Raw genomic sequence first — 57,671 nt, 5'->3', positions numbered from 1 at the left:
CAGTCCGATTATCTCCTGTTTCATAAATATTCGCGTACTCAACAAATCCGTTCCACTTTTTTGCAACACTCTTTATTTGCTCAACTGCTTCACGCGCCTTGTTTACCACAATAGAAAGACTCGCACTTTGAATGACTTTTCTGTCAGGAGAAATAACGACTCCGGTTCCCGTGCGAATTCCCTGCTCAAATTCTGGCGCATATGCATCTTCAGCAACACCATATCCTCCTTTAGTATAAGGAGAAGATGGCACACCCATCATGGGAGCGGACACTTTATTTAAAGGAAATGAGTTTCTGTTACTAACTCCCGCCGAGAGAACTGAAACCAAAAAAAATGCCATGAAAACAAAAAACACTGCGAGGGCAACTTTTTTGGGTTGACTTAAAAAATTTTTTATTTCTTGAGTATTCATATATATAGTAAACACTTATTAATTACTGGCTAATGGTCGAATCATTTTCGACGAAAATACCATATAATTATATCATGGTATGCGATATTTTTTCCATAAAAAATTGACAGTAATGAATTTAGGATTACAATGCGAAATGGAACAGTATATTTGTTACATTGGAAAAAAGGAGAAGGACACGTGAGTACAATCAGCCATGAAACAGCATCAGGTGATACAGTCAAATTCGCAGCGTCATCCACAAACAAACTTGTACGATGTCGACAAACCGGAAGATGTCTGTGGTTGACGTTGGGTATTTCACCCGTAATGAAAATATGTCCGGTATGTGGCAATCCAAAAGGAAAGCAGCCTGGTCAGTGCGACTTCAAGGTTGAATCTGAATAAATCTTCGCTTCTGTTTCTTGTTTCTCAATTTCAAAACGCCCCGGATTTACGAGGCGTTTTATTTTTGCTATATTTCCAATTTCCAAAGCGAGGCTTTGGATTACTATGATTTAATAGTCCATCCCACTTCCCATACCGCCCATTCCCGGGCTCCCTCCCTTCTCCTCTTTTGCCTCTTCGGTAATAGCAACTTCTGTAGTGAGAAGAATTGCCGCGGCAGACGTCGCATTCTGCACACCGCTTCGTGTAACCTTAACTGGATCAATGATTCCCGAAACAATCATATCGACCTCAAACACTCCCGTGAGTGCATTATACCCCCCGTTTCCAAGCATTTCTTTTACTTTTTCGACAATGATGGAACCATCTCCTTTTCCTGCATTGACCGCAATTTCGCGAAGAGGCGCTTCAAGCGCATTAATAACAATGTTGTATCCTGCGTGAATTTCGCTTCCAACGTCTCCCATTTTTTTATCTCTCAATTTTTGCGAAACACGCACAAGCGCAATACCGCCACCAGGAACAATTCCCTCTTCAATCGCCGCCTTGGTCGCATTCACCGCATCCTCGATTTTTAGCTTGAGATATTTCATTTCCGTTTCTGTCGCAGCACCAACTTTGATGACTGCAACACCGCCAGAGAGTTTTGCAACGCGTTCCTCGATTTTTTCAAGGTCAAATTTTGATTCAGTCATCTGTGCCTGCTTTTTAAGTTGTGCTACACGCGCGTCGATATCCGCCTTCTTCCCTTTTCCACCGACAATAATCGTTTTATCTTTTGTCGAAATAACCTTGCCTGCATGCCCCAACATGGAAAGTTCTGCTTTATCAAGTTTTATGCCAAATTCTTCAGAAACAACTTTTGCGCCTATGGTAATAGCAATGTCTTGTAAGATTTCTTTCTTCCGATCTCCATATCCAGGAGCTTTGATTGCCAATACATTGAATGAGCCGCGAAGCTTATTTACTACAAACGTAGTGAGTGCCTCGCCTTCAACATCATCAGCGATAATCACAAGATCTTTTTTCCCCGTCTGAACCACTTTTTCAAGGAGCGGCAAGATATCATTGATTGCGGTAATTTTTTTATCAGTAACAAGAATAAGCGCATCTTTGTAAGAAGCTTCCATGCGTTCTCCATTCGTGATCATGTAAGGAGACACGTATCCTTTATCAAACTCAAGTCCTTCCACCACTTCCGACTCAACGCCGAACGATTGAGATTCTTCAACCGTGACAACACCGTCTTTGCCAACTTTTTCAATCGTTTCGGCAATAATTTTTCCAATTTCCTCCGATTCTGCGGAAATCGTTGCCACTTGCCTAATTTCGTTTTTACCCTTAATTGGCTTCGCCATATCGCGAAGCGCTTTGACCGCTTCTTCCGCCGCTTTCTCAATCCCATGGCGAAGTCCCATCGCATTAAGTCCCATCGCAACTTGCTTCATGCCTTCGGCAACAATTGCCTGAGTAAGAACTACTGCTGTGGTCGTTCCATCTCCTGCAATTTCATTTGTTTTTGATGCGACTTCTTTCACAATCTCCGCACCCATATTTTCAAACTTGTCGGGAAGCGTAATTTCTTTTGCGATGGAAACGCCATCATTGGTAATCATTGGGCTTCCATATCCGCGATCATAAACCACATTGCGTCCTCGGGGACCAAGGGTGATTTTTACGGCGTCAGCGACCTTGTCGACACCTGCTTTGAGCGCGCTTCGCGCTTTTTCATTAAAAAGAATTTGTTTTGCCATAGAATTAGTTTATAAAGTAGAAAGTGTATAAAGTTTATAAAGAGGAAAATTACATGTTCACTTTATGAACCTTATAACTTTATGAACTTTCGACTCAATTAGTTATTTAATGATTGCTAATATACTTCCCTCGCTTAAAATAAAATATTCTTCTCCGTCGATCTTAACTTCATCAGGGCCATATTTCGAAAATAAAACAGTATCGCCTACTTTTACTTTCATGGGTAAAAGTTTTCCTTCATCGTTCATGCGCCCGTCTCCCACGGCAATGACCTTCCCTTGTTCCGGCTTTTCTTTGTCTATTGTTTCGGGAATAATAATCCCCGATTTTGTCTTTTTTCCCTCTTCTCCACTCATGGGCTTCACCAACACTTTGTCGCCGAGAGGTACGATTTTGATTTTTGTGCTCATGGGTATATTTTGAATAGAAATTAAAATTTTTTAATAATGAAATCGTAAAAGCTTCTCGTTTGCATAGATTACTAGTAATACAAATACGCGAGACTTGAAGTGACCCGCTGGTGTGTGATTTACACACAGACAGCACGCAGACAGGTAGGAATTATACGTGATTTTAGGGTGTTGTCAACGCGTTTTTGAAGTGATAGAGTTGAAAAAGATATATAGTTTGTTTGAAACCCAATCATTTTGCATGAAATCAAGGAGAACACAACATGAGCGCGATTGTAAGAATTGAACTGACCTTGTGTAATTACAAGCCAAACGCATCCATAATATTCATTGAAGGGGGTGTAAACAATGATGAGCGTTCAGCCCATAGTCCAGCTTCGTTTAATGCGGGACTTAAAGAAATCATATTAAAAGCATTTGAAGATATGGTTCGCTTTGAGATATGGAAGGTACGGGGTGAGGGGGTTGTGGTAACAACTACCCAAGAAAATCCCAAATCACTTGAACATTTCACCGCCATTGATGATGAAGCCATGGAAATTCTAACCCCCGGTGGATATAAAACCTTTGATTCTTATAAAAAAGATAGGGTTGTAAATATTGACACTGCAATAATGCTCCTTGTGTGGAAGTGGTCATCGTTTCTTGATGGGAGTGCACATTCTTCCCATCGGGAATGTGTTGTTTGTGGGAAAAAACACTCGGGGAAAGAACATAAATACCACCGTGGTCTTATGCCTCCCCCTTCAATGAATATTCCTCCGTTTGAAATGTACTCGTATCCTTACACGCATTGCATCAACCCGGAGTGTTTCTCCCATGAAATTGAGCGGATGATTGATCCTGCATACATTTTCACCCCACCAAAATCGGGGGATGATCTTGAAGGTGCGTTACAAAAAGCTATAGATGAAAATCCTGCGTTACTTAAGGGATTTGATGATTTTAGATGAAAATCCTGCGTTACTTAAGGGATTTGATGATTTTACTAAGAAAAAATAGCGACACGTGCAGGTTTGGTGGGGGCGATTTCGTGATACGAAATCGCCCTTTATTGTGACAGCAGATTGCATTTTTCCAAACACCTGTTATAATCCTTTTCTATATGGAACTCTTAGTTAACATATTGCCGTGGGTGCAAGTTACTCTATCGGTCTTACTGGTCGTGACCATTCTTCTCCAACAAACAGGTGCTGGGGTTGGCGGTGCGTTTGGAGGCAGTGATGGAAGCATCAACTACACGCGACGAGGATTTGAAAAAATTCTCTTCCATTCTTCTATTGTCCTTGCAATTCTTTTTGTGTTATCAACATTTGCAGTACTTGTGACATAAATCCCCTCGATGGTATTATGGAGACATTCGGTTTCCTTTTTGGAACTTCTGTGTTGGCTGGTAAATAAACAAAAATCCCGCATACGTTCCGTAAGTGATGGTCAATTATTTAATATAAATTCCTTAGCCGTTGTTAAACAATTAAGCACTCGTGTAATAATATTGACTTCGGTGTATAAAATACGTCCATACTAAAACTCTTTCTTGTTGCTGTGACACACACATTGGCGAACACTTCCTTTCGGAAAGACATCTGCCATCAATACTTCTAAAAAATAACGAAAACTATTTTCGTGAAAGAAAAACTAATCTCTATATTTCAAATATTTGTCAGTCACCGTGTGTTAACTTGGGAAACAACGGTGACGTTTGTTATACGCTCATTTTCAAAAATAGAACGAGCTGTATTTTTTGTGTTCGCGCTTCTCATGACAACAAGTGTCTTGGGGATGCTGTGGTACATTAACCAAGCATTTCTCGTTCCTGTGCCAGCGCACGGAGGGACCCTCGTTGAAGGCGCGATACGATCGCCCGTGCTTATCAACCCTCTGTTTGCAAATTCTGAACGAGCATCCGAGGTAGACCGTGATCTTACTGCGCTTATCTATTCAGGACTACTGCGCGCGAATCCTGATGGAACACTCGACCCCGACCTTGCAAATCGATATGATGTTTCTCAAGATGGATTAACCTATACTTTTTTTCTCAAAGATAACATTTATTGGCATGATGGTGAGCCCATTACTGCGGAAGATGTCGTATTCACCATCGCAAAAGCGCAGGATAGTATTCTCAAAAGTCCAAAGCGTGCGAGTTGGGATGGAATTATTGTTGAAGAAGTAAGTGCTAGAACAGTGCGATTTATTCTTGAAAACCCCTATCCCCCATTTCTTGAAAATATGACATTAGGAATTCTTCCTAAACATATTTGGGCATCAATCGATTCTTCTCAGTTTGAATATAATCGCTACAATCGGGAACCAATTGGGTCGGGTCCGTATAAACTATCAAAAATAATACGCGACGCAAATGATATTCCTCTCTCCTACAACTTAGTAGCATTTGATGCATTCGCACTTGGAAAACCCTACATAGACAACATAAATGTTAGATTTTACGGCAATGAAGAAAGTTTGCTCAAGGCATTACAATCAGGAGAAATACAAAGTACCGTATATATTACTCCTGAAACCGCGCAAAATCTTTCGACTATCGGTTTTCGCGTAGACAAAGCGCCCCTGCTTCATATTTTTGGTGTATTTTTTAATCAAAATCAAAAAAGTTATTTCGCAGATAAAGTCGTGCGCACCGCACTTCACGATACTTTAGACAAAGAGCGGATTATCAACGAAGTCTTCCGTGGATACGCGACCCCCATTGATGGTCCTCTTCCACCTGGTGCTCTTGGATATGCACCCTATCAAGCGAGCAATAAAACATTCGAGGAACGTATTGCGGATGCACAAGCTCTTCTTATTAAAGACGGTTGGAAGTATGACGATGAGAAACATGTGATGATAAAAAAGGTTAAAAATGTTACGCAGGAACTTTCATTTTCGATTTCAACTATTTCTCCGACAGTAATCCCCGCACTCAAGTCTGCAGCAGTAATCATTAAGGAAAATTGGGAGCAATTGGGTGCACGCGTAGATGTGAAAGTTTTTGAAACCAAGGGAGATTTGAGCCAAAATGCCATCCGCCCAAGAAAATATGATGCCCTTCTTTTTGGAGAAGTGATCGGGAGAGATTCTGACCCATTTGCATTTTGGCATTCATCGCAACGCCTTGATCCAGGACTCAATATCGCGCTTTACGCAAACATAAAAGCAGACAAAGCGCTCGAAAAAGGAAGAGAGTTGAGTGACCCTGATATTCGCGCAGAAACATATGCAACATTTAGAGATATGGTGAGTGATGACGTTCCTGCGGTGTTTATATATTCACCCGACCTCACGTATGTTCTTCCAAAAAATATAAAGGGGGTCGCGATTGGACATGTCGTAACACCATCGGAGCGTTTCATTGCGGTTCACACATGGTATCTCGAAAAAGCGCAGGTGTGGAAGATGTATGCAAAATAAAAAACTTAGAATTTAAATGAGGGTAACGTAACAGTACTCATTCTCACCAACCAATTAAGAGACAAAGTAAATAATTAATTAATTTTATGATTGAAAGAGACGGAAGAAATATTCAACAAGGGGGAAGCAGTCAGAGACGACCAGGGCAGCAGTCGCCCCACAACCCGCGCCCACCCATGCGAGATCCGCAGACGGGCGCGGGCGGACACTCACGCTTTCCTGTTCGACATACTAATCCCGCAAGGACAGGAGGCGGAACCCCGCACACAAGTTCGTCATCAGGTACAGGATCACAAGGTACTCATAATGGTGCCAGTCTCCTTGAACGAAATCGTTTACCATCAAGTAGACCCCCAGAAGGAAGAGGGCCGTCCGCGGGAAAAGGAAGAGGGAACAGAGGAAAAGGGACTGGAAATATACGACATGACAGAATGAGGTCAAAAGCAATGATTCCTAAACGAAGAGAGAGTTCGAGTGTCCCCCCAATAGCTCATGACACTGTTCGAATTATTCCTCTGGGCGGTGTCGAAGAAGTTGGAAGAAATATGATTCTTGTCGAATGCGGCAATGATATTGTCGTCCTCGATGTTGGATTTCATTTCGTTAAAGAAGATGACGCGTTGGGAGCAGATTACACACTTCCCAATTTCAAGTATCTTGAAGAGCACAAATCAAAAGTTCGCGCAGTAGTCATCACCCACGGACATCTCGATCACATCGGTGGTATTCCATTTATTATGGATAAAATAGGAAATCCGCCTATTTATGCACAATACTTGACCACACTCATGATTAAGAAACGTCAAGAAGAATTTCCCAACAACCTTCCGCTCACCATAAACGTTGTTACCCCTGACAGTAAAATACAGTTCAATCAACTTTCTATAAGATTTTTTCCTGTATATCATTCGATTCCCGATTCAATGGGAGTCATTATTGGTACGCCATTTGGAAATATCGTCGCATCGGGTGACATGAAACTTGACCACGAAAACGGCAAGGCAACGGAAAAAGAAGAAAAAACATGGGGAAACATAGGAAAAGAGAACAACTTACTTCTTATTGCAGATTCAACAAACGCTGAAGTAGAAGGATTTTCAGTTTCAGAAAAAGAGGTTCAAAAAAACATTGAGCAGGTTGTCAAAACTACAACCGGACGACTTATTATTGGAACATTCGCATCTCAATTTGACCGTATGGTTAAAATTATTGAGATATGTGAACGCCATAACAAAAAAATTATTTTGGAAGGAAGAAGTATTAAAACCAATATAGAAATTGCTAAGCTCGCGGGATTACTCAAACCAAAAGAGGATACTATTATTGCCCCACAAAACATAGACCAGTATCCCCCAGATCGTATTGTGGTTATTGCAACAGGTGCACAAGGAGAAGAATTTGCAGCGCTCATGAGAATTGCGACGAATCAGCACAAATATATAAAATTCAACGCCCGTGACACCGTGATGCTTTCCTCATCGATTATCCCCGGCAATGAAGTGAGTATACAAAAACTGAAAGATAACCTTTATCGACACGACTTGAAACTCATTCACTACAAAACGCTTGAAGTTCACTCAGGCGGACATGCTCGGCAGGAAGATTTGGTGTGGATTAACAAAACAGTCGGTGCAAAGTTTTTTATGCCTGGATACGGAAATTACACTATGCTCCATATCCACTCACAGCTTATCCAAGAAAGAAACGGATTCCCTAAAGAAAATATAGTAATACCAGACAATGGTATGGTGGTAGAGATAACCGACAAAGGAACCAAGCTTTCGGTACGAAAAGAACGAGCTCCTTCCGGTATGATGGTTGTTGAAGGATTTTCTATTGGCAACGTCCAAGAGGTTGTCGTCCGGGATAGACAAATGCTCGCGCAGGATGGAATGTTTGTTATCATTGCCATTGTTGATATTCGTACGGGAAAAGTTAGAAAATCTCCAGATATTATTTCACGTGGATTCGTATATCTTCGAGAATCTCAAGACCTCCTGCATCATGCTCGTCTTATAGCAAAAAAAACTATCGAAGATATGAGTGCTGGAATGAATCCGATTGATTTTGACTATATTAAAGACCAGGTGACTGATAACGTCAGTAAATTCCTCTTTCAAGAAACCGCAAAGCGACCAATGGTGCTTCCGGTGCTACTAGGAGTATAGGGATAAAAAGTTTTAGGGAAAATAAAATTTTTAACATGGGATTAACTTGGTTTTCATTTTCCGTATTTGCCACACTGCTTCTCGGTGTGGCAATGGCATTATATAAATTACCGTCGGCGAAAAAACAAAATCGGTTTGTTGCCACTTTTTGGTCGCTTGCCGTTCCAGCAGGATTGGCTCTTGTGTTTTTCCATTCATATATTTCTTTGAGCACACCTGCGATGCTGTGGACAGCACTGCTTTGGGGGGTCACATTTACTTGTATTGCGCTTCTTCAAATGTATGCATTGAGTCATGTTGATACTAATGTTTTATTTCCTATCACCACAACCACAAGCCTCGTCATTACCGTTCTCGTAGGCATATTTTTCTTTAGTGAGCATATTACCGTTGTTCAAACTCTTGGTATTATTCTTGCAGTCATTACCATTTTCTTGTTTCTCTATAAGGGCGGAAAACTGCAGTACTCTCCTCTCTTGATTGGTGTTGGTTCTGGAATTGTTTTTATTTCCGCCTTTAATAAAGTTCTTCAAAAAATTGTTGCTGGAAAATTTGATATTCATGCTTTTCAAATTTATCAATACTTATTTGCGGCTATATTTTCCCTAATACTTTATTTAATTATTCATCGTCGCGATTGGAAAAAACATATTTTTTCTGGCGGGCTAGGCATTGGAAGTTTAATAGGCGTTTTTAGTTTTTTCGGGGGTTACTCACTTTATATCGCGTTGACGAAAGGACCGTTCCCGTTGATTACTTCTATTCATTCGCTTTACATTTTTGTAACAGCACTAACCGCATATTTTTTATTTCAAGAAGAACTTTCAAAGAAGAAAATGATTCTTTTGTTTTTGGCGATCTTTGCAGTAATTCTCATTCGCATCGGATAAATTTTCCCAGCAAGTATTAACAGAGATAAAAAAATAACAAATGTCTTTTACGGATTTAGCTATCTACATTGTTTTGGGGGCCGCTTCATTCATAAACATTCTGGTACCAATATCTGGGTCCGCGGTGGTTACGCCTTTTCTTACTATTCTTACTAATCCCCATACGGCAATAGGGTTAGCTTCTTTTTATTTTTTATTGAGTGGAGTTATACGAGTTCCGTTATTCCGAAAAGATATCCAGTGGGATGAAGTAAGGGCGTTGCTTCCCATCTCGTTACTGGCGGCTTTTGTTGGTTCGCTATCTCTCGTTGTGATCAACAGTACGCTGCTTTTAGTCATAGTGCTTGCTTTTGCTATTTATTTTTTCCTTAAACTGATAAAATTAATCCCTTCTTTCCACAGCAGGAGCGCTGGGCAGTATATTACTGGTTTTATCGGTTTGTTCTCTGGATTTCTGCAGGGTGCCGGACTTGCAGGAAGCGACGTTAGAAACAGCTACTTATATGGTAAGAATTTGAATATCGCTCAAGTTCATGGAACTTCCTCTTTGATAGGTACCTCTAATTTTCTTCTCGCTACTATTGTTCGATTATTTACTAATCAGTTAAATGTCCCCGATTTAATTCCATTATTGTATATATTTCCTTTTATCGCCTTAGGAACCTTCATGGGTAGAAAAGTTTTGTATAAACTCGATAAAAAAACAATAAACATAATCGTTGCTATTGTAATGGTTGCGATTATTGTCTTTCTTGCTAAAAAAGTCATAACAAACATTTTTTAGGTGGAATTACCAAAAAGACTTGCCCGCAGAGCTTCTCGTACGTTATACTGAAATACATCATGCAAACACTCCACGGAAAACTTCCCTTTCTTATTATCTACCTTGCAAGCTTTCTCTACGCCCTTCATTATGCGCTTCCGCTCTATGTCGCCTCTACGTTCATGGGAGAATACGTACGTGAGGAGACTGTGGGAATGATCTACGCGCTTGGCTCTTTGGTTACTATAGTTCTTTTTTTCAATATGTCGCGCATACTCGCAGCATTTGGGAATTATCGTATTACCCTTCTTTCGATCGTCCTTGAGGTTGTTTCTCTTTTAGGGCTTGCGATTATAGAGTCGCCACTCTTTCTTATCCCTGTTTTTATATTCAACCAGATCATACTGAACGTCTTGTATCTCAATCTCAACGTTTTCCTTGAGGCATACTCCACGGATGGATTCACAGGCTCGATTCGTGGGATGTTTCTCACAATCTTAAACGTTGCAATTCTCATCGCGCCGTTTCTCGCTGGGATGATGTTCTCCGATGGTGAGTTTGGGAAAGTTTATCTCGCCGCGGCGCTCATCCTCGCTCCTGTTTTTTTTCTTATTTACTTCACATTCAAGGGCTATCAAGACCCCCATTACAAACACGTGCCCCTATGGAGCACACTCCGTGAAGTAAGCGCAAATAAAAATATCTATGGCGCATTCGTCACATCATTTCTTCTTAACTTTTTTTATACGTGGATGATCATCTACACACCGCTCTATCTCTATAAAACACTTGGAATTCCTTTGCGAGAGGTCGTGGGAATCATTACGCCTATCGCACTTATTCCGTTTGTGCTTTTCCAAGTTGTTATGGGAAGGCTCGCTGACAGAAAATGGGGCGAGCAAGAAATGCTCATTGGTGGATTTATTATTATGGCAATCACTACCGCCTTACTTGCATTCGTCACGTCGACCAACATTTACCTTTGGGCGTTCCTTCTCTTCTTAACCCGAGTCGGCGCAAGTGCTGTTGAGGTAATGTCAGAAACCTATTTCTTCAAACAAGTTGACGGCACCGACACTCACCTCATCACCTTGTTCAGAAATCTGCCACCATTATCGTTCCTTGTCGGCCCTATCGTCGCCACAATGCTTCTGACAATATTTAATATCGAATACAATCATCTGTTCCTCGTTTTGGGAGCATTGATGTTCTTGGGGGTGTATTACGGACTTATCATTAAAGATACTAAGTGACAAAAAAAATCCTCCCCATTACGAGGAAGATTTTTTTATCACAATCTCTGTTCCCTGTTTTACGCCTGCCTGCCCTGTTGGGGCGGTAGGCAGGCTTCACGCCCTACGCTCCAAGTTTCACGTTTTGAATTAACGAAGCGCAAGCTCATTCATCTTCCAGCATTTTGAGGACGACAACCATGGAGTAAGACCTTCGCGGTTATATAAATAACGAGCATACAACATATTCCCCTCTATAGAGTAGAGATCGTACCCAAGCTCTTCTGCCTTCTTGCCATGATAATACTCGTTGATTTGCATTACACCAATATCGCTTTTGTTAACATATCCACGAAGCACGCGCCCATTCTTGTCGAAATGGCGAAAGTGTGACTCGCATTGAGCAACACCTACAAGTTCTGGAATATCAGCAAAATATTCACTCACCACCCATTTTACCGAAATATCTTGGGTGCTCGTTGCAATTTTTTGCTTCAAAGGAACCTCGATACGTTCTCCTGTTTGAGAAGAAGTTGCAGAAGGTGTTGTTTGAGATACTGACTGCTGCGCAAACCCTCCCCCTATGAATGCCGAAAAGGCCATGGATAGGGTTGTAAAAGTAGTAATAGTTGTAAAAATAATGTTGTAAGTTAATGATAAATCCCTTAACCCTTATCCGAGGTTTTAACCTTATAAAATAAGGGGGAAAATAAAATTCCCAGGTGTTACCCTGAGATGCAAGAAGTCTAGCGTGTTTGGTATCAAAAGTCAATGGTTATACAACACCTATTTTATATTGTCAAATATAGATAAAATAGCTAAATCTTGAAAAAACCATTGAAAATTAAGGATATTTTGTCGTTTTTGGTGCAAAATACCCCCGCCTTCCTTGAGAAGGCGGGGGTATAAAAGCTATATTTTACAAGCTTTTTTAGTTTTTTAGCTTAGAGCCTGTTCATTATCTAATGCCTAGTTAAAATTCTCAAATTTCGAGCGAAAATCACGAAGTCCGACGAAGCATATCGAGATACGTTGAGGAGGAATGAGTGATTTGTAGCCGAAATTTGAGAATTTTGGCAGGCAAGCAATGTTTTGTAACACATTTTGCGGTTAGATAATGAATAGGCTCTTAGGGTAGCGTTGTGAAAGAATTTTCAGTTGAAGTCGCGATATTGCCTGCTCCGTCTTGGGATTCGATCACATAGTAGTGAGTTGTACTTGCTGTAAGGCTCGAAAGTGTCTTCGTGTGGCTTGTTACCAAAGAAGAATCTGCTATAAATGAAGCGCTTGAAAGACTAAGCGGGGTGGTAGTACTATAGTAGACCTTGCTTCGTGCAAGTTCATTGGTCGTCCATGTCACACTCGCAGTTGTTGACGCAATACTTCCAACAGAAATCGATGAAATCGCCGGCGCAGTGGTGTCAGTTGGGGGTGGAACACTTGCTGTGGTAAATGTCATATCTCCCGTAGAGGTTGTATTCCCTGCCGCATCCTTGGCAGCAATTTTGAAGTGATACACAGTAGAAGACGTAAGACCTGATATTACTTGGGTAAATGCGGAAGATAGTGTTGAGCTAAATCCTGTCTCAACGGTGTACGCCGTGCTTGTACCATAGGAAATTTTTGATCGAGTCGGCTCACTAGTTGTCCACGTGATTGATGCTCCTGTTTGGATAATTGTTCCGACGACTACATTCGATATGGTAGGGACAATCGTATCTGGAAGTGGAGGAGTTGTTGTTCCCTGACCAATTTTCTTGGCAATTCCCGGGGGAAGCTGGTTGCACGGTATACTAAATGGAATTGAACCAAATTTTTGTTCTTTTCCCTTATTTTCTTTATTCTTCTTCTTATCATTATCGTTATCGCCGTCATCATCGTCTTCATGGTCATCGCTCATTTTTTTATTCCATCCCGGAGCAATGTAGTGCCCGGGAGGAAGAACGGTGCACGTTGTGGACGCAGTGAGATTTTGCGAATCACCCACTACAACAACGGTGCTTCCCTTGAGTAATTCATTGAGTTTTTTAAGAGTCTTCGGTCCGGCAAAACCAACCTGTTCAATCCCGTGTTTTGCTTGGAACTTTTTGAGTGCTTTGACTGTCAGTGGACCAAAAAACCCCGTGATTTTACCTTCGGGATATATTTCCGAGTCTCCCGCAAGGAGCGCCTGGAGTGTTTTCACATCATCACCACTTGCCCCCTGTCCAAGATTTTTAAGCAATTCAAGAGTAACTTGTTGTTGCTGTTTTTGAAGCTCAAGGATCTGCGCTTGAAGCTCAAGAATTTTTTGTTTAAGCTGGGTAATCGCATCTACAGAAGTCGCAGTTTCTGCATAACTTAATGCGGGCAAAAGCATTGAAAAACCGAGTATGAGTGCCGAAAAACGTATTGCTATTTTCATAAGATATTTCTAATTATTAACTTTAACGAACTAATAAACCCTAATAAACCACAGTAAAGTATACCACTAAAATATCAGAAACCAATAATCTGGTTTCTGTGCTCATAAAGACGGGTCTATGCTGTCTTTCTTACACAAAAATTCTTAATGTCTATATGGGAAAGGACCCCGCAGTTATCCACAGTCTAGGCTTGACAGCATTTTATGGGTTGCTATACTCAAGGTAGGAAATTAGAGTGACTTAGGGATTCCGAAGTCGTTGAAAATTGCCTTTCAGTTTACTGATTGTTTTCAAAAACATTCAACCACAAACACAATTTTCAACCACTTCCTTCCCCACTATTTCACAATAGCACCTTCTTCCAATAAAAAACGTACCACATGGTACGTTTTTTTACTTTTTATATATCTTTAACGAGCATTATTCTTTCGTATACGTTCCCTCATCTGCACCTCTCCTTCATTCATCCCAAAGTGGTGCGCGATCTCGTGCCACACAGTATCTTTTACAATCTCCTTGATTTCTTCCGGGCTATGTGCAGCTTCTTCGATAGGTTTCTGAAAAATAGTTATCTTATCGGGCAACACCCACCCATATGAAGATCCTCGTGCGGTTTGGGGAACACCTTCATATAAACCAAATAGCGTCCACCCCTGGCGAACATGATTCTTTTTGAGTTGCTCTTGTGTCGGCTCGTCCTCAACCACAATCGCCACATTTGAAAGTTTATCGAGAAATTTTTGCGGAATCGCCTGTATTCCCTCAGCAACAAGCCGTTCAAATATATCGCGAGTCATATATAAAAGTATGTTAACTAAGAATCCTTGGTTTCTTTTTCGTGAATCAAACAAACAGAATTGATGCAGTAACGATTCCCCGAAGCTCCAGGTCCATCGGAAAAAACGTGCCCCAAGTGCGAGCCACATCGTTTACACTTAACTTCTGTGCGATTCATCCCAAGACTTGTATCTTGCTCGAGAATTATATTTTCCTTATTCATCGGGTCGGTAAAACTTGGCCAACCCGTTCCGGAATCAAATTTGGTGTCGGATGAAAACAATTCATTTCCACATGCGGCGCATTTATACACCCCTTTTTCTTTGTGATGCACATAGTTCCCAGAAAAAGGTCGCTCTGTTCCTTTCTCGCGCAGTACGTGATATTGCTCCGGGGTGAGTTTTTTCTTTAATTCATCTTCATTGTGTTGAGGTATAGTATTCATAGCACTATCATATCACGACAAAACAAAACCAGCCCCGATGGGACTGGTGAAATACAATTTCATTCGTGTGATATAAAAAGTCTTTTGCGATTAACATTCTTGAGTGGGTTTTTGGGATCATTAACCATTCACTACCGACCATCCATGTATTCAACCAACCCTAGAACACGTTGAAGATTCACCATATCTCCACTTAAAATGAAATCGAGCGGCATCGCTCCGTTTAAAATCTTTTGCTTTTCACGGAGCCACTGTTTTTCAACCTCAATATTATGAAAAATGCCATCGAGCTTAGCCCGTATATCAAATAAAAGAGTGAGTCTGTGTTTTACCTCTTCATTGTTACTGGAAGAAGTATTAAACAGTAGGTGTATTTGCTCCTCACTCAAATCCCATGTCTGCCCTAATATAAGGACTACACGGTTCGATATGTCGGAAATATTAGATCTTAAGGAATCATCTTTCTTCTTTGCCATAGCATACCTCCACGTTTGTATGTTTGAAACAAATCTTTTTCCATCCTACGCAGGGAAACTTAAAAGTCAATCAGATGCCCTCTGTTGGTTTTATATTATCTATACTATTGATATAATGGTTCCATAATCATTAACAACTCAACACCATGATGCGTTCATTAAAATTCTCAATATTCGCAGTCGGACTTTTTGTGTTCTTCACGATCGCCCACACAACTTCCGCCGCAACTCCCGTGGTCTCTTCATTCACCGCATCGGCAACTTTAGTCAACTCTCATCAGGCAATATTTTTTTCATGGAATATCCAGGAAGGTATCGGCTATTCTTTCGTCATTCCTTGCGTGCAGGGAATGAAATTTAAAAAATCAGGGATTGACGCCCTCCCATGTGATACAAAAATATCTTCCATAAACGCAACCAGCGATACTATTGCCGTGACGGTAGCAAACGTGAGCGGGGGAACACGAAGTTTTACCGCCCGTATTATCCCCAAAGACATTTCAGGGAACGATTACGATGCCGGCAAACAAGATATTACCGTTTCTGTGGCTCAACTCCCCGACCCAATTCTAAGTTTTATAACACCCGTAACAACTACTACATCAGGTGTCCCCACCACGCTTTCATGGTCATCGCAAGACATCGACGGCATTAATTTAATGCTCGAATGCAATAGTAACATTCGCACGTCCTCGCCGAGCTATCCCGCGCTTGGATTCATGTCGTGCGGTACGCCGATTTTTACAAGCGATTTACCAGCTTCGGGTTCTGTACCATTTCAATTTTTTAACAACACGCCATATTCGATTCCCTACACAGTGCGCATTCTCCCGTCGATTGCGCCGGGTATCTATGATGGCACCCATTCACAAAGTGTAACCTTCGACATCGGATCTGACACAATCCCTGATCCGACAACTAATTTGTTTACCGCGTCCGCAATTATAGCGAATTCCGGAGAAGCGATCACATTTTCATGGGGAACAAGCAAGTCCGACGGTGCAAATATCCAGATCGGGTGTGGCGCACAACTGACCGCGCAAGTAATCGCGAGTGGAGCAACCAGCACACTTCCTTGCAATATCCCCGCATTCGGTATACCACTTGCCGCAACAAGCACTGCATCAATTATGTTTACCAACAAAAGCTTCACCACAGAACCCGTTACGATATATCTTTTCCCGCTTCGCAAGGGAGGCGGGTATGATGCGACGCGCGGAAAACAAATCACACTCATGATTCGCACACCACAGGTTGTGCAAGAGACGACCATAACACCACAAACACAAACGGTAACAGAAAACGTAACATCGCAAACTCCATCGACATCGACGAGTGGAAAAAAATACAAATTCACCAAACCACTCTCGCGCGGTTCACGGGGAACAGAAGTAATTGCGCTTCAAGAATTTCTCGCGCGGTTATCCGATATCTACCCCAACGGACAAGCAACTGGTTACTATGGAGCGCTCACCGAACAAGCGATCAAGCGTTTCCAAGTTAAATATAGCGTTGCTTCAAGTGGAGTTGTGGGATATGGATTAGTAGGACCCAAAACCCGCGCAAAACTCAATAGTTTACAATAATTATCTATTTACCAAGGAACGTCCTCGATATTTTTACAAAAAAGCACCCGTTTTGTGCGGGGCTTTTGTGTCGGATAGTGAGATATATTAAATTCGCTTACTCAACGAACGTCAGCGCAAAGCCTTTTTTGTTTGCTCTGCCGGTGCGGCCGATGCGGTGAACATAGTCTTCATAGGTTCCGGGAATATCGTAGTTTATGACATGGGTCACATCAGGAATATCAAGTCCGCGTGCGGCAACATCGGTTGCAACCAAAATCTGCACTTGATTGTCCTTAAATTGCTTGAGTGCGCGTGCGCGATTCCCGTGTGTTTTATCGCCATGAATTGAAACTGCTTTAAACCCTAGTTCGGCAAGAGTGCGGGAAAGTTTTTCAACCCCATGTTTCGTTCTGCCAAAAATAAGCACTTTGCTGAAATCTTTTTGAGTAAGCAAGTTGCGAAGAATATCATTCTTCTTCTCCCCTTGCTTCACGCGAATAATATCTTGTTCCACGTTTGAAGCCGTGTCTCCGGTCTTCACTGATATTTTGATCGGATTACGGAGAAAAGTTCTGATGATCCCTTCGATCTCATGTGAAATCGTTGCGGAGAAAAGAAGTGTTTGTCGTTCCGGGGCAACTTTTGAAAGAAGATACTTCATGTCGTTGATAAAACCCATATCAAGCATGCGATCGGCTTCATCTAAAACAACATTTGAAACCTTATTTAACGTCAGTGCTCTTCGTTCTATCAAATCCTTAAGCCGTCCCGGTGTTCCGATAACAATACTATACTTGCGGCGCAAATTGCTCATTTGTTGGTGGATATTGGCTCCGCCAATACACACCACAGAAAACAAACCAAGCCCCCGTGCGAATCCGATAAATTCATCGTTGATCTGCGTTGCAAGTTCTCGCGTGGGAGCGACGATCAAAATCTGCTCGTTGGTGCTATGGAGAATCTTGTTGATGAAGGGAATGAGGAACGCCGCAGTTTTTCCTGTGCCCGTGTTTGCAACGCCAACGATATCTTTCCCCTCAAGAATGTGCGGGATAGCTTTGTCTTGAATCGGTGTCGGCAAAACATATCCCTTATTGAGGATATTTGCTTTAAGTTTTTCGTGAATTTTAAACGTTGCAAACGAATGCTCTGGACTATAATCTTTCACTTCTTCTGTCACGGTCGCCTTGCTGATGAAGCGCGACACATCAATCCTTTGTCCCGTGAATCTTCTGCCTCCGCCGCTGCCACTGCCGCGAGAGAACCCTCGTCCACCACGGGACCCACCCACGTTACTACGCCCAAAAGAAGAACCTCTTTTGAAATTTCCTCCTCCGCTTTTTCCTCCTCCGTATGATTTTTTAGGACCACTTGATCCAAATGATTTTTTATACATATATAGTGTTTAGTTTTTGTGTCCACTATCATACGACATATCGTATGATAGTGGACTAATGATATTTTACCTACGAGCCCGTGAACGTTCTGTCTCGGTAAGATATTGTTTGCGAAGACGAACGTTTTTTGGAGTAATTTCAAGGTATTCATCTTCCGACATCGTTTCAAGTCCACGTTCAAGAGATAGGATGTATGGGGGTACGAGCTCGATTGCATCATCAGTCCCCGATGAGCGAACATTGGAAAGCTGTTTTCCCTTAATTGGATTTACTACCATTTCCTCGCCCTTTGAGGTATTGCCGATAACCATCCCTTCATATACTTCCGTGTTGGGGTCAATATACAGCGTACCACGATCCTGAAGGTTCCATAGCGAGTAACCGGTCGCCTTCCCTGTTGCCATAGACATCATTGACCCCACCGCACGTTTCTCGATCTCTCCCACGTGCGGCTTAAATCCAATGACACGGCTTGCCATAATGCCCTCGCCCTTTGTATCGATCACGAATTGCCCGCGATATCCCAAGAGTCCTCTCGTAGGACCTTCGAAAATAAGACGCGCGGTGTTGCCATGGTGTTTCATGTCTTGAAGTTGCGCAGCGCGCTTTCCCATTTTTTCAATTACCGTACCCTGAAATTCTGCAGGAATATCAATAGTAATTTCCTCGAAAGGTTCGAGCTTCTTTCCGTTTTCCTCCTTAATAATTACTTGCGGTTGTGATACTTGAAGTTCATGTCCTTCGCGACGCATGTTTTCAAGTAAGATAGCAATATGAAGCTCTCCTCGTCCGTATACCTTGAATGTGTCGTTTGCACCAAAGTCTACATGAAGTCCGACGTTTACCTCAAGCTCCTTCTCGAGACGTTCACGGATTTGTCGAGACGTCACAAATTTTCCTTCGCGTCCCGCAAACGGAGAGCTATTCACAAAAAAATTAAGCGCGATGGTCGGCTCGTCGATTTTGATTGCGGGAAGCGCTTCTTGATCGCCGTTCGCACAAATAGTATCACCAATAAAAATACCGGGGATACCCGCAATCATCGCAATGTCTCCAGCGCATGCTTCTGTCGCCTCTTCCCTTGCAACACCACGGAACGTAAAGAGTTTTGTAATTTTTCCACTCTTGGGTGTTTCGTTGGGATTATTAAAATTTTTCACATACACTGTATCTCCAGCACGAATCACCCCTTCATACATGCGGACAATAGCAAGACGTCCGAGAAAATTGTCGTATGCAAGATTAAACGGCTGTGCTCGCAAAGGGAGATCTGTTTGCGAAGGCGCGGCGGGAACTTTTTCAAGGATCATGTCGAGAAGCGGGGTGAGGTCTTTTGATTCATCAGCGAGATTTTTCTTTGCAATCCCCGAGCGGCCAATCGCGTATATAACAGGAAAATCAAGCTGGTCATGGTTTGCGCCAAGATCGATGAATAGCTCAAGTACTTGGTCATGTGTGCGCCCTACATCAGCCGCAGGTTTATCAATCTTATTTATCACCACAATCGGCTTGAGCCCCAATTCAAGGGATTTTTTAAGCACAAAGCGTGTCTGGGGCATTGGCCCTTCCTGCGCGTCAACAACAAGAAGTACGGAATCGATCGAACGGAGCACGCGCTCCACTTCAGAACCGAAATCGGCGTGGCCGGGAGTGTCCACAATATTGATTTTTGTGCCCTTATAAAATGTTGCGGTATTTTTAGCGTATATCGTAATGCCGCGCTCTTGTTCAAGCGCGTTTACATCCATACTCATCCCTTCGGTAAACATTCCCGTCTGCCGCATGATAGCGTCTGTGAGCGTGGTCTTCCCGTGGTCAACGTGAGCAATAATAGCTATATTCCTAATCTCCATAATGAAAAAATCCCCCTGATGGGATTAATACCATATACTACATCAAGAAAGTAAAAAAGTCAAAAAACTAGTTTTTATCCTGCTGATTATGGCGATTATCTTTTACAAAAAGTCCCGCCAGTACAACTAACGGGACTTTAAAAAAAGAACGTGTAGGAAAATTATAAAGGTGTTGCCTGTAGCTTACCCATCGACTTCTGGTCGCCCCTCGCAATTTCTGCATTCTTTTCCGCGACCCCAACAAGGACATCTCTAATAAAAAAGCGGTGCTGCCATAAAAATTTCCCGATCGCCGCGGCTTTGTCACACTGACAATCAACCACTACTTGTTTACCATTAAATGTAAACCACGCGATGCTCACATCTCCATGATCAATATAACGATCGGGTTTCACTTGAGCTTTCTTAGTAAGCTCCTCAAGTTTTTCTGGTTCTTCATCGTTGAAATGCACGCGACCACAGGATTCACAAGTAATAAGGGAGGTGCTAACGCTACATGCATCTTGAACTGCGGAAAGTATGATTTCTTTATCCATGAATTTACTCCTCGTTTAGAGTTGTGGCGGCATAGCAAAGAACACTGGGAACAGTCTAGCAATGTGACACCGGTTGTCAAATGAATGAACAATGCATGCACATAGTTACTATAGATACAATTAATTCATGCTATCGCAGAAATTAATTGTATATGAGGAAATAGAGAAGATAGAAATAACGGGTGTGTTGACACACTGAAACTAAATTATATAAAATAAGAGTCTTAAATAAAACAGCAAATCATGAAAAATTTTAACCCATCATCAATACGCACCGTTGTAATGTTGTTGGTAATCGCGGGAATCGCGCTTTCCTACCAAACGTATTTAAGTGTGAAAGAATCATCCGCTGAGCGTGATAAATTATTCAACACAAAAATCACCGCGTTGCAAAAACAGATTTCTTCGCTTCAAAACGAGATCACCAAAATAACCGGGGAAAATTCACGCGTTGCACTATCACTCAGTGAAATAGAAAATCGACAACAAGTCCGTGAAAAATCTCAAGACGAGCTCCTTACTGGCGCGGTTTCCCAAATATCACCCTCCGTGGTTTCAATCGTAATTTCAAAAGATGTTCCCAAACTTGAAGTGACCTATCAAAATCCTTTCGGCGACGATCCATTTTTCGGTAATTTCAAATTCCAAATTCCCGTGTATCAACAGAAGGGGGTTGAGCATAAAAAAGTTGGTGCAGGAACAGGATTTATTGTAACTAAGGATGGATACATTATTACCAATAAACATGTCGTCGCAGATACTGTTGCAGACTATACTGTACTCCTTTCAACAGGAACACAAAAAAAAGCGATGATTTCGTATCGAGACCCCGTGAGTGACATCGCGATTCTCAAAATAGAAGGAAATAACTACTCAACCGTAACACTTGGTGATTCTTCCACGCTTAAATTGGGCCAAACGGTTGTGGCGATTGGAAATGCGCTTGGTGAATACAATAATTCAATTTCCGTCGGCATCATTTCAGGACTTAATCGTGAAATAGAAGCGACTGACAGCAATGGAAAAGTGCAAAAACTTACTGGTATTATTCAAACTGATGCCGCAATCAATCCAGGCAATTCAGGCGGTCCGCTCATCGACATAGACGGCAAAGTGGTGGGTATCAATGTCGCCACGGTCATGGGTTCAAGCAACATCAGCTTTGCAATCCCGGTAAATGTCGTTAGGGCAGTTACAAGTAAAATTCCCCGCCTGCGTTGAAATGTGTTTGGTGATGTATTTCACACGCACTTCGGGATGACCGAAGATTCACTCAAGTAAGTAACGCGCGGGCAGGTGAAAATTTAAATCATCAAAACAGAGTACATTGGATTAGTAATCTTTCAAAAGCTTGTTGTAAAACCACTTCTTTGCAAAATACACTGCCGCAAGATATGCGGTGACAATGGCGCCAATCGCGATGAGCGGAAGAAGTGCGAGTGGTTTAAAATTGAATATTGTTCCGAGCGAACTCTGCGCGATCCCCCACCCAACACCGACGGCTACGATAGTGCTTATCACTAATGCGATACTCGGCTTGCTTTTGAAGAACGAGAATCGCGAACGAATCATATAGATTACCAGTGTTTGTGTAGCAAGAGATTCAATAAACCACCCCGTTTGAAAATCACTTTCAACAAAGTTAAACACAAGCAATAGTACCAGAAATGTTACAACATCGAAGACAGAACTTAATGGGCCGAAGACCATCATGAACTTCTTAATGAACCCGATATCAAGTTTGTGGGGTTTTTTTATTTCAGCGTGGTCAACGTTATCGACAGAAAGAGCAAGTTGAGAGCTGTCGTAAATAAAATTGTTGAGTAAGATTTGTGTCGGGAGCATTGGTAGAAATGGAATAAAAAGCGACGCACCTGCCATTGAAAACATATTGCCGAAATTGGACGATAGCGTCATCATAAGATATTTCATAGTATTAGAAAAAGTTTTTCTCCCTTCTATCACACCCTCAACAAGATCGTTAAGGCTTTTGTGAATCAAAATAATATCTGCTGATTCTTTTGCAACGTCAACAGCATTGTTGACCGAGATGCCGACATCTGCCGCCTTAAGAGCCGGCGCATCATTAATTCCATCACCCATATATCCAACCACGTGTTTATTTTTCTGAAGAAGCCTGATAATCCTTGTTTTCTGGTCCGGTGACACGCGTGCAAAAATCGTTGTTTCTTCGGCTCGAATTCTTAATGCATCATCAGTTAAAATTTCAATTTCGTTTCCCGTAAGAACCCCTTTGACGAGCAAATTAATATCACGGGCAATTTTTTGACTCACTAGGTCGTTATCACCTGTGATAATCTTAATTTCAATCCCATACTCTTCTAATTTTTTGAGTGTTTCTGCAACAGTCTTTTTTGCGGGATCAAGAAAAGCAATGAAGCCCGCAAACACCATGTTGTGCTCTTCATTCTTTCCATACACCTCTCTTTTCTCATGAATTTTCTTGATACCGACCGCGAGAACACGAAACCCCTCCTTACTTAAGTCTTGATATTGACCATAAACGCGTTTTGATATGTCATCCGAAAATGGTGTGCTATCATCGGCATAAAAACTACATTCTCGTAAAAGTTCTTCTGGAGCTCCCTTAGTAATGAGAAGTCTCCCCTCTGGACCATCCACAACCACGGTGTTACGTTTTCGAATATAATCAAAAGGTGTTTCATCAACTTTTTTGTACTCTTTCGTATGAAGCTTTCTGAATTCAACAACTGCCGAATCGAGCGGATTTAAAAACCCGCTCTGATAAAAACTATTCACATATGAATAAAGAAACACTTTTTCAGATTCTACCCCAAAACCATCTACACACTTAATCAACACGATGCGATCTTCGGTAAGTGTCCCCGTTTTATCGGTGCACAAAATATCCATACTTCCGAAACTTTGTATCGCACTAAGCTTTTTCACGATGACGCCCCGTTTTGACATGACAAGTGATCCGCGAGAAAGATTGAGCGCAATAATCATCGGTAAAAGCTCTGGAGTAAGGCCTACTGCAAGAGCAATAGCAAAAAGAAATGAATCAAGTAATTGATTCTTGGTAAACGCATTGACGAAAAACACAAAGATAACCAGAATAAAAATCATCTTCATAATGAGCACGCTGAAATCCTTGATTCCTCGGTCGAATTCAGTCGGTTCTTCTTTGCGCATAAGCGTTTCGGCGATAGATCCGAATTTTGTTTTTTTCCCTGTTGTAAGGACCGTCATGAGTCCGGACCCCGTCACAACACTGCTCCCCATAAAAATGGGAGAATGAATATCTTTTTCGGCGGGAAATGACTCACCTGTAAGTGACGATTCATTCAAGAAAAAGTCCTTTGACTGCAACACGACGCCATCGGCGGGAATAACATCGCCGGGCGAAAGTATGACCACATCACCGGGAACAATAAGCGAGAGTGGAATTTCCTCGATGGTTCCCTCGCGAACCACCGTTCCCGTAATTTTTACACGATCTCGAAGAGCTTCTGCTGCTTTTTGCGATTTATAAGTATTAAAAAAATCGATCGTGACACTTAATATCACCATCGCAATAATAATGAACGGGTCGATACGATTACCCAAAAAGCCGGAGATGAGCGCGGCAATAATGAGGATGATGATGAGAGGATTTTTAAATTTCAAAAAGAAATTTGCAACAAGAGAGAGCTTGACACCTTGAATAATCTCATTTGGACCGTATGTTGCTAGGCGCTCTTTCGCCTCGCGACGGGAAAGTCCCGAGACTCCTTTGGGAAGATTGATGACCGAGCGATTATTGTCTGTGGGCATGATGTATGAGTGTCTAGTTACAATGAGTGATTATATTGTATCAGAAAACAGCGCGAGAAACATACAGCGCTTTTAAAAAAACAACTGGGAGACAAGAAGGCAATTTAGGATATTTTTTAAGAGAACACATCAACGCTTATTCCTGTTTTCCCCCAAGCGCCCCTGGATGTTGCGCACTCCATGCATACAATGCAACTGCGGCAGATGCCGAAACATTAAGCGATTCGCATCCGGGATTCATGGGGATTGAAAGAAGAATATCACAAAGTTCGCGGGTCTTGAGACGAATACCGGTTGCTTCATTCCCTAAAATAAACACTGCCGGTGCATCAAAATTCTCCTGTGTAATATTTTTTGACGCATCGCCTTCAAGACCGTAGATCCAGAAACCACGTTCCTTGAGGTCACGTGCTGTTGTGTTCACGTTCCCGATCGAAACCAGGGGCACACGAAATGCCATGCCCGCAGATACCTTAACGACAGTACCCGTGATGGGCGCTTGATTGTGCTCGGGGATAAGCACGCCCGCAACACCAAACGCCGCGGCAGAGCGAATGATTGCGCCGACATTTTGCGGGTCTTGTATCTCTCCCAAAATGACAAGTGATGAATCGGGGTCGATTTTCAGACCCTCAATAAACTCACGGTATTCGCGCACGAGCTTGCCAAGCGATACCAGTCCGATAACTCCTTGATGCACCGCGGATGAATCAATATCGTGGGGCGTTGTTTTTGGAGAAAGGTCTACGACAGGAATGTTGGCGCTCTTAGCAAGCGCTCTCACTTCGTTGTCTTCACCTTGCGGAGCAAGCAACACCTTCGTAACCGCATGAGGTGAATTGCGCAATGCTTCCACAAGCGCATGTTTGCCGTAAATATATACATTGGGAATCATGTGTTTCATACATCCAGTGTACCGTAAACACTAAGTACTGGCGAGTATAAATCTATTTTTCTCACATTGAACGTTTGGAGACTTACGCTATGTGCTTTTGCCCACCTATGGTATAAAAAGATACATGAAAAGATACCGGAGTAAAAAACAAGCCAGAAGACAAATCCGTGAATCCGGCAGAAATAAGGGCCGGGGCGGGGCGTTTTGGAATAAAGAATATAAAAACAAAGAACATATTATGCTTTCAAGTAACCCGAGTGAAGATCTGGTAAAGTTTACCCGATGGCTCTCTCGCCAACACGGAGGAAAATATCTCAACAAAACAATTTCAATTCTTGATCTGGGGTGCGGCAATGGGCGCAATCTTATTTACCTTGCGCAACAATTTGGGTGTCATGGTGTTGGTTTTGATATTTCACACGAAGCAACTGCGCAAGCAACTCGCTTAAGCAATGACTTACCGCTTGAATACGAAACACGAACGATCGCAGGACCTATCTCTCTCCCCGACCAGTCACAAACAATCGTGCTTGATATGATGACCTCGCACTTTCTTAAGGAAGCAGAGCGAAAAATACTCATTGGCGAAATCGCTCGCGTACTTCGTCCTGACGGATGGCTATTCTTTAAAACATTTTTACGAGACGAGGATCAGCATGCCGAACGGCTCTTGCGCGAAAATCCTGCGGGAGAAGAAGGCTCGTATATCCACCCCATCATCGGCGTTTCAGAGCATGTGTTCACTGAAAAAGAAATCTACGATTTTCTCGGCGAGTATTTCATAATTCACAAGACAAGCAAATCACATCGCCACACGCGCCACGGCAAAGCATGGAAACGCAGAAGTATTTCCGTGTATGCGCAGAAAAAGAACTGATAATAAATGTATATGTGCGGGATACCTCCTTGACAACTTGATCGGTAATTTTACTGACTTACCGACATTTTACATCAAAGTTTTGGAAAATACTGCTCGGTTGAGATTTCAAATCAGGATTTAAAATTCTAGTTTCTCCATTCATATTTGCCTTTCCATACTCACCTTCAGTAGAAAAATCAAATACGCCATCCTTGTTTATATCTTTATGTAACCTCGCAGTAAGTCGTGTGCATTTTATTTCTTCAATGAGTGAAATATCAAAGTCCTGTTTTATTCCCTTAGTGAGCAGTACGGATGAACCAAAAAATTTTTCCGGCTCTTGTCCATTGTTTGTGTATCCAGCAGAGCGATAGATAACAATGAACCCCGGCTCAGGCATATTGACATGGTTTACATGAATTACTTTCCCGGGTTGTGCAGGTGCTTCAATGTCAAGAAAACGCCCTGCAAAAGAACGATTTAGTGTATCTCTTGTAGACTCAATTTCAACTACCGCGCCGCCAAGCGGAAAGAGTACTTTAATCACAAACCAAAGAAGCAAAAGAATAAAAACTATGATGAATATTTTCCACAATGAAAGACTTTTCATGAGTTTATATTACTAAATCTAAATTTAAGCCACAATGGTCTTCTGGGGATACTCATAACCATTAGCTCCCCTTCGCTAGTAATGGATAATTTTTGGTCGCTTGCATTCAGAAAAAATGACTCAAGTATATCAAGAAATAATTAGTCCTATGAAAAGAGGGCCTGGCGGGCAATCGATATCAATTACTTTAATCAAGGTTAAGTGGTTTGGTAAGCGACATGATTGATTTCGGATCTTTTTTCCAGACATCGGAAACGTCGGCATATAACTCAAGTTCATTCCCATCGGGATCAAGAATATAAATACTGTGTGTCACGGTATGATCTCCCGTGCCAATGATCGTTACGTGGTGTTTTTTTAGATGCCGGTAAATTTCTTTTAATTCTTGGTCGGTGTCTGCAACTTTAAAACCGATATGATACAACCCCGGCTCTACTCCCTTTTTCCCTGACTGCGAGCGAACTCGCTCAGGCGGGCGCGGAGTGCCGCCGACTTGAATTAAAAGAAGCTCGTGATGTGTACGTCCCGAGGAAAAAACGGCAAAACCATCATTGCGATCAACTTCACGGAATCCGAGCACGTCACGATAAAAATTTGTGACCGTTTCAAGGTTGGTTACGTAGAGTACAACATGCCCAAGCTCTTTAATCTGCATAAGAGATATTTTAACATATAAAAAAATTAATATGATATGTGGGATTGACTTTTTGAAGTCCTGCGAGCAATATAAATAAAGAATACACGGAGGATAGAACCAGTGAATACGAAACTTATCATTCAGCGTGTTGCTTTTGCCGAACGTTGTAACTGTGGGCTTCACGGACATATCAACTATCCCGACGGAAGCCAGTCTCTCGAGTTTTCATCATACGACGATGGAATTCAAATTCTTGAAGAAGCTGTGCAACAAAAGAAAATCATGGAAGACAACGCGATGATGCTTCGGGAAGAAATTGCTGGGTGGATGCTTTTTAAAGACAGGGTGCTTTCATTTCTTCGGAATATGCTGAGTAGTATTGTCGCGGAAGGACAGCCACCGGAAATGATTGATAAATTTCTTGAAGAACTCGATCGCTATGTGAGTATAGTCTTCGAGGAATATTTTCCGGAAAATGGTGTGATTTATTTTGATGAAACTTCAGAAAAAGAGAAACACACCCTTCATTAGTTTTTGTTTCTTGAAACCGCCCCATGAAGAACTTGGGGCGGTTTTTTCATAAGTAAATATGCTACTATGCCCAGTATGAAAAAGGTGGAAAAAACTCATTTTGATGTTATTGTCATCGGCGGAGGTCCGGCGGGTATGATGGCGGCGGGGCATGCAGGAGAGCACGGCAAGTCCGTTCTTCTTCTTGAAAAAAATAAAACGCTTGGGAAAAAACTCGATATGACGGGCGGTGGCAGGTGCAATATCACCAACGCCGAATACGACGTCCATGAATTTTTAAAACACTACTCTACGGCAAAAAACTATCTCTACTCCCCTTTTTCACGCTTCGGTGTAAAAAATACATTTGAATTTTTTGAATCACACGAATTACCACTCGTGGTTGAAGCTCGTAAACGCGCTTTTCCCAACACGCAAAAAGCGACAGACGTGTCGCGTGTTATGAAACAATATATCGCCGATAATCACGTGACAGTAAAGATGGGTGCCGCCGTCGGACGAGTCACCGCTCTCGGCGGCAAGATTGTTTCTGTTTCTTGCGGTGCCTGCCTGAGCGAGAACCTGCCTGCCGCGCTACGGCGCAGGCACGGCGCTCGCAGTCAGGCCACCCGCTACACCGCAGATAATTTTATTATCACAACGGGCGGATATTCCCGTCCCGAAACAGGCTCGACGGGCGATGGGTTTAAATGGCTCAAAGAACTCGGCCATACTGTCGCCCCTGGAAGCCCAAATATTGTACCTCTTGCGGTCAAAGACGCGTGGGTCAAAAAACTTTCCGGCATATCACTTTCATTTATGAAAATAACTTTTTTTCAAAACGGCAACCCGTTCGACGACGCTCAGGGTAAAAGAAAAAAGGCATTTTCAAAAAAAGGAAAACTTCTCTTCACTCACTTCGGACTTTCCGGTCCACTTATTCTCAACTCCGCAAAACAGGTAAGCGAATTGCTCGAGGGGGGCGAGGTGACCGCAGAAATTGATATGTATCCCGATACTGATTTTGCGGATCTTGAGCGAAGTATTCTTAAAACCATTGATGCCAATAAAAACAAAAATCTCAAAAATTTCCTTGACGCGCTTGTCCCTCACGGCACCGACCCTGCCATCTTAATGCTCTGGGGGCTTCCCGACGTAAATATTAAAGCGCACAGCATCACCAAAGAAGACCGTAAGCGCCTCGTCCATATCTTGAAAGGTGCGCCGCTCGCCATCAAAGGACTTATGGGATATGACCGCGCTGTGGTATCGGACGGTGGGGTTTCGCTTGACGAAGTGGATACCAAAACCATGCGCTCGCGCCTCTACCCAAACCTTTATTTCGCAGGCGACATACTCAATATCAACCGCCCATCAGGCGGCTATTCCCTTCAGCTCTGCTGGACCACAGGATTTGTCGCAGGGGATAGTGTGTAGGATTTTGCAATGATGCTAAATTTTCCACAGCTCGCCTTGACTTGTGTTAAGCACTTGCTAATATATACATATCACTACGAAAAAGACCCTGTTAAGGCTTGTCCTTAATGGGGGCTTTTTCTTTAGGTTGCAGAGAAATTTTGCCTTTTACTTCATCTAAATACGTAATCGGCGCGTTAGTTCTTTTCAATAAAATTGAACATCTTTTTTGAACGCTGGGGGAAAGTATAATTTTTAATTTATTTTTTTCTTGCAAAAATTTTACCAAACTAGAGTAGTCTCCGTCGCTAGTAACTAATACTAATTTTTCGCAAGAATTTTCATAAACATCTCTGGTTGCCTGTAAAACCAAATCGGCATCGCAATTACCCTTTGGCTTACCATCTCCGTCATAAACCACTTCTTTAAAAATCAATGTGAAGCCTGCTTTCTGCAGCGCCTCATACATATCTTTTTCCTTGGGAATCAACCCGATAAAATAGTAAGCTCGAATTACTCCGTGCTTATCCTCAAGCCACTTTCTGAATCTGACAAAATCGATCTTCCAACCGGAATTACTTACTCCGCGATATAAATTATTACCATCTATGTAAGCATTGTTATTTCCTTTTTGAATCATGAATTTATTTTACCATACCAACCGCCCAAGAGGCGGCTATTATCGAGAGCTTGCTGGACCACAGGATTTGTCGCAGGGGATAGTGTGTGAAAAAATCGTTAACAGCAGCACTCTTAAAACACTACTCTATTTTAAGATAAAGAGCATGGTGATCTGATACTTCTTCGGGAAGCACTTTAAAATCTTTTACTTTTATTTCATTCGTGATAAATACATAATCGGCATATTTATCAGGTTTAGTGTAGTGTGATGTTCTTGTCGAAGTAACACCAAACCGTTTAATTAAATTTTGAAGACCCGCATTTTCAAGAATGGTAATACTTTCAGTATCGGGCAAAAGATTAAAATCACCGCATAAGACATGTTCTCCTTGGAGATTTTTAGTAAATTCCAAAATATTTTTTGATTGATTTATTCTGTCTTCCGTATCTGTTTTTCCCTTCCCATTCCATAGTCCATGAAAATTAACCACCGTTAGTGGTCCATTACTTGTCTGGATGGTAACGTACTGAATATTGCGAGCATGATTACCAATGTCTCCTTCGGGAATATACCCCTTATGTTTATACACAAAAACCTCCCCCTCTTCGGTCACTAATAATTTTTTTTCACAAGCAACATAAGACCGTAGTTATCTAAATAATGAGGACGAAAATATGCTGCATATTCAGGCAATGTTCTAGATATTTCTTGCATGCCATACACCATAATCTCTGAGTGATTCATTGCCCTGCCGCCAGCCATATGCCCATCTAAATGTTCGTAAGGCGCAGCCCATATTTCCTGAAGGCAAAATATATCAGTTGTATCGTTATACTTTTTAAAAAACGAAAGGAGTTTTTTCTTTCCTGCCCGTCCTCCCCATGTATTGAGAGTAATTATTTTCATAATTTTAATTTTATCACATTTTTTTAAAGCTCTACGCTCTAGGATTTATGTTCTACATTTCCTACTTCCCCATGTCCAATATCTCGTCAATTCTGATTTGCTTTACGAATTCAGGAACGTGGGAGACGAGAACCATTGCGCCTTCATAGGAATCAAGCGCCTGTGCGATGACGGGCAGATGGCGAAAGTTAATGTGGTTTGTGGGCTCATCGAGGATGAGAAGTCCGGGCTTCTCAAGCACGAGACGCGCGAAAGCAACGAGGCCTTTTTGTCCTTCTGAAAGACTGCCGATTTTTGTATTCATAACTGCGGAGGTTATTAAAAATCCCGCCGCGACAGAACGCATTACTTCTTCGTCCGGCTGTTTCATCACTGAAATAAGCGACTGATACACCGTGTCGTCAAAATTGAGCGTGGAAAAATCCTGTCGATAATAGCCGACCGTGACACCCTCTGCGATATGCGCGCCCTTAGTAACTCCATTCGCAAGCGCTTCAAGAAGTGTCGACTTGCCGATGCCATTGGGGCCAACAAGGAGCAAGTGTTTGTTTTTCCGAAGTGAAATATTTGCTGTGCGGGATTTTATCTTACTTGTCCCGAGGCTACTCGAGGGATGGTCAACCATCGTGGTAAATGCCGAGATAGCAAGGATCTCTCCTGACAGTTCCTTCTGCGCAGGGATTTTGAATGCCCGTATCGTCTTGTCTTCTTTCCGCGTGTCAACTTTTGCTTCCTCCATCTCTTCTGCCTTTTGCCTCATTCGCTTTGCCACCATACGCATCTGTCCGCCCTTCATCGCAAAAAAGTTAGCCTTATCTTTGTTCGCCTGAATTTCTTTGGAAAGCTGGGCATTTTTTCTGTTCTCCTTTTCCATGCGCGCAGTGATCTCTTTCACCACATCGGCATAGTTGCCCATATACTGTTCCACTTTACGCGTATGAATATCCAAATACAGCACACCATCGGTAAACGCATTCAAAAAATCTGCATCGTGCGAAATAACAATGCACGTCTTCTGATAATCCACGAGAAATTTTGTCAGATGCGCGATTCCCGCCTTATCTAAATTGTTCGTCGGCTCATCAAGAAGGAGGATGTCCGGGTCTTGGATAAGCGCGGAAGCGAGAAGAAGCCGCGCCTGCTGACCGCCCGAAAACGAGCGGATAATACGATCGTGCACCTTGGTGTGTCCTTTCAAATTCACCACTTCAAGCACGTCGTCGATACGCGGGTCAATGTCATATATTTTTTTTGAAAAACATTTCTCGAAAAATGCGCGCACCGTGAGGTCGAGATCTTCTCGCGGGATGACCTGTTTTGCGGTCGCGATGGTAATGCCTTTGGTGATGTGCACGTTCCCTGATTCCGGATTAAGCTCGCCGGTGATGAGCCCAAAGACGGTACTCTTCCCCGCGCCGTTCTGACCCATAACAGTTACCTTTCTTCTTTGTCGCACAGAAAAATCCACCTCATCTAAAATTGGGTGGTTGTGTCCATATTCAAACGACACTTCTTCAAACGAAATAACTGTTTCCGACTTTGCCATAAGAAGTCACTCTACCACGAGAACGGTAAAGAAAAAACCGCCCTCGTAATGAGGGCGGTTTTTTCTTAATAGATGATTACGCGCGTGCTACGTTCGTAGCAGCTGCGCCTTTTTCAGTTTCAATGACTTCAAAAGTGAGTTCGTCTCCCTTTTTCAATTCATCAAATGCAACACCTCTCAATTCCTTTGCATGAAAAAAAAGATCCTTTGCTTCGCCTTCGCGAGAAATGAATCCATATCCTTCTCTAAGGGAATTTATTGTTCCTGTCATGTGATTTGCTTATTGTTTACTTAATACTCCGAAACTCGACTTTGTTTCCGTGCCTTACACTAGAACGCAATGGTATACTATAAATGCATTTTTGTCAAATTTTCCCCAATGAGCGTGCGTTTCTCTCCACCAGAGGAATTTTCTATTGCTCTAGACGTAGGAGATGTTATTGCACTATCACCGTGCCAAACTGCGATTCATTGGCATGATTGTGATACTTCCATGTACCGATTTTATTGAAGGTGAAACTGTAATTTGCGCCAGACAAACACTGATCAAGCGGTGTTGGACCAGTATAGCCTGGAGCGCAGTGCTCATCTTTGGAGGTGTTGTCGTAAAGTAGATGCGCCGGGTGCATAGCTGAAGCGATCCACATCGAACTGCCGCTTTCGTCGACCCAGGTAACCGTGCCGCCTTTGACAATAGTCACTGTTCCCGGAGAAAAACCGGAACTGGTGAACTTCACGGTTGCGGACATTGACGCCGATGAGGTGGTGGGCGCGGAAGTATTTGTGCCGGCGGTCATCTGCGTTTCCACTGATGGCACAACAGGAGCGGAGACAGTCTGCACGGAGTAAAGATACCAACCCCCTAATACAACAAGAATAAGAACAACAATCCAAATAATTGATGGCTTCATAACATGTAACAAATTACCCTAATAATGCTCTATAGTAACACAGCCTAAAAATTTGCAATATGTTTTTGTATTGAGTATGAGGTAGTGGGATCCAAGACTATATAGTTTGACGACACTCAATTAGATCCCCAATAGCAGATCTTGTTTACTTTAAATTTCGTTCAAATCATGCCTAATCTCCCCCGAATTCCTCATTCCTACGCCAGTAGATAATTTTTTCCTTCGAAGGTTTAAGGTGTTAAATTCTTGTTCGGTCAAATCTCCATCTGGATTCCAAACAAACACATTCATCCAATCTTCTGTGTCTCTTTTGTTTAGCGCAATCAAGTCGTCGTAAATTCTCGTTAGGTATGTTTTTAGTTCCTCTCTTCCTTCAGACGCAAATACGGCTTCTGCTTCATCAAATACTTTGCACAAGCTTTCAAACCTCTCTTTTTTCGAAAGGCTTTCAGGATTTTCCTCTTGAGATTTTGGGTCAAATTTTTCTGTCATATATTAAATTCTATCATATATGTCCATAGTACTTAAAAAGCGCGTTGATACCGGCTAAGTTTTTATCCCACTCAATGGTCTCGTGAGTTTTAAGTTCAACAGTAATTGCTGGAATGTTTATGGATGCAAGCCACCCTTCGGCATCGCCGGTGATCGCGTATGCGTCAAATGATTTGACTGCCGGATATCCGGCCGCGCGCGCATATGCATTCATGATGTCGAGTGTCTTGGGAAGAATGCCGTCCTTGCACTCGGATGCGTACACAGCATTGGCCTGACTATGCCAGAAGATAACAGCATCTGGCTTATTTTCTAAAACAAAATCCCGAACAGCCCTGGCTTCCGGCTCCGAGAACGGTTCTGTTCCGGCGCTTACTTTATTTCCTTTCCACATACTCTCCGATTTCCACCTACAGTCAAAGTTACGGTTGAGGTCAACATCATGGGCATTGAATCGCCCTGGAACAGTAGCCGCTTCTTTGGACACATCCGCAAAAGCGAAACGACCCTCTTTGCCTATCACTTTATACACGCCGTCAGGATTAGCGGACGGAATCACCGAAACGGTTATGTTTTTGGGAATGACCTCTTGGTTTGCCTTGAGATAATCCATAAATTTATACGCCAGAGAGACGCTGTTCCACTCATAGCCGCCATGTATGCCACCGACAAACGCGAGATGTATATCGCCTGTTCCACTTGTCTGCGCCGAGTTTCCGGCAGGTAGATATGTGTACGAATCGATCGCGCGCCCTTGCACGGACGTGCCTATCACCTTGTGTATCGGACCAGAAACTTTCTCTACCGGCTGTGCTACCGGCGACGCTGGCACTTTGTTATAACGCAAAACAGCAAACGCGAGCAAGCCACCAATCAAAACAACAATGAGAATGGCCGTGATGACCTGCTTCGAAGAAAGAGACCGCATTATTGTGCGTAGTGTTCGAGAAGCGCTTTTATACCTGCAAGGTTTTTATCCCATTCAGTATCCGTATGTGTGGAGAGAAGAACACTGATTGCGGGAATGTTATTTTTTGCGAGCCAATCCACCATATCGCCCGTTATTGTATAGAAATCAAAACTTTTGTACGCGGGATAGCCTGATGCTTTTGCGTAAATATTTGTGATCGTGTTCGTTTCGGGCAAAACACCGTTATTACAACTTGAGGCGAACACGCCACCGGCGGCGCTGTACCAGACAACAACCGCATCCGGTTTGTATGATGCTACATAATCTCGCACCGCCTTGCTTTCCGACTCGGAAAATACTTCGCTTCCACCACTCACGGTTTTGCTCTGCCAAACGCCATCAGACTTCCAGTTGCAATCGAAGTTGCGACCAAGGTCTACATTATTTGCGTTAAAACGGCCGGATACTTGCACGTCTGCTGATGATGAAACATCTACTGCGGCGAAGCGACCAGTGGTGCTAACAACTTTGTTGAGACCGTCCGGATTCAAAACAGGAATGACCGTCACTTGTTCATTGCTGGGAATGACGCTCGGGTTTGCCTTGAGATAATCCATGAGCTCGTATGCAACGAGTGCTGTATTCCATTCGTACCCGCCATGAATGCCACCGACAAAGAGAATTTTTTTACCGCCGTCACCATAGTAATGAGCAGTGATATCACGTCCCTGCACAGACTTTCCAATGACGAATTGACTGCCCCCTTTGTGTTGATCTACAGCCTGCGGTTGTCCTCCCTGCTTGTTGTCTTGCGACTTCGTCGTGTCAGTTGTTGTATTCTGATTCTGTGTTACTGCGGGCGCGTTATTGGACGAACCTTGCATCAAAAAATACCCGCCAATACCGACAAGAATAAGAACAACGATAGTCCATACGATAGTTGATGTTTTCATAATATGTAAATAAGTTATCCTGGTAATGCTCTATGATAACATATTCCAGAAATTTGGGAGGGTATGCGAGTTTGTTCGCCCTCACCGGTCTCATGGGTTTATCCATTAAGCCCACAAGGATTTTTGGGTTACTTTTATTCTACCATTCTGACGCTACTTGGAATGGTTATTGTATTCAGTGCGTAAGGGTTAAATCCATCTACATAAATGTCACAGAAAAATACCTGAGTATTAAATCAAATAAAAATGTAATTGCGGCAGTAATTACTATAATTAATATTGTCTTATTTCTCTCTCTTTTTTCTATATCTGGCACTGCATATTTGAAATATTCTTTAGGATTATGATCTAGTATGGTGTTTAAAAACATCCAAATCTTTTCTCGAAACATTTTTGGTCTATATCGAGATATTCCCAAAGAATAACTCCCGATTTTTAATTTATTCTTTATTGCTTCTCCTATTATTTCAAAAAAAAGATAATAACCCGTTCCACCAATTTTTTTCTTTATAAGGTCAGTTAGATCATTGTTCAAAAAAATAACGTCAAAAAGAGGCTCCGCTATGAATAGACCAAATCTTTTTTTAATAATGCCACTTAAAGTAGTGGATCTTTTAGAATCATCTTTTGAAATCAATAATGAATACCTGCCACTGATTCCAAACTGAATAAATTGTTCTAAAAGTTCTGGTGTGATTGGTTCTTCAGAGTAATGATAAAATATTAACGTATAAGGAGTTTTAACTTCATAAACTCCCCTGAGGATTGCCATGTCTAATCCACTTACTTTATAATTTCTAATGACCTGCGCATTAAGACTTGAGGCTATTTTTGAGGATTCATCTTTTGAACCATCGTCTACGACCAAAATATTACTGAAGCCTACTTTGTGAAAATTCTCTATTATTAATCCTATTAGTGATTCTTCGTTATAGCAAGGTATTAGAATAGTGATCTCATCTTTATTGTAGTTCATAAAATAATCTTTTAATTTTATTGAGCATGTATTTCTCGGAATCCGAACCTATTTCAAACTGGCTGCGGGTCAGGGACTCTCGGCTACCGCCGCGGGTGGATTCCGATTTTCCTTGAGCAGAGCTCAAAGAAAATAACGAAATCCCTTTCGAGCCCCTGTTGGAAGTGAAGCAGTTCACTTCCTCCCACAGTTCTCCGCAATGCTCCGAACTGCGGGTCAGGGACTCGAACCCCAATACCTTGCTCCAGAGGCAAGTGTCCTACCATTAGACGAACCCGCAATGTATAAAATAACTTACAACGAACAACTCAAGAAAGCTTTCCGAACTTCAAAAAACTTCAATGGCTTTTTATAGATTTGGAAGCAGGACTTCCAAATCCTACTCAAAACTCGCAGAACTCATAAAACTAACGAAGCCATGGAAACTTTCTCCCGCAACCTACAAATTACACCAAAAACACAAAGAAGTAAACGATGAAGCGCGGCAAAAAATTTGACATTTCATTTTAAATACATTATAACAAGTAAGGAGCTCTTTCAAATTTTCAAGGAGAAACAGGGATGAAGAAGTTTTTTGTGGTTATTTTGCTTTGTCTTAATATTGTCGCTCTTGTTACCATCATTGGGTATCCAGAGGCAGAAGCCATTCCACGCCCAAAACTGACGGGTGCACTTCCGCAAACCACACCCGAATGGGAAAAATCTGTATTGGAAGCAATTCCAAAAGTAATAGCCGAATATGGCGAAAACATCAAGGAGGCGGCTCAAGAATATTTTGTCCATCGGAAGATCGTCATAGCAATGCTTATTGTGGAAAGTATGGGAAACCCATACGCCGAATCACCAGCTGGTGCAAAGGGGTGCATGCAAACACTTCCTTCAACAGATGTAGAGATTGGCGTGATGGGCAATAGTTTTGATTGCATCACCAGCATATGGAAGGGTACGAAGTATTTTGCTCGTCTTCGAGATCACTATAAACTGACTCCCCTAATCAAGGTGATTGCCGCTTACGAAAAAGGTCCTGATCGTGTAGCCAACTACACGCAACAAGATCTCCTCAAGAGCGATTATCTTAACAAGATTGCTTTTGTTGTCGAGCATCTCCCAGAAAATTTCTGATTTCCTTTTTTAGGAAAACACCCCCGCCTCTCACGAGCGCGGGGATTTTTTTGCAATAACATCGGAAAGGTTTTTAGCTCAAATGGGCGTGGTCATTCCACGTTTCGAGTTTCCAGCCCGGAGTGCCGTAGGGTTTTGGATTCGCTTCGTATCTGCAAATTGTGATGCCGGTAAATTTTGTCCGAAGAAAATCACGCGACTTGATAAACTCACGGGGAGTGATGGATTCCCCAAACATCATATAGGTAATAAGAAAGCGCATAAACATACCGTGTGTTACAACCAAAATTTTTTCCTCTTTTCTCTTTAACACTTCGTCAAGAAATCTTCTCGCGCGGCTCTTTAAGTCATTAAAACTCTCGGCGTCGGCATAGCGAGTGTCCGGTGTATCATACGATTTCTCCATGGCGAAAATAAGTTTAATTGTTTCAGGATCATTTTTAGCTTTTGATAAAATTATTTCAGGATATTTTCGCTCAACGATCAAGTCTGAAAATTCGATCGGTTTTTTCAAATGCGCATTGATGATTGCCGCTGTTTCTTTAGTCCGCTCGAGTGTGCTTGAAATAATAAGCTCGACGGGAATAGTTAGAAATCGCTGTGCGACAAGCTCTGCTTGCTTGCATCCGGTCTCAGAAAGGCTGTCAGTCGACTTGCCGTGAACACCCGTACCGTTCGATGTAGTTTCTCCGTGACGCATGAGATACAGTTGCATAAATGATTACTATTTTTTCATCGCCGCCTTAATAAACGCAGAAAAAAGTGGGTGAGGATTGAGTGGATGCGCCAAGAATTCAGGATGGAATTGCGTAGCCAAGAAAAACGGATGTTTCTTTTTGGGAAGTTCTGCGATCTCCATTAAAACACCATTGGGAGATTTACCGGAGAACACGAGGCCCCTCTTTTCAAGCTTTTCAATATATTCAGGACTCACTTCATAGCGATGGCGATGACGCTCGGAAACCATTTCTTTTTTATACGCTTCACGTGCCACGGTTCCCTTGGCGATATGCGCCGGATATGCGCCGAGACGCATACTTCCTCCATAATCTTTGTCTGCAAGTTTCTTTTTCTGATCGGGCATAATGTCGATCACAGGATATTTTGTCTTCACATCAACTTCCGTCGTGTGAGCACCTTTCAAACCCAAGACATTGCGCGCGTACTCGATCACCAAAAGTTGCATACCGTAGCAGAGACCAAGATACGGGATTTTGTGCTTACGCACATATTCGATTACTTTTATTTTCCCTTCAATTCCCCGCGAACCGAATCCCCCGGGCACAAGAACCCCGTCATATTTTGAAAGCTCTTTCAATTTGCGTGGATTCTTTTCAAAATCAACCGAGTTGAGCCAATGCAAAACCGGCTTTCGTCCGAGGTGATATGCGGAATACTTGATCGCCTCAATGACAGAAAGGTAAGAATCAGAAAGAACAAAATCTCCTGTATCAAAATATTTTCCGACCACCGCAATACTCACTTCCTTTTTTGCAGACTTAATTTTTGACACAAATCTCCGCCATGTATGCAAATCTTTTTTTCGCGGATGAAGTCCCAATTTTCTCAAAATATTTTTACCCAATTCATCCCGCTCAAAATTTAATGGTACTTCATAAATACTTTCGACGTCAGGCGCAGAGATTACATCATCGGCACGTACATTGCAAAATGTGGCAATCTTTTCCTTGCGACGTTCATCAAGCGGAGTCTGGCTTCGAGCAATAATAATGTCGGGCTGGATACCGGCAGTGTTGAGTGCGCGCACTGCATGTTGCGTTGGTTTTGTCTTCATCTCGCCCACCTTTGACGGAATGGGCAAGTAACTTACCATCACCGTCAAAACGTCGTTTGGTTTTTCGGTACGCAAAAGTCTGATAGCTTCAAGGAAGAGAATGTTCTCGTACTCGCCCGCCGTGCCGCCAATTTCAATCACCGTCACATCGGCATTTGCTTTCTCGGTTGCTTTTTTGATACGCGTAATAACTTCGAGAGGAATATGCGGCACCACTTGCACGCATTTGCCGCCATATTCAAGATTGCGCTCTTTGCGAATTACGTCCTGATACACCCGACCCGTGGTCATATAGTTCACACGAGTAAGTGTTGTTCCAAGAAAGCGTTCATAATTCCCCATGTCCTGGTCAGTTTCATCGCCATCTTCAAGCACAAATACTTCTCCGTGTTCTGTCGGGTTCATAGTCCCCGCATCCACATTTACATACGGGTCTATTTTAATCGCGGTGACTGTTAAGCCCCGCGATTGCAATATTTTTCCTATTGATGAGACGGTAACTCCTTTCCCCACTCCGGATATTACGCCCCCAACTACGAAGATATATTTGCGTCGCCTTGCTTTGCTCATAAAATTATTTGCTAAACAATGAGACCAATGTTAAAACAGAGACAAGTACCACCCAGAATCCAGACAAGAGTGTCGCAACAACAAGAGGCCAAATTTTTTCTCTTGCCATGTGAGCACGTGCAATAAGCATTACACCATATCCAGCATAGGCAAGACTCCCTATAAAAACAATCCTTATAAGCGTTTCCCCCCATGAATACTCGGCAGACGCTCTCCCGCCAAGAAGGACCACAATCTGGAAGAGGAAATAAACAACAGCGATAATAATGTATGTTTTTTTTGCCATAGAATTAAATGTTCAAATACCTCCTCACTGCAAAAAAACTAGCAATCACGCCCAGTGCGACTCCAGAAGCAAGAATGATGCTTAAAATTTGCCAGAAATTCGCCACATAATATTGGAAGAGATCGATGCCACCATAAAACGATACGGTATTGTTTTTAATCCAGAGCGTCAAGGGGTAAAAAATACTCAACGTAATCACCGCCGAAGCAACCCCGTAAAGAATTCCTTCAACAATGAACGGTCCGCGGATATAGCGATTGTCCGCACCCACAAGACGCATCACGCCGATTTCCTCGCGTGCGGTGTAAATGGCAAGTCGGATTGTGTTGAATGTGATAAGAATCGAAATAATAATAAGAACCACTGTTCCAATGAGACCAAGTTTTTGAACACCTGCAATAATCTTTGTGAGCTTATCGATTACATTCTTGTTGTCATTGTAATTAACCTTTTCAACTACAGCAGTCCCCCCTTCCGAAAGCGGACTCTGTACGTCAAGGAATTTCGCAATATTTTCATATTGGGAAGTCTCTTTTGCTTTCACGTTAAGGACGGGGCGAAGTGGATTATCACTCAACTCACTGAGTGCTTGAAGAGTGAGCTCGTCATTTTCATGGCGCATCTTGAAATCCGCCAGTGCTTGTTCTTTTGAAACATACGACACCGAGAAGACTTCTGGTAGATTTTCGAGAGATTGCTTGAACTTCAATACCCCTTCTTCGGTAGTGTCTGTATGAAAGTATACATTGATGTCAATTTTGTCTTGTATTTCTTTTAGTGTCGAATGAAGATACGCACTCAATAAAATAGTTGAGCCGATCATGGAGAGTGCGACTACCATCACTAAAATTGAAGAAAGGGATACAATCCCATGTCTCCAAAAATTTAGTAACCCCGATCTAAATATGCGTTTAGTGTTTGTCCAGAACATGGTTGGTTTTCTTAACGAGTGAAGTGAGTCTTAGAAAATCATCTGTTTTTAATATGAAATCATTATACCACGATACTCTTAACACAATTACTAAGTGCTCGATCTAATAAATCATAGTCGCTACGCTCTTTGGTTTATAAAACGTACTTCCCCTGTTTATCATCCCGCGCAATCTTGCCTTTCTCCATCGTAATAACACGCTTCCCCAACGCATCGATGACACCCTTATTGTGCGTCGTAAGAATCACCGTTGTTCCAAGATCATTAATCTTCTTTAGTATCTGAACAATGTCATAGGTATTAATAGGGTCTAAGTTCCCCGTGGGCTCATCGGCAATGATTACATCGGGTTGATTGATAATCGCACGCGCGATAGCAACTCTCTGTCGCTCTCCTCCGGAAAGTTCGTGGGGAAAATTGAGTATTTTTGACGAAAGGTCGACGAGTTCGAGAGCATGCGGAACATCGGAAGCAATTTCTTCGTCGGTTCGTCCGGCCGCCTCCATCGCAAACGCAATGTTTTCATAGGTTGTCTTTTGGGGAAGCAGTTTAAAATCCTGAAACACCACACCAATTTTTCTTCTGAATCTTGAAACTGCACCATTCCCGAGCGAATGAACATCGATGGACTCAAAAGAAACAGTACCTGATGTCGGTTTTTCTTCCGCCAGAAGCATTTTGAGAAGCGTGGTCTTGCCAGACCCTGAATGCCCCACGACCGATACAAACTCTCCCAGTTCAACAGAAAACGTCACATCCTCAAGAGCTATGGTTCGTGCTTTATTGTGGTATATCTTTGAAACTTTGTCGAAGTAAATCATATACTATTTTATAATCATACCACATTACAACAGCCGCAGAAAATTTTTTATTACAAATTCTTTTCCGCTTCGATAAAAATGTCGATGTTGCCATCCTTAAGCACTCCTGTCACATTGCTCGTCTCTGCGTTTGTACGATGATCCTTGATCATCTTGTAAGGATGCAGAACGTACGACCTGATCTGATTTCCCCATTCAATATCCGTTGTTTTGCTTATATACATTGATTTTTCTTTCGCTTCGCGTTCTTCTTTCATTCTTTTATATAATTTCCCACGAAGAATACCCATCCCCCGCTCGCGATTTTGCGCCTGCGAACGTTCCGATTCCACGTGGACTGCAAGTTTTGTCGGTATATGTACAATGCGCACCGCCGTCTCGCGCTTATTCACATTCTGCCCGCCAGGCCCTGATGATCGTGCAAATTCAACCCTGATATCCTGGGATGGAATTTCTAAATCTGCCTCCTTATCGAACTTTGGAATCACTTCGACCATTGAAAACGAAGTGTGTCGCAATTTTTTTGAGCTAAAGGGTGATATTCTTACCAAACGATGCACCCCCGACTCGTTCTTAAGAGTTCCATACGCGCCCTTGCCTTCGACTTCGATAGTAATGTTACGATACCCCCCATGATCATTCTCATTTTTATGAATAAGGTACGACCCCCATCCTTTTTTTTCAAAATACTTACTATACATTTCATACAACATATGCGAAAAATCTTCCGCGTCGTCACCCCCCGCCCCGGAAAAAATTGTTATGATTGCATTTCCTTTATCATACTTCCCTACTCCCAGAAGTATTTCGCGAAGCTCTTGAAGCTCTCTTATAAGTGCTTGGGCTTTGTCCTTATTTTTCCAGAAATCAGGAAGTGCCATGTGTTGTTCAAGTTCCGCAATTCGTTCCTTGGTTTTATCCATAAGAGGATTATAGCAAGATTAAATTCCAATACAAAAAAGGAAATTGGGGTGTTTGCGAATTAAGCAAAAAGCTGTTATGATGCGCCTTACGTTAGGCTTCTAAACCCATGATCGAAGTAAGTCAAATCATACCCTATATATTTCTTTTTGCGGCGCTCTATTTTCAGATTTTTCTTCTGCTTACGTTTTTTGAAAATAGGGAAATGATCGGGAAACGAGTCTCGCGCACAAGCACACACTACCCATCAGTTGCCGTTCTTGTCCCTTGCTATAACGAGGAAAAAACAGTTGCAGGAACTGTCGAGTCCCTTTTCTCGCTTGATTACCCCAAAGACAAGTTGCATATCGTTATTATTGATGACGGAAGTACAGACAGTACCTTTGAGGTAATGAAAACATTCGAATACCACCCGCAGGTAACCCTTCTTCAAAAAGAAAACGGCGGAAAATATACCGCACTTAATTTAGGTCTTTCACTCACAAACACAGAACTTGTGGGGTGTCTTGATGCCGATTCTTTTGTCGCATCCAATGCACTTATCGAAATTGTGAAATGTTTTGATGATGCAACCATAATGGCGGTAATGCCTGCAATTAAAATTTGGAACCCTAAAACTGTACTTGAGCGCATGCAAAAAGCTGAATATGATATGGGCATATTTGTACGTAAAATGTTCGGCATTATGAATACCATCCAAGTAACTCCAGGGGCATTTTCCCTGTTCAGAAAAAGAGTTTTTGATGAGCTCGGAGGATTTAAGGAAGCGCACAATACTGAAGATATGGAGATTGCGCTTCGCATGCAAAGCAATCATTACCGTATAGAAAACGCGCATATGGCACATGTGTATACTGTTGCGCCAAACACGATACGAGCGCTCTACAATCAACGCATTCGTTGGACATATGGATTTCTCAAAAATGTTTTAGACTATCGTTTTATGCTATTTAATAAAAAATATGGGCATCTCGGAATACTCACCCTCCCGTTCGCAATCGCATCAATCATAGGCGCCGTCTATATGGCGGGATTTGTTGTTATAAACTTCGCTAACTATATGTTAGAAAAAATTGTAAAATTTCAAACAGTCGGATTTCAATGGGATGGAATAGGTGTTGATTGGTTTTTCCTTAACACGCAGTCACTTCCCATTCTCATTATTTTCACCCTCGTCACCACATTACTTATTCTTGTTAACGGGAAAAAGCTTTCTGGGGGCACCATGAAGCCATCACGCGATATCTTATATTTCCTTTTGTTGTACGGACTCATGGCGCCCATGTGGCTCACGAAAGCTCTCTACAACAGCGCGCTCTCAAAAAAAAGCTCTTGGAAATAAATTAACCTTATGAATTTTGATGATTACAGAAAATATATTTTTGTGTTTATTATCACGTCAGTGATCTTTTTCACCGCGTTTGCAATCAGTAATTATTCCGATAAAAAACGAATTCAAAACATCCAGTCGATCGAGGATAAAATAGCACTTGATCTTCTTTCGTCAGAAACACAATTCAACCTCTTAAAAGAACTCTCGTGCAAAGCGATTGATAATTCAGTTTTGTCACAAGAGCTTAATTCCATCGCCGAAAAACTAACCTATGCCGAAGAAAATCTGGGAGTGACCAATCCGGAAGTCATTCGCCTAAAGAAATATTATTCGGTCCTTCAAGTTAAGGACTATTTGCTCATGAAGCAGGTGGATCAAAAATGCAAACAAAAATTAATTTTTATACTCTATTTCTATTCAAATAAAGGAGACTGCGCTGACTGCAAAAAAGAAGGGTATGTGCTTACCGATCTCCGCGAAGAATACCCTGAACTTCGAGTGTATTCGTTTGATTACAATCTTGACTTTCCTATCATAAAAACCCTGCAAGCGGTTTTCAAGCTTAAAAACACGCTCCCTGCTATTATTATTGGCCTGCCTGCCACGACGGGCACGGCGCAGGCAGGGGACGAAACTCATTACGGATTCAAGAGCCGCGAAGAGATCGAGAACCTTATGCCGATACTTGTGAAACTCAAGGCTGCGCGCGAAAAGGCGCAAAACACCGCAACCTCGACGGCGACGACAACGCAAAAGAAAAAATAATTGAGCCACCTCCCAGAATTGAACTGGGGACCTTTGCTTTACGAAAGCACTGCTCTACCAACTGAGCTAAGGTGGCGAGTTGGAGCCGTTGTCCGGGATTGAACCGGAGACCTCGTTCTTACCAAGAACGTGCTCTACCAACTGAGCTACAACGGCTAAAACAACTTTCTTCAAAAATTGTTCGCCCGAACATTTTGTAGGGCAAAATGTTCAAGGGCACATGTCTATTGTGAGACCAGCCCACATAGTATAGTATTATCGGGATATTTTCAAACAAAAATCCTCCGCCTAGGTCGGAGGATTTTTTAGATGCGCGGCTGATGGGTGCTGGTCACAAATATTTCCTCGCCGCCGCTCGAAAATTTCGCTACCCCGGCTCGCGGTTTTGCCTGCTGGCAAAACATCGCTCCGCCCGTCATCACCCACCACAAATGACGCAGGTCACTTGTTTCAGCCGCGCAAATTAAAACCCCTTTCGGGGTTTTGTTTTGCGCGGCTGATGGGTGCTGACCCCACGACCTCTCGCGTGACAGGCGAGTGTTCTACCGTTGAACTACAGCCGCATTTTTATGTATCTACTAAATACATTTTTCTTCCGCTCAAGAAAAAGGTTATTTAATATTGGGACTTCATGATTATACATAAAACCATACAATTTCAAAATACCCCTGATAGCTCACAGTAGACATTAGTCAACTAATATCCACCACCTAAGATGTATTTAATAAGAGATCATTTTATGGTGCCGGAGGGCAGATTTGAACTGCCGACCTGGCGCTTATGAAACGCCCGCTCTAACCACTGAGCTACCCCGGCAATACACGAAACAATATCATTTTTAAACGTACTTTTCAATAAAAAAGCCGCCCGCCTAAAGCGAACGGCTTTTTTATAAACTTGTTGCGGGGACCGGATTTGAACCGGTGTCTCAAGGTTATGAGCCTTGCGAGGTACCACTCCTCCACCCCGCTATAATGTCAAAAACGCTTTTTAGGCGTTTTTAAGATAGTGAGATTATATACCAACCACGACACGTAATGCAACCTGCCGACAGACAGGCTAAAGATATCCTAGTTCTTTAAACACTTTTTCATACAGGTCAATGATTTTCCGCGCATCGCGTTTATTAAGTGGCGACGTTGCTTCTTCGTGTACAATCTTATTACGCGCCTTGTGTGCCTCCCACGCGTCGTTAAGCGTTTTAAGTCCCTTTGATTCAGCAAACTTCAGTCGATCACCAAGAGTCTCTCCGCGATATCCACGTTCTTCTAAAAGTTCATCGAGGATATTATCGGCCTCAAGAATTCCCAGCTTCCATTCAGCATTATTTTCTGATGCCATATGCTTGAGAATAATTTCCCATTGAACTTGTCTCGCTTTCGCATCCTCACCCTCAACATCCACAGCCTTATATTTCTCATGTTCTTGCGCCTGTAATCTTCGTAATCGCAAAAAAATATAAACGATGCCGGCAACAGAAAGCATGATAATAAGAAAAGAAATTGTTTTAAAGAGTGCAGTATAAGAAATAATCCACGACACAACCATATCACTGGATAATTTGATATACGTCTCGTAACCTTTCTTAAGAACCTGAGGCACATCATTGATGTCATGGATTCCAAACGTGGCACTTATAACAGCAAGAATGACAAACGAAAAAATCACATAATCGATTGCGTCATTTTCAAATCCTACTTTGTTTTTCCCTCCTGTTCCTTTTTCTGCCATACATTTCCTTTTATGATGCCGAAGATCCAAAAACATCCTTCCCTATCTTGAATAGTAATGCTTCTTCGAAATGAGGCGCCATGAGCTGCAGTCCCAAGGGAAGTTTTTTCCCATCGCGATCATCATATCCCGAAGGCACTGATAGTGCTGGAATACCAATGAGGTTCGCGGGAACCGTGAAAACATCCGCGAGATACATGGCAAGTGGGTCATTACTTTTCTCCCCAATCTTAAATGCAGGCGTAGGAGTTGTTGGCGTTGCAATAACATCGACATCTTTAAAGGCCTGTTCAAAATCCTTACCCATTAAAGAACGAAGACTCCATGCTTTATTGTAATATGCATCGTAATATCCTGATGAGAGAACATAGGTTCCCAAAAGTATTCGGCGACGCACTTCTCTTCCAAACCCTTCTCCTCGGGTTTTTGCATAATCCTCAAACGGTGTTGCTCCTTTTTGTGATAAACCATAGCGCACACCATCAAAACGCGCGAGGTTGGTGGAGGCTTCCGCAGGCATGATGATGTAATACACCGATAGCGCGTAGTGCATGTGTGGCAGTGTAATTTCCTTAATCAAATATCCTACGTTCTTAAGTTTTGTGATTGTTTCATTAAAATTTTTGAGCACTGCCGAATCTATTCCTGGTGAATCGACAATGTCTTTGGGAATTCCAATCGTTATTTTTTTCCCTGGATCATTCTGTGTTATGTCCGTGTTGTTCCGTGCCTCGCGAGGCGAAGAAGTGCTGTCCATCGGATCATGCCCCCCGATCACATTGAACAAAATTTCCGCGTCTTCAACGGTTTTTCCGAATGGTCCGATTTGGTCGAGCGACGATGCCATTGCCATAAGGCCATATCTTGAAACTGCACCGTAGGTTGGTTTAAGCCCGACAAGCCCACAAAATGAGGCGGGTTGTCTGATAGATCCCCCTGTATCCGAACCAAGTGCTACAAGTGCGCCATCCATCGCAACGGCGGCGGCAGAGCCGCCCGAAGAACCGCCGGGAACCCTAGAAATATCAAGGGGGTTCTTTGTTGCCCCAAAGGCAGAATTTTCGGTCGATCCCCCCATGGCAAACTCATCCATATTCGTTCTTCCTAAAAACACCGCGCCATCCGCTTTCAATTTTTTAATTACCGTTGCATCATAAGTTGCTGTATATCCTTCAAGAATTTTTGACGCGGAACTTGCTCGTTTTCCTTTTATTAAAATGTTGTCCTTCACTGCGATGGGAATGCCCGTAAATATTCCGCCTTTCTTTGATTCTATAATTTTTTGTGATTCTTTGGCTTGTTCTTCTATGTCATTAAATACTTCAAGATATGCATTGATATTTTTGTTGTGCGCTTCAATATTTTTAAGATACGCTTCGGAAAGTTCCATGGCAGAAAAATCGCCCTGTGCAAGGTGTTCATGAGCTTTTTTTATGGTGAGTGTTTTGAGATCAATACTCATATTAGAGAATCTGCTTAACCTTCACATACCCATTTTCTGTATCGGGAACTTCATCCATAATTTCTTTTGTGTACATTCCCTTGGGGTGTGGATCATTGTCCCCTCTCATCACATTCCTCAATTCGCCCCCTTCCTTGAGTGGCACTTCGGAAACTGCTCCCTTGATCTGGGAAACATAATCAAGAATAGATTCCATATCCTTGCACAAAATATCCCTTTCTTCTTCCGAGACCTCGATTCGGCAGAGTGTTGCGAGTTTTTCGATGTCTTTTTTCTCAATCATGGAGCTATATTATCACTTTTTGAGCCCCACGAGAAGCTTGGGAAATTTGAGTTTTGTGGTTTATGGAAACTCTGAAGTTGGGTCTATATGGCTTCTCACGGGGCAAACATTTCGAGAAATTCGTTTTCCGAGAGAATGGGAACGCCGAGACGTTTGGCATTGTCGTATTTTGACCCAGGATTTTCTCCCGCAACCAGAAAATCGGTACTTCCCGATACTGAACCAACCACATGTCCACCAAGCAATTTTATTTTTTTCTTTGCTTCATCACGCGACATAGCAGTCAAAGTTCCAGTAAGTACGAATGTTTTCCCTGCAAGTGGTTTTGCAACACCTGGTATAAATTTTACGGGTCTAATGGTTACTTCACGAAGAAGACGTTTCAAAAGTTTTTTATTTTGTTCATCACGGAACCAGTGATAAACAGAATCTGTGACAATGCCACCAACGCCGGGAATATGCTCGAGGGCTTCTTTTTTTACATGCTCAATTGTTTCGATATTTTTAAACGCTTCTGCAAGATCTTCTGCTGTTTCCTCCCCAACGTGTTCAATTGAAAGTGCGACGATAAATCTTGAAAGCTCTACGGTATGTGCTTTTTCTATTGCCACAAGAAGATTGTCCACAGATTTTTCCCCAAATCGTGGTAAAGCAAGAAGATCCCCCTTCTTAAGTGTAAAAATATCATCATAGGACGCAATGAGATTGCTGTCGAGAAGCGCGTCAATGATTTTCGGCCCCATCCCGGGAATATCAAAAGCGTGCTTTGACACAAAATGGTAAAACTTTCTGCGCTTTTGCGCAAATGAGTTTTTATTTATGCACCGATATGCTGCTTGTCCAGAGATGCGTTCGATCGGACCTCCGCAATCAGGAACAGTTTTAGGAAATACATACGGCTTTTCGTTGCCAGTCCTTAATTCTTTGATAACAGAAACAATGTCCGGAATCACGTCCCCCGCCTTCTGAAGCACCACAGTATCTCCTACGCGCACATCAAGACGCTTGATCTCGTCTTCGTTATGAAGTGTGGCACGCGACACCACAGAGCCTGCAACAAGAACCGGGTGCAGATGTGCAACAGGAGTGAGCACACCTGTTCTCCCCACTTGGAGCACAATACTTTCAACAACGGTCGTTACTTGCTCCGCGGGGAATTTATACGCAACGCCCCACCGTGGAGATTTCCCGGTATACCCAAGTACTTCTTGAATCACGCGAGAATTGATTTTAATAACAATACCGTCAATACCATATTCTTCTTTATCTTTTTTATCGATCCATTTCTGATAAAAATTCTCGATGTCGGCAACATTTTGAGAAACATCGTGGTGTGGATTTACCTTGAAACCAAGTTCTTGGAGAAGCTTGAGTTCGCCTTCTTGTGTTTTTGGCATAGGGAAACCTTCGATTTTATCAATGTCATATATAAAAGAATTGAGCCTGCGGGATGCGGCAATTTTCGGATCAAGTTGACGAATAGATCCCGCGGCGGCGTTGCGTGTGTTCGCAAACAATTGCCCCCCGTGCTGTTCACGTTCTTTATTGATACGCGCAAGTTCACTTTTTTTCATCCACGCTTCACCAACAACAATTATATTAATTTTTTTATTAAGAGTAAGAGGAATACTTTGGATCGTTTTAAGATTGTGTGTGACATCTTCACCGACCACCCCATTCCCGCGTGTCGCCCCTCGCACCAAGAGACCATTTTTATAAGTAAGGATAATCTTGAGACCGTCGATTTTCAATTCCGTACAATATGCTAGTTTTTCACGAGAAAGTTCCGGGTGGTTATCGATAAAACGTTTCGCACGCGTTTCCCACTTAAGCAGACCGTCGTGGCTAAACACGTCGTCATACGACCACTGGCGCATTTCATGGGTAACTTTTTTAAACAATGTGCGTGGCTCTCCGCCAACCCTTTGTGTGGGACTGTCGGGAGTCTGTAGGTTGGGGAATTTCTCCTCTATGACACGAAGCTCCTCCATAAGCGAATCGTATGCTTCATCGGTTATGTCGGGCTTGTCGAGTACGTGATAGAGGTAGCGATGTCGGTCGATGGTCACGCGCAATTTCTCCGCGCGCTCTCGCGCTTTATTCAATGTTCCAAGGGATGCCCTTGGATTTGTGTTACCTAGTAAGACCATATCCGCATAGTATACCGCACACAGGGGAAATCTTGGAGAGTGGGACACCAAATGAAGAGAGTGGAATCAAGAATATCCCCCGCTTACCTATTTGTGCTTATGGCACAAACAGGTAAGCGGGGGATATATACATTCTTTCAATTTCCAAAGCGAGGCTTTGGAAACTTAGTAGAAAACCTTAAGTCCCCGTTCTACTCGGCGAAGGTCAGTTGAATCACACGAGCTCCTGCCACGAGAATCAATGGTTGTAAAAAAAGCACCACTGCCATTATCGCGCTTGCCGACAGCCACCACTACGCAGGGTTTTGTATCGTTGGTGGGATCGCGAAGTTCGAAGGTAGTCGTCGCACTCGGACCAGCACCATACACAAGACTCCACTGTGGCTTCCCACTATCAGTTCCTCCGGTGATATCAACCCCATCAAAACATTTAATACGGTGAGTATTGGGGTTGGGATAACTTCCGGACACAGATGAAGTGGCGAAAACATATGCCGCACTGTTATTGGCAATTCCATCATCAATCCTATCAACGGTTGTTGTTGATTGTGAGTCCCAATACAGTGCACACTCGATACCTGTATCAGCCATATAAAACGCAATGCCGGATTTGTTGCCAATTGATGAGAGTTTTATCTCTTTCAGTGCAATATTAGAAATCCCCATTCCCACCGAAAGGAGGATGCTCGCAATCATAAGCCCGAGAATAAGCGCCCCGCCATGGTTTAATGATGTTTTCGTATTATCTTTGTGTGTCGCTTGGATCATATTGATGTATTTTTAGCATATATTCAGACTATCTCCACGCAAATGCATGTTCTGATATAGTGGTTTTTTTATCCACTCCATGATCTTGCCACAAAACTGTTGCGGTTATAACAACCTCATCAGAGGACGGCGTATTTGGATTAGGGTCTTGCGAAGCGTTTGCAACAGTGACGGTTCTTGTGAACTTGGATGCCGAACCAGAAACGTACCCATATACCCCTGTCGTGGAATCAAATAAAAGAACACAATCCGAACCAGCGCACGAAATTATTTCGTCGGCGAAAGAATCAACTCTGCAATATGGCCCTCCCCCATCACCGTCACCGGGACACGATGGATTTGCAGGGGGCCAATCAAGCCAACCCGGATCGCCCGCATTGAACTTTGTCGCAATTTTGTATTTTACAAAATCAATCGCGTCTTCCGCGAGATACAGCGCAGTAACTTTGTTTTTTGCATCAAATGCCGCACTTATGTTTTTAGCGAGGATGGTAAGTGGAGCAACCACAGCCATTAACAAAATCGATATCGCAACAAGTGTTTCCACAAGAGTAAATCCTTTTTTGCTGTAAATCTTTTTACTCATTTTTAAATTTAAAAAAAATCATATATGTATTTTCTCTCACTCTATTATTTTGGAGACCGTTGTGTCACCGATGTATAGATGGTGAAATTTGATTGGGTTTTAACATCCATGCCCGCAATTCCCTGCACTACAATATTAACACGGGGCTGTTCCAGTCCTACTCCTTCGGCACCTATGACGTAAAATTTAAGATTAGTGATATTGATTTCGGGAGAAGTCAGATAATCTGACCAGGAGAGCCCTCCGACACCACTAGCATCACCGAACATTATTCGCCCCCTACCACTACCTGGATCCACTACCAACCAATATGCAGCAAGAGCACTTGTCTCACTCCATTGAAATGATATGGATGAATTATCAAGCGAGGTGGATGACGAACAATCACGCGGGACAGGCGGTATGGCCAAATCTGCGTATGCATCCTCGCCCGCACATCGATAATAGTATCCCGTCCTCAATTTTCGCGCCATGTCTTCAACCGCAACGCTCAAATTATCAATGGCGATTCTGGTTGCACTGGCTTTCTTGCTCAAGTCAGCAAGGGTAAGAAATGCGGAGGTGGTAATAAAAACAACAACAATAAACAGTGACATCGAAACAATGAGTTCAACGAGAGTAAATCCCGTACGAGAGTCAGTTATTTTTCTCCTGAAGTTTTTTTTCACTGATTGAGTGTCAAATTGCGTTCTCTCGTATGGGATAAACCCCCGCTCGCGTTCATTATTGAAAAAAGTTTTTTTCTGGTTATATTTCACGATTTTCAAAATACATCATTAATTATTCGGCACTGAAACACTTCCAAAAGGAGTTATGTTGATACTCTTTGTTGTTCCGCTTGGAGAAGTAAGTTCTATGCGCACGTTATCTTGAAGCCTGCTCACACCACCATCCAAAATATTACTACAGCTACTTCCTTGTTTTTTTCTCATACCCATCCACGCATTGGGAGATGGTCTTCTAAATGTCGTGCTCAAGCACTCGACTTTACACTTATCAGAGTTACCATCATCTTTCACGCGACACAAACCACTAAGAGCATATCCGGGTTTCACGGTGTAAGTACTGATAACAGTATCATCTGTATCAATATACATATAATCTTTATTGGTATCTTCAAAAAAGAGAAATTCGTTGGGTTTATTTATATCAAAATGAACACCATAGGGGATGTCGAAGTTACCTGAACCCGCAAATGTTTCTTTTGCGCTTATCCCATAGCTCTGCGCTTCACGTATAGTTAGGGCAATATCGAGTGTCAAATTATCAAAATCACTTTTATCTGAATATGATAGGTAGTCAGGAATAATGATTGCGAGTATTGAGACCATAATAAAAAACACAACGAGAAGCTCGATGAGTGTAAATCCTCCTTTTTTAAACAACCCCTTTTTGCGTTTTAAAAACATGATTACTTTTTAAATAAAAATCTTTTCCTATCTCTATAGTTTAGAACAATACGAACCCTAAATCAAAGAGGTTGATGTTGAAAAAGAATATGAGAATAGTTCCCAGAATCAAAAATGGGCCGAAAGGAATTTCACTTTTCATTCCAAATTTCGAGCGAAATCGCTTAGCAAAAGAAAGCTTGCTTAAAACAACGAGCATAAGCCCTACAATCGCTCCCATCCAAAATCCGAGAATAATTGCCGAACCACCCTTGATGAGCCCAAGAAACCACCCAATTCCAAGGGCAAGTTTCGCATCGCCAAGCCCCATCCACCTTCCTTGTGAGAAATACCACAGCGCGGCAAAAGGAAGAGCGAACAAAGGTCCCGCAAGTAAATCCCATGAGTGAGGTGCGTGTAATATATTTCCGAAACCTGCGCTTACGACAAGGTACACAAGCGCAAGACCAGAAAAAATAAACACAGGGAAGTCAGGGATAATTTTATGGCGAAGGTCGTAGATGGAGATTACTATGAGAAGGCTCCAGATGAGTAGATAGTAGATAGTAGATAGTAGATAGTGGGCGTCAAAACCTGTAACCTGTAACTTATAACTTGTAACTAGAAACAAAAGCCCTGTTGTTAATTCAATAAGTGGATACTGAAAAGAAATCTTGCTTCCACAACCGGCGCATTTTCCACGAAGCACAAAAAAACTTACTATTGGCACAAGCTCATACCATGAAAGTTTCTTATTGCACGAGGGACAAAATGATCTGCCAGAAAAAAATGACACGCCGGTGTTATAGCGAAGAATCACCACATTGAGAAAACTGCCAACAATAGTTCCGAGAATAAAAAAAATGGTGTAAAAAAACACGTTCATATATGTATAATACCACAGTTCATACCATTTAAATTATCAATGTTTTATCAAGGTTCGTTCTATCAACAAAGAAACAGAGAATGCAAAGGAAAGTCCTTTGTAGAAGTGGGGGTTTTTTGTTATTAGAAAGGGGGTCAGGAAAGGGGGGAAAGGTCAGGAAAGGGGGAAAGGGGGTCAGAAAGGGGGTCAGTCAGAAAAATAAGAAATAAGAAATAAGGGAAATAAGGGGGTCAGAATAAGGGAATAAGAATAAGAATAAGGGGGTCAGGTACCCTTTTGGGGCCTCCATGGCGAGCGGATGGTAGCTTCGAGTCTAAATTTTTTTATCACTTTTACAGTCCATGTATCTGTACCCAACGGTTTCCCCCTTACGACAGATGCTCTAATATTTTCTTCTTCCTCTTTGGGTTGCGGAGTATTTACAAACAAAAGATAATCTTCGGGTTCTGATATCGGCCACGCTGACAAAAGCTTCTTTTTTCTTGTGTCCCTTGAAAGCCTGCGCGCCAAACTACAGAAACCCCAGTTCTCTGCTTTTTTAACAAGCTTTGCACGAAGGGCATTTCGCTCCACATAGCGAATGACAGAAAGAAGATGGTTGTCTTCTTGTATCAAAAAAGATTTGTACCTTCCTTGATAGAGGTGCCCCGTTCCCTTTGTATTGTTTATTTGATGCCAGCGTTGCGTATGAGTGAGTGTGAGCCATTGCATGAATTTACCCATATCACCATCATTTCTTGGGTACAGTACGAGGTGAAAATGATTTGGCATAAGGCAATACGCGAGAATTCTCATAGAAAACTTTTCTTGAGCTTCTTCTAAAACATTCTCGAACAAAATGTAATCCTTTTCTGTAAAGAAAATTGGGAGTCGAGCGTTGGCACGATTTATGACATGATAACAATGATTGCCAATGTCGGTACGAGTGATGCGAGGCATGAATTTAGTATATCAGAACCAAAAGAAAAGGGTACCTGACCCCCTTATCTGACCCCCTTATCCCTGCGAGATTGGATCCAACCAGAATTCGATTTTAATAATTAGGGTTTACAAAGGAAAGTCCTTTGTGCCCCATAATTAGGGTTTACAAAGGAAAGTCCTTTGTGCCCCATCAAAAAACCACCCGCTCGGGTGGTTTTTTGTGGAATTTGAAAATTACTAGATTAACAACTAACGTCGGTTGCTGTGTTGTCGAGACCAGCAGCGGCATTAACCTGCCCTTTCCCTGTAGAATCTACACAAAAGAAAGAGCCGCCCTTTAAGGCAACTTCGGCGGCATATGCATTAGCAGTCGCGTTACAAGAAGCAGTCGCAGGTACTGTGGTAACAGTATCGTCAACACCAACAACAGCGGTGCTAAGCGCGTTCTTTGCAGCTGCTAAAACAAGTGCGTTGACTCCACTTACACCGCCAGCTAAACCAGCAGGATCACAGACATTTGTCGCCGCAGTACCCCCATCATAGCTATTACCATTACTGTCGTAGAAAAGTTCCGCTTGAGCACGAGCCCCGGACATTTGAGCTTTTCCTGCAGCGTCTGAACCTTTTGTTCGCGCGGTGTTGAGCGATGCCAACACAACTGACGCGAGAATACCAATAATGGCGATAACGACCAAAAGTTCGATCAATGTAAAACCTCGTTTTTTCATTTGTTTCTTATTCTAAATAATAAACTTTAATAATATATAACCAACCTTATTGCGCTTATCGTGCTTAGAGGAAAATTCGACCAAAAGATAACACGAAAGCGCTTGTTTCTAGGCTGTAGTAATTATATATCATCAAAAAATCAAGGAAATAGCGGGTGTGGATAAGTGAGGGTCGTAAAACGTGTAATTTACAAGGGTCCGACCTTGGGAGCCTTAAGGCCTGCCTGCCGGTAGGCAGGGTCGGACCTTTGGCTTATAAGCTTCTTGATTTAAAACCTTTTGAAGCTACTGAAGCTCTGGAAGCTAGAAGCTAATTTATCCCTCCCGCGATGTCGTAGATCGGGATAAGGACCGCGGCAAGGACAATCCCGACACCAAGACCCAAAAATACCATCAATATTGGCTCAATAAGACTAATAAGCGTTTCAACCGATGTGTCCACCTCGCGGCGATAGAATTTCGCAAGTTTTTGGAGAATATTCGCGACTTGCCCCGTCTCCTCACCCACCTTGATCATCTGGATCATAATTGCCGGGATTTCTTTATACCCCACCAGCGCGGACGACATCGTGTTCCCTGTTTTGATCGCGTCCGCGGCGTCTTCAAGGATTTTTTTGTATATGTCGTTTCCAACGACGTTCGCGCTGATCTCTATCGATTTGATCATCGGGATCCCGCTTGAAAGCATGGTGTACATATTGTCTGAAATACGCGCGAGGTAAATTTTCCTAAAAAGATCACCGAAGAGCGGGAGCTTTAATTTGATCGCGGAAAATGAAATGACCCCCGCTTTGCTATATCGCCACACTGCCACTCCTGCCATAATAAGCACTACGAGAAAAAATAATCCGTAGTTTACCATGAAATCGCTTATGCCTATAATAATTTTTGTATACACAGGAAGCTCTTGGCCTCCTGCCTTAAGCATATCGGCTAGTTGTGGCACGATCTTAGTCATCAGAAGAACCATGATCACAATAAAGACCATGAACACGAATGCCGGGTACGCCAATGCTCCGCGGACCTTTGAGGTTAGTTCGTAGGTCCGCTCGAGATAGTCGGCGAGATATGCAAATGTTTCGCTCAATTTTCCCGACTCCTCTCCGGAGCGAACCATGTTCACATAAAAACCGGAGAACACGCTCGGATGCTTATTGAGCGCCTGTGATATCGACATTCCGCTCTGGAGGTCATCTCCAATTTCAGAAAGTTTTTTCCTCATCAGGGGATTCTCCAATTCGACAGAGAGAAGCTTGAACGACCGCAAGGCGGACACTTGAGATTCAAAAAGT

General features: G+C 42.5%; 59 protein-coding genes and 6 tRNA genes (1 of these 65 running past the window's edge). 16 read left to right on the top strand and 49 right to left on the bottom strand.

Features of this window, described 5'->3' with window-relative positions; all coding sequences use genetic code 11:
* From Q7S11_00620 to Q7S11_00610, 3 genes are all read right to left on the bottom strand, one after another.
* Positions 1–415 carry the beginning of a DUF4349 domain-containing protein gene (locus Q7S11_00620; protein ID MDO8572254.1) on the bottom strand. 554 nt of this gene lie to the left of the window's left edge, so only the first 415 of its 969 coding nucleotides appear in the window; its start codon is at positions 413–415; its stop codon lies off the left edge, out of view.
* A gap of 497 nt (positions 416–912) precedes the next feature.
* Positions 913–2,556, bottom strand: coding sequence for a chaperonin GroEL (gene groL, locus Q7S11_00615; protein ID MDO8572253.1), 1,644 nt, complete (start codon positions 2,554–2,556; stop codon positions 913–915).
* Positions 2,557–2,658: 102 nt separating this feature from the next.
* A complete protein-coding gene (locus tag Q7S11_00610) occupies positions 2,659–2,967 on the bottom strand; it encodes a co-chaperone GroES (GenBank protein MDO8572252.1) in 309 nt (102 codons plus the stop codon).
* Between the two features lie 263 nt (positions 2,968–3,230).
* On the opposite strand from Q7S11_00610, the gene Q7S11_00605 reads away from it, so the two are divergent.
* From Q7S11_00605 to Q7S11_00575, 7 genes are all read left to right on the top strand, one after another.
* A complete protein-coding gene (locus Q7S11_00605) occupies positions 3,231–3,920 on the top strand; it encodes a hypothetical protein (GenBank protein ID MDO8572251.1) in 690 nt (229 codons plus the stop codon).
* A gap of 152 nt (positions 3,921–4,072) precedes the next feature.
* The gene (gene secG / locus Q7S11_00600; protein MDO8572250.1) at positions 4,073–4,300 is read left to right on the top strand and encodes a preprotein translocase subunit SecG; all 228 of its coding nucleotides are present in this window, start codon (positions 4,073–4,075) and stop codon (positions 4,298–4,300) included.
* Positions 4,301–4,641: 341 nt separating this feature from the next.
* Positions 4,642–6,381, top strand: coding sequence for an ABC transporter substrate-binding protein (locus Q7S11_00595; GenBank protein MDO8572249.1), 1,740 nt, complete (start codon positions 4,642–4,644; stop codon positions 6,379–6,381).
* An 86-nt stretch (positions 6,382–6,467) separates the two neighbouring features.
* Positions 6,468–8,549 carry a ribonuclease J gene (locus Q7S11_00590; GenBank protein MDO8572248.1) on the top strand — a complete coding sequence of 694 codons (2,082 nt, stop codon included), beginning with the start codon at positions 6,468–6,470 and terminating at the stop codon, positions 8,547–8,549.
* Positions 8,550–8,584: 35 nt separating this feature from the next.
* Positions 8,585–9,439, top strand: coding sequence for a DMT family transporter (locus tag Q7S11_00585; GenBank protein MDO8572247.1), 855 nt, complete (start codon positions 8,585–8,587; stop codon positions 9,437–9,439).
* Between the two features lie 40 nt (positions 9,440–9,479).
* Positions 9,480–10,223, top strand: coding sequence for a sulfite exporter TauE/SafE family protein (locus Q7S11_00580; GenBank protein ID MDO8572246.1), 744 nt, complete (start codon positions 9,480–9,482; stop codon positions 10,221–10,223).
* A gap of 59 nt (positions 10,224–10,282) precedes the next feature.
* On the top strand, positions 10,283–11,455 hold the full coding sequence (locus Q7S11_00575) for an MFS transporter (protein MDO8572245.1): 1,173 nt from the start codon (positions 10,283–10,285) through the stop codon (positions 11,453–11,455).
* Positions 11,456–11,584: 129 nt separating this feature from the next.
* On the opposite strand, the gene Q7S11_00570 is transcribed toward Q7S11_00575, so the two are convergent.
* From Q7S11_00570 to Q7S11_00550, 5 genes are all read right to left on the bottom strand, one after another.
* Positions 11,585–12,037: a hypothetical protein gene (locus tag Q7S11_00570; GenBank protein ID MDO8572244.1), complete on the bottom strand. Its 453-nt coding sequence runs from the start codon at positions 12,035–12,037 to the stop codon at positions 11,585–11,587.
* A 526-nt stretch (positions 12,038–12,563) separates the two neighbouring features.
* On the bottom strand, positions 12,564–13,838 hold the full coding sequence (locus Q7S11_00565) for a peptidoglycan-binding protein (GenBank protein ID MDO8572243.1): 1,275 nt from the start codon (positions 13,836–13,838) through the stop codon (positions 12,564–12,566).
* A 411-nt stretch (positions 13,839–14,249) separates the two neighbouring features.
* Positions 14,250–14,636 carry a metallopeptidase family protein gene (locus Q7S11_00560; protein MDO8572242.1) on the bottom strand — a complete coding sequence of 129 codons (387 nt, stop codon included), beginning with the start codon at positions 14,634–14,636 and terminating at the stop codon, positions 14,250–14,252.
* A 17-nt stretch (positions 14,637–14,653) separates the two neighbouring features.
* The gene (msrB, locus tag Q7S11_00555; protein ID MDO8572241.1) at positions 14,654–15,061 is read right to left on the bottom strand and encodes a peptide-methionine (R)-S-oxide reductase MsrB; all 408 of its coding nucleotides are present in this window, start codon (positions 15,059–15,061) and stop codon (positions 14,654–14,656) included.
* Positions 15,062–15,192: 131 nt separating this feature from the next.
* A complete protein-coding gene (locus Q7S11_00550; GenBank protein MDO8572240.1) occupies positions 15,193–15,537 on the bottom strand; it encodes a hypothetical protein in 345 nt (114 codons plus the stop codon).
* A 146-nt stretch (positions 15,538–15,683) separates the two neighbouring features.
* On the opposite strand from Q7S11_00550, the gene Q7S11_00545 reads away from it, so the two are divergent.
* On the top strand, positions 15,684–17,123 hold the full coding sequence (locus Q7S11_00545; GenBank protein MDO8572239.1) for a peptidoglycan-binding domain-containing protein: 1,440 nt from the start codon (positions 15,684–15,686) through the stop codon (positions 17,121–17,123).
* 97 nt (positions 17,124–17,220) lie between these two features.
* Here the strand turns inward: Q7S11_00545 and Q7S11_00540 are convergent, their stop codons facing one another.
* The 3 genes from Q7S11_00540 to Q7S11_00530 form a co-directional block, all read right to left on the bottom strand.
* Complete coding sequence (locus tag Q7S11_00540; GenBank protein MDO8572238.1) at positions 17,221–18,501, bottom strand: DEAD/DEAH box helicase; 1,281 nt, start codon at positions 18,499–18,501, stop codon at positions 17,221–17,223.
* A 66-nt stretch (positions 18,502–18,567) separates the two neighbouring features.
* A complete protein-coding gene (typA, locus tag Q7S11_00535; GenBank protein ID MDO8572237.1) occupies positions 18,568–20,355 on the bottom strand; it encodes a translational GTPase TypA in 1,788 nt (595 codons plus the stop codon).
* Between the two features lie 161 nt (positions 20,356–20,516).
* Complete coding sequence (locus tag Q7S11_00530; protein MDO8572236.1) at positions 20,517–20,891, bottom strand: hypothetical protein; 375 nt, start codon at positions 20,889–20,891, stop codon at positions 20,517–20,519.
* 243 nt (positions 20,892–21,134) lie between these two features.
* Here Q7S11_00530 and Q7S11_00525 point away from each other — a divergent pair, with 243 nt between their 5' ends.
* On the top strand, positions 21,135–22,112 hold the full coding sequence (locus Q7S11_00525; protein MDO8572235.1) for a trypsin-like peptidase domain-containing protein: 978 nt from the start codon (positions 21,135–21,137) through the stop codon (positions 22,110–22,112).
* A gap of 111 nt (positions 22,113–22,223) precedes the next feature.
* Here Q7S11_00525 and mgtA read toward each other — a convergent pair whose 3' ends face one another.
* Both mgtA and rlmB read right to left on the bottom strand, forming a co-directional pair.
* Positions 22,224–24,689 (bottom strand): magnesium-translocating P-type ATPase, encoded by a 2,466-nt coding sequence (gene mgtA, locus Q7S11_00520; protein ID MDO8572234.1) that lies wholly within the window; start codon positions 24,687–24,689, stop codon positions 22,224–22,226.
* A 136-nt stretch (positions 24,690–24,825) separates the two neighbouring features.
* Entirely contained in the window at positions 24,826–25,593 is a 768-nt protein-coding gene (gene rlmB, locus Q7S11_00515; protein MDO8572233.1) for a 23S rRNA (guanosine(2251)-2'-O)-methyltransferase RlmB, read from the bottom strand.
* Positions 25,594–25,708: 115 nt separating this feature from the next.
* On the opposite strand from rlmB, the gene Q7S11_00510 reads away from it, so the two are divergent.
* On the top strand, positions 25,709–26,461 hold the full coding sequence (locus tag Q7S11_00510; protein ID MDO8572232.1) for a class I SAM-dependent methyltransferase: 753 nt from the start codon (positions 25,709–25,711) through the stop codon (positions 26,459–26,461).
* Positions 26,462–26,519: 58 nt separating this feature from the next.
* Here the strand turns inward: Q7S11_00510 and Q7S11_00505 are convergent, their stop codons facing one another.
* Positions 26,520–27,053, bottom strand: coding sequence for a hypothetical protein (locus Q7S11_00505; protein ID MDO8572231.1), 534 nt, complete (start codon positions 27,051–27,053; stop codon positions 26,520–26,522).
* A 187-nt stretch (positions 27,054–27,240) separates the two neighbouring features.
* Positions 27,241–27,708, bottom strand: a complete 468-nt coding sequence (locus tag Q7S11_00500; GenBank protein MDO8572230.1) for a VOC family protein — start codon at positions 27,706–27,708, stop codon at positions 27,241–27,243.
* Positions 27,709–27,810: 102 nt separating this feature from the next.
* Between Q7S11_00500 and Q7S11_00495 the strand changes: the two genes are divergently transcribed.
* Both Q7S11_00495 and Q7S11_00490 read left to right on the top strand, forming a co-directional pair.
* The gene (locus Q7S11_00495; GenBank protein ID MDO8572229.1) at positions 27,811–28,221 is read left to right on the top strand and encodes a hypothetical protein; all 411 of its coding nucleotides are present in this window, start codon (positions 27,811–27,813) and stop codon (positions 28,219–28,221) included.
* Positions 28,222–28,296: 75 nt separating this feature from the next.
* The gene (locus Q7S11_00490; protein ID MDO8572228.1) at positions 28,297–29,637 is read left to right on the top strand and encodes an aminoacetone oxidase family FAD-binding enzyme; all 1,341 of its coding nucleotides are present in this window, start codon (positions 28,297–28,299) and stop codon (positions 29,635–29,637) included.
* Positions 29,638–29,728: 91 nt separating this feature from the next.
* Here Q7S11_00490 and Q7S11_00485 read toward each other — a convergent pair whose 3' ends face one another.
* The 11 genes from Q7S11_00485 to Q7S11_00435 all read right to left on the bottom strand — a co-directional run bounded on the left by Q7S11_00485 (position 29,729) and on the right by Q7S11_00435 (position 37,212).
* Complete coding sequence (locus tag Q7S11_00485) at positions 29,729–30,256, bottom strand: NYN domain-containing protein (GenBank protein MDO8572227.1); 528 nt, start codon at positions 30,254–30,256, stop codon at positions 29,729–29,731.
* Positions 30,257–30,377: 121 nt separating this feature from the next.
* Positions 30,378–30,851 carry an endonuclease/exonuclease/phosphatase family protein gene (locus Q7S11_00480; protein ID MDO8572226.1) on the bottom strand — a complete coding sequence of 158 codons (474 nt, stop codon included), beginning with the start codon at positions 30,849–30,851 and terminating at the stop codon, positions 30,378–30,380.
* Positions 30,851–31,144, bottom strand: coding sequence for a hypothetical protein (locus tag Q7S11_00475; protein ID MDO8572225.1), 294 nt, complete (start codon positions 31,142–31,144; stop codon positions 30,851–30,853). Before Q7S11_00475 ends, Q7S11_00480 begins: the two co-directional genes overlap by 1 nt.
* A gap of 61 nt (positions 31,145–31,205) precedes the next feature.
* A complete protein-coding gene (locus Q7S11_00470; protein ID MDO8572224.1) occupies positions 31,206–32,690 on the bottom strand; it encodes an ABC-F family ATP-binding cassette domain-containing protein in 1,485 nt (494 codons plus the stop codon).
* A 76-nt stretch (positions 32,691–32,766) separates the two neighbouring features.
* Complete coding sequence (locus tag Q7S11_00465; protein ID MDO8572223.1) at positions 32,767–32,961, bottom strand: cold shock domain-containing protein; 195 nt, start codon at positions 32,959–32,961, stop codon at positions 32,767–32,769.
* Positions 32,962–33,127: 166 nt separating this feature from the next.
* The gene (locus tag Q7S11_00460) at positions 33,128–33,601 is read right to left on the bottom strand and encodes a hypothetical protein (protein MDO8572222.1); all 474 of its coding nucleotides are present in this window, start codon (positions 33,599–33,601) and stop codon (positions 33,128–33,130) included.
* Between the two features lie 150 nt (positions 33,602–33,751).
* Positions 33,752–34,093: a hypothetical protein gene (locus tag Q7S11_00455; GenBank protein ID MDO8572221.1), complete on the bottom strand. Its 342-nt coding sequence runs from the start codon at positions 34,091–34,093 to the stop codon at positions 33,752–33,754.
* 13 nt (positions 34,094–34,106) lie between these two features.
* Entirely contained in the window at positions 34,107–35,021 is a 915-nt protein-coding gene (locus Q7S11_00450; GenBank protein MDO8572220.1) for a M14 family metallopeptidase, read from the bottom strand.
* Positions 35,021–35,956, bottom strand: coding sequence for a M14 family metallopeptidase (locus tag Q7S11_00445; GenBank protein MDO8572219.1), 936 nt, complete (start codon positions 35,954–35,956; stop codon positions 35,021–35,023). Before Q7S11_00445 ends, Q7S11_00450 begins: the two co-directional genes overlap by 1 nt.
* 199 nt (positions 35,957–36,155) lie before the next feature.
* Positions 36,156–36,932 (bottom strand): glycosyltransferase, encoded by a 777-nt coding sequence (locus Q7S11_00440; GenBank protein MDO8572218.1) that lies wholly within the window; start codon positions 36,930–36,932, stop codon positions 36,156–36,158.
* Positions 36,933–37,141: 209 nt separating this feature from the next.
* Positions 37,142–37,212: transfer RNA gene (locus tag Q7S11_00435), tRNA-Gln, on the bottom strand.
* A 61-nt stretch (positions 37,213–37,273) separates the two neighbouring features.
* Between Q7S11_00435 and Q7S11_00430 the strand changes: the two genes are divergently transcribed.
* Together Q7S11_00430 and Q7S11_00425 are read left to right on the top strand one after the other, a co-directional pair.
* The gene (locus Q7S11_00430) at positions 37,274–37,429 is read left to right on the top strand and encodes a hypothetical protein (protein ID MDO8572217.1); all 156 of its coding nucleotides are present in this window, start codon (positions 37,274–37,276) and stop codon (positions 37,427–37,429) included.
* A 64-nt stretch (positions 37,430–37,493) separates the two neighbouring features.
* Entirely contained in the window at positions 37,494–38,054 is a 561-nt protein-coding gene (locus Q7S11_00425) for a lytic transglycosylase domain-containing protein (protein ID MDO8572216.1), read from the top strand.
* Between the two features lie 73 nt (positions 38,055–38,127).
* Here Q7S11_00425 and Q7S11_00420 read toward each other — a convergent pair whose 3' ends face one another.
* From Q7S11_00420 to Q7S11_00395, 6 genes are all read right to left on the bottom strand, one after another.
* The gene (locus Q7S11_00420; protein ID MDO8572215.1) at positions 38,128–38,769 is read right to left on the bottom strand and encodes a histidine phosphatase family protein; all 642 of its coding nucleotides are present in this window, start codon (positions 38,767–38,769) and stop codon (positions 38,128–38,130) included.
* A gap of 9 nt (positions 38,770–38,778) precedes the next feature.
* Positions 38,779–40,419 (bottom strand): CTP synthase, encoded by a 1,641-nt coding sequence (locus tag Q7S11_00415; protein ID MDO8572214.1) that lies wholly within the window; start codon positions 40,417–40,419, stop codon positions 38,779–38,781.
* A gap of 4 nt (positions 40,420–40,423) precedes the next feature.
* On the bottom strand, positions 40,424–40,705 hold the full coding sequence (locus tag Q7S11_00410; protein MDO8572213.1) for a hypothetical protein: 282 nt from the start codon (positions 40,703–40,705) through the stop codon (positions 40,424–40,426).
* A gap of 4 nt (positions 40,706–40,709) precedes the next feature.
* A complete protein-coding gene (locus tag Q7S11_00405; GenBank protein ID MDO8572212.1) occupies positions 40,710–41,636 on the bottom strand; it encodes a permease-like cell division protein FtsX in 927 nt (308 codons plus the stop codon).
* A 134-nt stretch (positions 41,637–41,770) separates the two neighbouring features.
* Entirely contained in the window at positions 41,771–42,457 is a 687-nt protein-coding gene (locus tag Q7S11_00400; GenBank protein MDO8572211.1) for an ATP-binding cassette domain-containing protein, read from the bottom strand.
* 50 nt (positions 42,458–42,507) lie between these two features.
* Complete coding sequence (locus Q7S11_00395; GenBank protein MDO8572210.1) at positions 42,508–43,380, bottom strand: PCRF domain-containing protein; 873 nt, start codon at positions 43,378–43,380, stop codon at positions 42,508–42,510.
* Between the two features lie 107 nt (positions 43,381–43,487).
* On the opposite strand from Q7S11_00395, the gene Q7S11_00390 reads away from it, so the two are divergent.
* Together Q7S11_00390 and Q7S11_00385 are read left to right on the top strand one after the other, a co-directional pair.
* The gene (locus tag Q7S11_00390) at positions 43,488–44,720 is read left to right on the top strand and encodes a glycosyltransferase (protein MDO8572209.1); all 1,233 of its coding nucleotides are present in this window, start codon (positions 43,488–43,490) and stop codon (positions 44,718–44,720) included.
* 9 nt (positions 44,721–44,729) lie between these two features.
* On the top strand, positions 44,730–45,476 hold the full coding sequence (locus Q7S11_00385; protein ID MDO8572208.1) for a hypothetical protein: 747 nt from the start codon (positions 44,730–44,732) through the stop codon (positions 45,474–45,476).
* Between the two features lie 3 nt (positions 45,477–45,479).
* Here the strand turns inward: Q7S11_00385 and Q7S11_00380 are convergent.
* The 17 genes from Q7S11_00380 to Q7S11_00300 all read right to left on the bottom strand — a co-directional run.
* Positions 45,480–45,552: transfer RNA gene (locus tag Q7S11_00380), tRNA-Thr, on the bottom strand.
* A 4-nt stretch (positions 45,553–45,556) separates the two neighbouring features.
* Positions 45,557–45,632: transfer RNA gene (locus Q7S11_00375), tRNA-Thr, on the bottom strand.
* 335 nt (positions 45,633–45,967) lie between these two features.
* A tRNA-Asp gene (locus Q7S11_00370) sits at positions 45,968–46,039 on the bottom strand.
* A 177-nt stretch (positions 46,040–46,216) separates the two neighbouring features.
* Positions 46,217–46,292 (bottom strand) — tRNA-Met (locus Q7S11_00365).
* An 84-nt stretch (positions 46,293–46,376) separates the two neighbouring features.
* Positions 46,377–46,447 (bottom strand) — tRNA-Met (locus Q7S11_00360).
* A gap of 88 nt (positions 46,448–46,535) precedes the next feature.
* Positions 46,536–47,207, bottom strand: coding sequence for a hypothetical protein (locus Q7S11_00355; GenBank protein MDO8572207.1), 672 nt, complete (start codon positions 47,205–47,207; stop codon positions 46,536–46,538).
* A 10-nt stretch (positions 47,208–47,217) separates the two neighbouring features.
* The gene (gene gatA / locus Q7S11_00350; protein MDO8572206.1) at positions 47,218–48,663 is read right to left on the bottom strand and encodes an Asp-tRNA(Asn)/Glu-tRNA(Gln) amidotransferase subunit GatA; all 1,446 of its coding nucleotides are present in this window, start codon (positions 48,661–48,663) and stop codon (positions 47,218–47,220) included.
* Between the two features lie 7 nt (positions 48,664–48,670).
* Positions 48,671–48,952 (bottom strand): Asp-tRNA(Asn)/Glu-tRNA(Gln) amidotransferase subunit GatC, encoded by a 282-nt coding sequence (gene gatC, locus Q7S11_00345; GenBank protein ID MDO8572205.1) that lies wholly within the window; start codon positions 48,950–48,952, stop codon positions 48,671–48,673.
* 95 nt (positions 48,953–49,047) lie between these two features.
* Positions 49,048–51,102 (bottom strand): NAD-dependent DNA ligase LigA, encoded by a 2,055-nt coding sequence (gene ligA / locus Q7S11_00340; GenBank protein MDO8572204.1) that lies wholly within the window; start codon positions 51,100–51,102, stop codon positions 49,048–49,050.
* Positions 51,103–51,267: 165 nt separating this feature from the next.
* On the bottom strand, positions 51,268–51,870 hold the full coding sequence (locus Q7S11_00335; protein ID MDO8572203.1) for a hypothetical protein: 603 nt from the start codon (positions 51,868–51,870) through the stop codon (positions 51,268–51,270).
* A gap of 28 nt (positions 51,871–51,898) precedes the next feature.
* On the bottom strand, positions 51,899–52,456 hold the full coding sequence (locus Q7S11_00330; protein ID MDO8572202.1) for a type II secretion system protein: 558 nt from the start codon (positions 52,454–52,456) through the stop codon (positions 51,899–51,901).
* Between the two features lie 44 nt (positions 52,457–52,500).
* Positions 52,501–53,214, bottom strand: coding sequence for a hypothetical protein (locus Q7S11_00325; protein ID MDO8572201.1), 714 nt, complete (start codon positions 53,212–53,214; stop codon positions 52,501–52,503).
* Between the two features lie 18 nt (positions 53,215–53,232).
* Entirely contained in the window at positions 53,233–53,865 is a 633-nt protein-coding gene (locus Q7S11_00320) for a type II secretion system protein (protein ID MDO8572200.1), read from the bottom strand.
* Between the two features lie 40 nt (positions 53,866–53,905).
* Positions 53,906–54,730 carry a prepilin peptidase gene (locus Q7S11_00315; GenBank protein ID MDO8572199.1) on the bottom strand — a complete coding sequence of 275 codons (825 nt, stop codon included), beginning with the start codon at positions 54,728–54,730 and terminating at the stop codon, positions 53,906–53,908.
* Between the two features lie 264 nt (positions 54,731–54,994).
* Complete coding sequence (locus Q7S11_00310) at positions 54,995–55,669, bottom strand: transposase (protein MDO8572198.1); 675 nt, start codon at positions 55,667–55,669, stop codon at positions 54,995–54,997.
* Positions 55,670–55,893: 224 nt separating this feature from the next.
* Entirely contained in the window at positions 55,894–56,379 is a 486-nt protein-coding gene (locus Q7S11_00305; GenBank protein ID MDO8572197.1) for a type II secretion system protein, read from the bottom strand.
* A gap of 310 nt (positions 56,380–56,689) precedes the next feature.
* A partial coding sequence (locus tag Q7S11_00300; GenBank protein ID MDO8572196.1) for a type II secretion system F family protein occupies positions 56,690–57,671 on the bottom strand: 982 nt, incomplete at its 5' end.

It is taken from the genome of bacterium (assembly GCA_030648955.1).
GTDB lineage: Bacteria > Patescibacteriota > Minisyncoccia > Phycocordibacterales > JAUSHB01 > JAUSHB01.
The sequence above is the reverse complement of the archived record's forward strand: the minus strand, read 5'-3'. Positions and strand labels throughout refer to the sequence as shown.

Bases quoted from the DNA above. Each gene is read 5' to 3' on its own strand.
- groL (MDO8572253.1), bottom strand. From the start codon at position 2,556: ATGGCAAAACAAATTCTTTTTAATGAAAAAGCGCGAAGCGCGCTCAAA.
- Q7S11_00610 (MDO8572252.1), bottom strand. From the start codon at position 2,967: ATGAGCACAAAAATCAAAATCGTACCTCTCGGCGACAAAGTGTTGGTG.
- Q7S11_00605 (MDO8572251.1), top strand. From the start codon at position 3,231: ATGAGCGCGATTGTAAGAATTGAACTGACCTTGTGTAATTACAAGCCA.
- secG (MDO8572250.1), top strand. From the start codon at position 4,073: ATGGAACTCTTAGTTAACATATTGCCGTGGGTGCAAGTTACTCTATCG.
- Q7S11_00590 (MDO8572248.1), top strand. From the start codon at position 6,468: ATGATTGAAAGAGACGGAAGAAATATTCAACAAGGGGGAAGCAGTCAG.
- Q7S11_00585 (MDO8572247.1), top strand. From the start codon at position 8,585: ATGGGATTAACTTGGTTTTCATTTTCCGTATTTGCCACACTGCTTCTC.
- Q7S11_00580 (MDO8572246.1), top strand. From the start codon at position 9,480: ATGTCTTTTACGGATTTAGCTATCTACATTGTTTTGGGGGCCGCTTCA.
- Q7S11_00575 (MDO8572245.1), top strand. From the start codon at position 10,283: ATGCAAACACTCCACGGAAAACTTCCCTTTCTTATTATCTACCTTGCA.
- Q7S11_00570 (MDO8572244.1), bottom strand. From the start codon at position 12,037: ATGGCCTTTTCGGCATTCATAGGGGGAGGGTTTGCGCAGCAGTCAGTA.
- Q7S11_00565 (MDO8572243.1), bottom strand. From the start codon at position 13,838: ATGAAAATAGCAATACGTTTTTCGGCACTCATACTCGGTTTTTCAATG.
- Q7S11_00560 (MDO8572242.1), bottom strand. From the start codon at position 14,636: ATGACTCGCGATATATTTGAACGGCTTGTTGCTGAGGGAATACAGGCG.
- msrB (MDO8572241.1), bottom strand. From the start codon at position 15,061: ATGAATACTATACCTCAACACAATGAAGATGAATTAAAGAAAAAACTC.
- Q7S11_00550 (MDO8572240.1), bottom strand. From the start codon at position 15,537: ATGGCAAAGAAGAAAGATGATTCCTTAAGATCTAATATTTCCGACATA.
- Q7S11_00545 (MDO8572239.1), top strand. From the start codon at position 15,684: ATGATGCGTTCATTAAAATTCTCAATATTCGCAGTCGGACTTTTTGTG.
- Q7S11_00540 (MDO8572238.1), bottom strand. From the start codon at position 18,501: ATGTATAAAAAATCATTTGGATCAAGTGGTCCTAAAAAATCATACGGA.
- typA (MDO8572237.1), bottom strand. From the start codon at position 20,355: ATGGAGATTAGGAATATAGCTATTATTGCTCACGTTGACCACGGGAAG.
- Q7S11_00530 (MDO8572236.1), bottom strand. From the start codon at position 20,891: ATGGATAAAGAAATCATACTTTCCGCAGTTCAAGATGCATGTAGCGTT.
- Q7S11_00525 (MDO8572235.1), top strand. From the start codon at position 21,135: ATGAAAAATTTTAACCCATCATCAATACGCACCGTTGTAATGTTGTTG.
- mgtA (MDO8572234.1), bottom strand. From the start codon at position 24,689: ATGCCCACAGACAATAATCGCTCGGTCATCAATCTTCCCAAAGGAGTC.
- rlmB (MDO8572233.1), bottom strand. From the start codon at position 25,593: ATGAAACACATGATTCCCAATGTATATATTTACGGCAAACATGCGCTT.
- Q7S11_00510 (MDO8572232.1), top strand. From the start codon at position 25,709: ATGAAAAGATACCGGAGTAAAAAACAAGCCAGAAGACAAATCCGTGAA.
- Q7S11_00505 (MDO8572231.1), bottom strand. From the start codon at position 27,053: ATGAAAAGTCTTTCATTGTGGAAAATATTCATCATAGTTTTTATTCTT.
- Q7S11_00500 (MDO8572230.1), bottom strand. From the start codon at position 27,708: ATGCAGATTAAAGAGCTTGGGCATGTTGTACTCTACGTAACCAACCTT.
- Q7S11_00490 (MDO8572228.1), top strand. From the start codon at position 28,297: ATGAAAAAGGTGGAAAAAACTCATTTTGATGTTATTGTCATCGGCGGA.
- Q7S11_00485 (MDO8572227.1), bottom strand. From the start codon at position 30,256: ATGATTCAAAAAGGAAATAACAATGCTTACATAGATGGTAATAATTTA.
- Q7S11_00475 (MDO8572225.1), bottom strand. From the start codon at position 31,144: ATGAAAATAATTACTCTCAATACATGGGGAGGACGGGCAGGAAAGAAA.
- Q7S11_00470 (MDO8572224.1), bottom strand. From the start codon at position 32,690: ATGGCAAAGTCGGAAACAGTTATTTCGTTTGAAGAAGTGTCGTTTGAA.
- Q7S11_00465 (MDO8572223.1), bottom strand. From the start codon at position 32,961: ATGACAGGAACAATAAATTCCCTTAGAGAAGGATATGGATTCATTTCT.
- Q7S11_00460 (MDO8572222.1), bottom strand. From the start codon at position 33,601: ATGAAGCCATCAATTATTTGGATTGTTGTTCTTATTCTTGTTGTATTA.
- Q7S11_00455 (MDO8572221.1), bottom strand. From the start codon at position 34,093: ATGACAGAAAAATTTGACCCAAAATCTCAAGAGGAAAATCCTGAAAGC.
- Q7S11_00450 (MDO8572220.1), bottom strand. From the start codon at position 35,021: ATGCGGTCTCTTTCTTCGAAGCAGGTCATCACGGCCATTCTCATTGTT.
- Q7S11_00445 (MDO8572219.1), bottom strand. From the start codon at position 35,956: ATGAAAACATCAACTATCGTATGGACTATCGTTGTTCTTATTCTTGTC.
- Q7S11_00440 (MDO8572218.1), bottom strand. From the start codon at position 36,932: ATGAACTACAATAAAGATGAGATCACTATTCTAATACCTTGCTATAAC.
- Q7S11_00430 (MDO8572217.1), top strand. From the start codon at position 37,274: ATGGCTTTTTATAGATTTGGAAGCAGGACTTCCAAATCCTACTCAAAA.
- Q7S11_00425 (MDO8572216.1), top strand. From the start codon at position 37,494: ATGAAGAAGTTTTTTGTGGTTATTTTGCTTTGTCTTAATATTGTCGCT.
- Q7S11_00420 (MDO8572215.1), bottom strand. From the start codon at position 38,769: ATGCAACTGTATCTCATGCGTCACGGAGAAACTACATCGAACGGTACG.
- Q7S11_00415 (MDO8572214.1), bottom strand. From the start codon at position 40,419: ATGAGCAAAGCAAGGCGACGCAAATATATCTTCGTAGTTGGGGGCGTA.
- Q7S11_00410 (MDO8572213.1), bottom strand. From the start codon at position 40,705: ATGGCAAAAAAAACATACATTATTATCGCTGTTGTTTATTTCCTCTTC.
- Q7S11_00405 (MDO8572212.1), bottom strand. From the start codon at position 41,636: ATGTTCTGGACAAACACTAAACGCATATTTAGATCGGGGTTACTAAAT.
- Q7S11_00400 (MDO8572211.1), bottom strand. From the start codon at position 42,457: ATGATTTACTTCGACAAAGTTTCAAAGATATACCACAATAAAGCACGA.
- Q7S11_00395 (MDO8572210.1), bottom strand. From the start codon at position 43,380: ATGGATAAAACCAAGGAACGAATTGCGGAACTTGAACAACACATGGCA.
- Q7S11_00390 (MDO8572209.1), top strand. From the start codon at position 43,488: ATGATCGAAGTAAGTCAAATCATACCCTATATATTTCTTTTTGCGGCG.
- Q7S11_00385 (MDO8572208.1), top strand. From the start codon at position 44,730: ATGAATTTTGATGATTACAGAAAATATATTTTTGTGTTTATTATCACG.
- Q7S11_00355 (MDO8572207.1), bottom strand. From the start codon at position 47,207: ATGGCAGAAAAAGGAACAGGAGGGAAAAACAAAGTAGGATTTGAAAAT.
- gatC (MDO8572205.1), bottom strand. From the start codon at position 48,952: ATGATTGAGAAAAAAGACATCGAAAAACTCGCAACACTCTGCCGAATC.
- ligA (MDO8572204.1), bottom strand. From the start codon at position 51,102: ATGGTCTTACTAGGTAACACAAATCCAAGGGCATCCCTTGGAACATTG.
- Q7S11_00335 (MDO8572203.1), bottom strand. From the start codon at position 51,870: ATGATCCAAGCGACACACAAAGATAATACGAAAACATCATTAAACCAT.
- Q7S11_00330 (MDO8572202.1), bottom strand. From the start codon at position 52,456: ATGAGTAAAAAGATTTACAGCAAAAAAGGATTTACTCTTGTGGAAACA.
- Q7S11_00320 (MDO8572200.1), bottom strand. From the start codon at position 53,865: ATGTTTTTAAAACGCAAAAAGGGGTTGTTTAAAAAAGGAGGATTTACA.
- Q7S11_00315 (MDO8572199.1), bottom strand. From the start codon at position 54,730: ATGAACGTGTTTTTTTACACCATTTTTTTTATTCTCGGAACTATTGTT.
- Q7S11_00310 (MDO8572198.1), bottom strand. From the start codon at position 55,669: ATGCCTCGCATCACTCGTACCGACATTGGCAATCATTGTTATCATGTC.
- Q7S11_00305 (MDO8572197.1), bottom strand. From the start codon at position 56,379: ATGAAAAAACGAGGTTTTACATTGATCGAACTTTTGGTCGTTATCGCC.